Source organism: Micromonospora sp. NPDC004704, from assembly GCF_053601675.1.
On the sequence record NZ_JBSGCD010000008.1, the window covers coordinates 1 to 57,671 of the forward strand.

Genomic DNA, 57,671 nt, shown 5'->3' on the forward strand with positions numbered 1-57,671 from the left:
ACACCTGACGATGCCCGAACGTCACCACACCCGGCCTGGCCACCAGCACCTCCAGCACAACCAAGATCAGTTGCACTGAATCCTAGAAACCGCCGCGCGGAAACCGTCGCTAACTTCATGATCAACGAGGTGATCCGGGGGGTTATCCGGGGTTAGCCGGGGAGGAGGGTGGGGGCGGCGAGGGTTATTTGGGTTACGGCCAGTTGGGGGTCGGTGGGGGGGATGAAGATGATCGAGTCGGCGGTGGCGTCGGTGAGGGCCTGTAGGGATGCGGCGCACTGGTCGGGGGTGCCGGCTATGGCGAAGCGGTCTACGTAGTGCTCCGGGAGGGCCGCGGCCAGGTCTTCCGCCTTCGGGTGGGCGGCCACCAGGGCGGCGATCTCCTCGGCCAGGTCGTCGTCGGCGGGGGAGAGGGGCGGACCGCCGAGGAAACGGCCGGCGATCGCCTGACGGGCGTACGACCGGTCGGAGTCGAAGTCGAGGAAACCGTAGACGGTCAGGCGGTGCGGGTCGTCGTTCCGGCCGGCGTCGGCGCGGCCGGCGTCGATCAGGCCCCTGGCCCAGCGCAGGTACGCCGGGCTCGCGCACTCGGCCAGGATCGTCCCGTCCGCCACCTGCCCGGACAGCCGCAGCGACTTCGCGCCGCGTACGCCGGTCGAGATCGGGGGCGGTGCGGCCGGCGGGAACGCCAGCTTCACCCCGTCCAGCTTGGCGTACTGCCCGTCGACGGTGACCGTCTCACCGGCCAGCAGTGCGCGTACGGCGGTGACGGTCTCGCCGAGCACCGCCAGCGGGGACGGGTGGTGGGCGCCGACCTGGCGTACCCAGTCCGGCATGCCGTGGCCGAAACCGGGCAGGATCCGGCCGGGGAAGAGTCGTTCGAGGTTGCTCAACTCCATCGCGGCCAGGGCGGGGTTACGGAACGCGGCCGGCAGGATGCCGATACCGATCCGGATCGTCTCGGTGACCGAGGCGGCGACCGTCGCGGCGGATACCGCTCCGGTGAAGAAGCAGTCCTCGACCACCCAGAGTTCGTCGTAACCGAGTCGCTCGACCAGACGCGCGTAGGCGGGGAGCTGCTCCGGGGGGCTGTCGCAGCGGTACATGACCCCGATTGCCGTCTTTCCCATCCCGGCAGCCTGCCAGAAAACCACCCCAACCGCCGCCTCTAGAATCATGGTCCGCGTCCCACCAGCAGGAGGTGCCCATGAGTCGGCCCCGGGTTGTTGTCGTGGGCAGCGCGAACATGGACCTGGTCGCCATGACGCCGGTCCTGCCGGCGGCCGGGCAGACGGTGCTCGGCAACGACTTCGTGATGGTGCCCGGCGGCAAGGGAGCCAACCAGGCGATCGCCGCCACCAGGGCCGGCGCCTCCGGCGTTTTCCTCGGCGCGATCGGCTCGGACTCGTTCGGCGTGACGCTCAAGGCCCGGATCGCCGCCTCCGGCGTGGACACCGGCCAACTGCGGGTGGTCTACGGCGCCTCCGGGGTGGCCGTGGTCACCGTCGACGCGAACGGCGAGAACACGGTGGTGGTGGCGCCCGGCGCGAACGCCGCGTTCGTCGGCCTCACCGAACCGGAGCTTTCCGCCGTACGCCGGGCGGACGTCCTGGTAACCCAGCTCGAGATCCCGCTCGAAACGGTCCTCGAAGCGGCCACCGCGGCCCGTGCCGCCGGTACCCGGGTGGTGCTCAACGCCGCCCCGGCCCGGGAACTCCCGGCCGAGTTGCTCGACCTGGTCGACCTCCTCGTGGTCAACGAGCATGAGGCGCAGGCGGTCAGCGGCGCGGGCCGGGAGGATCCGGGGGCGCTGCTGGCCGCCGTACCCCGGGCGGTTCTGACCCTCGGCGCCGACGGCGCCTGGTACGGCGACCGGGACGGCACCACCGCGCACATCCCGGGCTTTCCGGTCGACGCGGTCGACACGACCGGTGCCGGTGACGCCTTCACCGGCGCGCTCGCCGTGGCCTGGGGCGAGGGTCGTGACCTGGTCGACGCGGTGCACTGGGCCTGCGCCGCCGGTGCGGCCTGCGCCCGGCACGTCGGCACCTCCGGCTCACTGCCCCGCCGGGACGAGATCGACGCCCTTTTTGCCACCGCCACCGCCCGCCCCGGGCACTGAGCCGCGGCGTTCACCGCCCCCGGTGGCGGGGGTTGGGCACTATGAGGGCATGGTGCGTTTCATCCTCAATCTCCTCTGGCTCATCTTCGGCAGCGGCATCGTCCTCGCCATCGGGTACGGCATCGCGGCGCTGATCTGCTTCGTCCTGATCGTGACGATCCCGTTCGGGGTGGCGTCGCTGCGGTTGGCGTACTACTCGCTGTGGCCGTTCGGCCGGACGCTCACCCCGAAGCCGGGCGCCGGACTGGGTTCGGGCGTGGCCAACGTGCTCTGGGTGATCCTGGCCGGCTGGTGGCTGGCGCTGATGCACGTACTGGCCGGGGTCGCGCTCTGCATCACGATCATCGGGATTCCGTTCGGTATCGCCAACTTCAAGCTCGTACCGGCGGCGTTCTGGCCGCTCGGGCGCGAGGTGGTCGAGATCGACGACCTTCGCCGTCCGGGCGTGGTCGCCTAGCTGCGATAAGTGACGTCCCGGGGGGTCACCACACCCGGACAGACTCGGCGTACGCTCCCGCGACATGAGCGTTGGTGGCGGGCCCACGGGGGCGCCGGGCCGGGGTAAGCCACAGTGGACGGTCGGACTGGTCGTGGTGCTGGCCTTGGCGGGGCTCGTGGTCGCGTTTCCCGGACCGACCACCAGCCCGGCGACCGCCCGGCTCGCCCGTACCGTCGCACCCACCGCCACGGCGACCGCCCAGCCCACCGTCGCGGCCACCCCGGTCGGCGTCTACGCGGCCAGGTTGCCGCGTTTCCCGGCCGCGCCGGTGCCGGAGCCGGTGACCGTGCCGGCCGGGGCTTCGGCCGGTTGGTACTCGCGCATCCCCACCACCCAGCCGGTGGCGTTCGTGACCATCGACGACGGCTGGATCAAACGGCCCGAGGCGCGGCAGTTGCTCGCCGAGGCGCAGGTGCCGGTGACCCTCTTCCTCACCATCGACGCGATCAAGGAGAACCCGGACTACTTCCGGCAACTCCAACTCGCCGCACCCAACGTGGCGATCGAGGCGCACACCCTCACCCACCAGGGACTGCGGGGCAAGTCGTACGCGACCCAGAAGCGGGAGATCTGCGGTTCCGCCGACCGGCTCGGCACGCTGTACGGCCGCCGCCCGGTGCTGTTCCGGCCGCCGTTCGGGGAGAAGGACGGCACCACCCTGCGGGCCGTGCACGACTGCGGTCTGAAGGCGGCCTTCTTCTGGACCGAGTCGGTGGACAAGGGCAAGGTGCGTTACCAGGGTGAGCACAAGATCCACCCCGGCGACATCATCCTGATGCACTTCCGCGACCGGTTCGTGGACGACCTCATCGCGGCGCTGAACGCCATCCACGCCGCCGGGCTGACCCCGGCCGTCCTCGGCGACTACATCCGCTGACCGGACTTTCCGCTGACCGGTGGGTCAGCTCTCGTCCGGGGACCGGTTCTCGCCGCGCCGACGCAGCATGGCCAGGCCCGGAATGCCGGCGATGGCGAGCTTGAGGTCGCGGGTCACGTTGAGCAGGTCGTGGATGTCCGGGCCGACCCGGTCGAGGGTGGCCAGGATCGGCAGTACGTCTGCCGTCAGGTGCCCGGTCAACTTCGGCAGCTCGTCCACCAGCCGGATCGCCGCGTCGACCTCCTCCGGGGTGAGCTGCTCGACGAAACGGCTGGCCATCGGGGCGCCCTTGCGCAGCGTGACGGCGTACGCGCCGAGCAGTTCGTCGACCGTACCCATGGTGGCCTCGGCCCGGGTCATGGTGGCGGCGGCCTTGCCGGCGACGAGTTCCGCCTCGGCGACCACGACCGCCGCGGCGGCGGCCACCCGGCTCGCCTCGTCGATCGGGGCGGCGGCACGGGCGGTCAGCGTCTGCACCTGGTCGACGGCCTTCTCCGTCGACCCGACGATCCGGTCGGTTCGCTCCAGAGTGGACTCCATCCGGTCCAGCGCGGTCTCCACCCGGTCCAGCACGGTGCCGATCCGCCGTACCAGCTCCTCGGCCTGGTCGAGTACGCCGATCGCGCGGGCGGGCAGGCCGGCGAGCGTGGTCGCGGCGTCGGTGGCCTGACCGACGGCCTGACCGACGGCGAATCTGGTCAGGTCGAGCAGGGCGGCGGGCCGGGGGAGGGGGAGCACCATCCCGCAATTGTGCGTCGCCCGGTCGAGTGCCGCCCGACGGCTGATCCACGGCTGGCGGTGTCCTTCGGCCGGCGTGCCGGTCCCCCGTCCCCCCGTCGGCGGCAACCCGCCGGTTTGTCGATTCCCGGTCCCCCGTTCCCGTCGGCGGCAGCCCCGCCGGTTTGTCGATTCCCGGTCCGGGCGGGCGTCGAAGACCGGAAAATGGAACGGACGGACCGCCAGGGCAGCGGCACGGGCGTGGGCGACGGCGACGGGGGCGGCACAGTGCGCGGAGGCACCGGAACATGACCACGGTCGGTGAGCTGCTGCTGAGCCGGCTGCACGACCTCGGGGTACGGCACGTCTTCGGCCTGCCCGGCGATTACAACATGGAGTTCCTCGACCAGATCGAGGCGTTCGAGGGCATCGACTGGGTGGGTAGCTGCAACGAGCTGAACGCCGCGTACGCGGCCGACGGCTACGCCCGCCTCGCCGGTATGTCGGCCATCCTCACCACCTTCGGTCCGGGTGAACTCTCCGCGGTCAACGGGCTGGCCGGGGCGATGGCCGAATCTGTGCCGATCGTGTCGATCGTCGGCGGACCACCGGTCCGGATCATGGACAAGCACACGTCCATGCACCACTCGCTCGGTGACGGCGATTTCGACCGGTGGGTGCGGATCGGCCGGGAGGTGACCGTCGCCCAGACCAGCCTGACCGCCGAGAACGCGGCCACCGAGATCGACCGGGTGCTGTGCGAGGCCTGGCTCGCCCGGCGGCCGGTCTACGTACGCCTGCCCGGTGACGTGGCCCGGCAGGAGGTGGCCGCGCCCCGGTCACCACTGTCCCGGCCCGAGCCGGTGGTCGACGCCGCGCAGCTCGACGCGTTCACCGGGGTCGCCCGGCGGCTGCTGGCCAACGCGAGTCGACCCGCCCTCCTGGTGGGCAACCTGGCGATCCGGTACGACCTCGGGCTGCTCGTACGGTCGGTGATGGTCGACCGGAACTGGCCGGTGGCGACCCAGGGCATGGGCCGGGGCTTCGTCGACGAGTCCGACCCGCACTTCGTCGGCATCTACAACGGTGGGGACAGCGCCGATCCGGTCCGGCAGGTGATCGAGGGCGCGGACGCCCTGGTCTGTGTCGGCACCAAGTTCTTCGACTGGGACGGCCTGTTCACCGCCGACCTGGACCTGTCACTGATCATCGGGCTCAACAGCACCTCCGCATCGGTGGCCGGGGCGACGTTCGAGGGCGTACCGCCGGACGCGGCGCTGCGTGCCCTGTACGGGATCGCGCCGGCGCGTACCGTCGACTGGGAGTCGGCCGTGGCACCCGCCCCCGACCTGGCCGGCGCGCTCGACCCGGCCAGTGACGAGCCGATCCGGCAGGCGCGACTCTGGCCCGCGCTGGCGGCACTGCTGCGCCCCGGCGACGTGCTCCTACCGGAGACCGGCACCCCGTCGTACGGCGTGGCGACCATCCAGCTCCCGCCCGGAACCGACTGCCTCCAGGCACCCCTGTGGGGATCGATCGGGTACGCCACACCGGCTGCCTTCGGTGCCGGGGTGGCGGCACCGCAGCGGCGGGTCGTCCTCGTCACCGGTGACGGGTCGTTGCAGCTCACCGTCCAGGAGATCAGCCGGATGCTGGCCACCGGTCAGCATCCGATCATCGTGGTCCTGAACAACGGCGGCTACACGGTCGAGCGCGCGGTCGACGGGGCACACCAGCGGTACAACGACATCGACAACTGGCGGTACGCACAGATCCCGTCGGTGTTCGCCCGGGACGCCCCGATCGACGCGCACGTGGTCTCCACCGAGGGCGACCTGGCCCGGGTCTTCGCCGGACTGCCCGGCAGACCGGACCGGTTGACCATCATCGAGCTGCTGCTCGACACCCGGGACATGCCGACCGGCATGCCGCGCTGGGGCCAGGAGACAACCGCCCTCGACTACCAGGCACGGATGGCCGAGGATCCTCCCCAGCTTCCCTGGGGCGGCCTGCCGGAGCAGACGACCTGACCCTCCGGGTACGCCTCAGCGCGTGTCGCCGTGTTGCTCGACGGCACGCTGCACGGCCCGGTAGATCTGGCCGAACCGCATCGCGTCGGAGATCTGCAACAGCATCAGTTCCTGCCCCTGGCGCTGCACCCAGAGTTCGTAGACGCCCGATCCCCGGTCGTACGAGCGGTCCAACCAGCTCAGCGGGACTTCGAGGAACGGGATCAGGGCCAGCGCGCCCACCACACAGACGCCGAGGATCGCCGCCGCGACCAGCCAGGTCCCCCGGTCCTGCGCGGCGAAGCCGAGCGAGACCACGCAGACCGTCGCGATCAGCGGCGGGACCGAGAGCAGCAAGATTAGCGTCCCGCGTCCGAGTATCAACCCGGTGCGGGACCGCAGCGAGCCACGGCTGCGGGTGTGCCAGACGTACGTCAATTCGGCGACCGGTACGCGGTGGCCGCCCGCCTGGACCGTCTCGGAGGTCACCTGCACCGTGTCGTCCCGGTAATAGACGGTCACCACTCAAGCAAACCGTGCCTGTCAACAGCCCCAGAGCAAACCCCCTCCACCCCCTCCACCCCCTCCTCCCCGCCGACTAGCCCGACGATCTTGCACTTGTGGTGGTCCACGAATCCGACAAAATCCCCTGATCTGGGCACCACAAGTGCAAGATCGTCGAGGGGTCGGGGTGTGGGGGATCGAGGGGTCGGGGGTTTGGGGGTGCGGGTTCGGGGGTCGGGAGGGATTGACCGTGATCGGTAGCGTGGGGGCGCGATGGGGCGCGTACGGGGGCGACGATCGTACGACGAGGGGTGCGGTGGGCGTGACGGGCTGGAAGAACGCGGGGTGGGCCGTGTTGCTGCTGGTTGGCCTGGCCGCCCTGGCCGGTGTGCCGGCGTTGCTGGCGATACCGCTGCCCAGCGAGGGCGCACCCCTCTCCGACGAGCGGGTCGACATCGGCTTCGGTGCGACCATCGCCCCGCCACCCGGTGCGCGGCTCGATCTGTCCGAATCCCGACCGGGAACCGGTGCCGTGACACTGCTGGCCGGCGGGGTACGCCTGCGCCTGAGCGCGCAGCAGTTCCGCGGCGACGTCGGGCCGTACGTCGCACACGTACGGCACAAGCTCGATCGGGACGAGTGGCTGCGACCGGTCGGCGATCCGGAGCGGGTCACCACCACCTCCGGTGTACCCGGTGAACGGGGCTCGTTGCGTGGTGACGACAGCGTCGACGTCGACCCCGGTTGTTACGCCGTACTGACCGAGCGGTCGATCGGTGTGGTCGTGCTGGCCACCCCGGTGGCGAACTGCGCCGAACTGCCGGCCCCGGTCTGGGCAGCGGTGACCAGCATCGAGATCGACCCGGCGGCGGCACAGTGAACCGCCTGTGGTCGCTGGTCCGTACGCCGAGCTTCTGGATCCTGCTGTCCGTCACCGCGCTCGCCACCGCGGCGACCCTGCTCGTCTCGGTGTTCTTCGCCGTGCTCGCCCCGTGGTCGACGCTGGTCGGCACGCTCCTGGTCACCGTCTACGCGGCGCTCTTCCTGCTCCTGATCCGGCAGTTCGACCGGCTCGGCACCCGTCCCTGGTGGCTGGTCGCGCTGGCGGGGCTCTGGGGCGCGACGGTCTCGGTGCTGGTCGGCGGGACCGCCGGTTTCACCATCGACAACCTGCTCGGGCGCCTGTTCTCGCCCGAGTTCGCCGGCATCTGGGGCGCCATGATCGTCGCCCCGCCGGCCGAGGAGCTGGCAAAGGTCGCCGGGGTGGTGTTCCTGTTCCTGGCCGCCCGCCCCCACCTGCGTACGGTCTTCGCGGGTGCGGTCTACGGGGCGATCATCGGGGTCGGGTTCGCGGCCGTGGAGGATCTCGGTTACGCCGCGTTGGCCGCGGACGACACGCTGCCGGACGACGTCGGCGAGGCACTGCGGATGCTGGTGCTGCGGTTCACCCTGCCCGGTGCGGTCGGTCATCCGCTCTTCACCGCCGTTGCCGGTGCCGGGGTGGCGTACCTCCTCGTCCGTACCGACCGGACGCGGGCGCGGCGGGTGGGTGTCTTTGTCGGTGCCCAGGCACTCGCCTGGCTGACCCACGCGGCGGTCAACTCGCCGGTGGCGATCGCGGTGTCCGACGGGCTCGACCGGCTGCCCGGGTTCGCCGTGCTGACCGGTTACCTGCTGGTGATCGCGATTCCCGGCGCGGCGTCGTTCCACTGGCTCGCCACGCTCCGCCACGCGGACGCGGCCCGGCTGGCGGAGCGGCTCGGCGCCGGTGGACCGGAGTTGGCGACGGCCGACGAGGCCGCCGCGGTGACCACCCTGGGCGGTCGGGGCCGGGCGGCGCGGGCGGTCGTCCGGGCCCACGGCTGGCGGGCCGGTCGGGCGGCGCTGCGCGTCCAACAGGCCCAGTTGCGGCTCGTCGACCTGCCACCGCAGCCGCCGGTCGTCCCCCAACCGATCTGGTACGCCGTGCCTCCGCCCCAGCCCTGGCCAACTGCCCATCCCCAGCCGGCCTCGTATCCCCGGCCGCTTCCCCCTGCCCCGCCGGCCGCGCATCCCTGGGCAGCCGCGTATCCATGGCCTGCCGTTCATCCCCGGCCGGCCTGGTACCCATGGCCGCCAGCGCCGGTCCCACCCTTCCCGGCGGTGCCACCACCGGCCGACGTCCAGGCCCTGCCCGCCCCGGTGCCGCCGCCACCACCGATCGCGGCGGCGGGACCGCTCCCGCCCGCTACTTCCGTGCCGACCGGTACTCCGGCTCTGCCGGCCCCGGTGCAGTGGACCCCGCCGATGCCCCCGCCATCGGCGCCGGCTCCGCCGTGGATGTCACCCCCGCCGTGGGGACCGCCTCCGCCGTGGGGACCGCCGCCCCCACCGTGGACGGGGGTGTCGGGGAGAGTGCCGGTCTACGGGGGTGCACCGGGTGTGTGGGTCCAGCCGAACCCGCCGGTGCCCCGGGCGACCCTGGCCCAGCGCCGTGTGGCGCAACTGGCTCGGGCACGGACGGCGCTGGAGGGGCTGACCGGATCACCCGCCGTGCCGGCCGCCGGTGCCGTACCGGTGCCGGCGCCGACCTGGTTGACCCGTACGGCGATCGGGTTGGCCGTGGTCGGGCTGGCGGCGTGGCCGGCGGTGCCGGTCGCCGGGCTGCTGGTGGCGGTGCCGCTGGTCGGGGCGGCGCGGCGGCACGAGCCGGTGCACCGCGGGCTGCGGTTGGCGACGATCGGTGTGCTGGTCAGTGCCTACTGCTGGGTGGCGAGTGTGCTGGCGCTCGCGCTCTTCCCCGACGTCATCTGAGCGGTCCCGGCAGTCGCGGGTCGGGTCGGCGGGGGCGGTTGGCCGGCTGCCGGTGCTCGACGGCGCGTTGCAGCGCCCGGTAGATCTGACCGAACTTCAGGGCGTCGTGGGTCTGCAGGACCCGGACCGGCTGGCCGTGCCAGCGGACCCAGATCTCCAGCCGGTGCGAACCCCGGGTGTACGACCGGTCCAGGAATTCGAGCAGCAGGTCGGCGACCGGGCCGACGGCGAACCCGACCAGGCACGATACGCCGATGATGGCGAGCGTCAGGATGAACGAGGAGTGGAAGCGGATCGCCAGACCGATGCCGAGTACGGCGGCGACCACCGGACCGATCAGCCCGAACCCGAGCGCTCCGCGTCCGGCCAGTACCCGCCAGGAGCGGTCGCCGCGCTGGTGCCAGATCTCGGCGAGTTCGAGCAGGGGATAGGCGCGTTCGCCGACCCGGATCGCCTCTGAGGTGACCCGTACGGACCGGTCGTCGTAATAGGTGATCATCTTCTTCACGTCCTGGTCACGGGGGACACCAGACAACATACCCAACGAGGGGCGTCGTACTGTGGGTACGCGACTTCGATGTGGAGGTGGAGTGTGGGCGACTTCGTCCGGCTGGAGATCAGCGACGGTATCGGCACCATCCGGCTGGAACGGCCGCCGATGAATGCGCTGAACACCCAGGTGCAGGAGGAGTTGCGATCCGCGGCTGCCACCGTCACCACGGACTCCGACGTCCGTGCGGTCATAGTCTACGGCGGCGAGAAGGTGTTCGCCGCTGGCGCGGACATCAAGGAGATGGCCGACATGTCGTACGTGGACATGGCGGCGCGGGCGGTCGAGCTCTCCAGCGCGCTCGGCGCCATCGCCCGGATCCCCAAGCCGGTGGTCGCGGCGATCACCGGGTACGCCCTCGGCGGCGGCTGCGAACTGGCGCTCGCCTGCGACTGGCGGGTGGCCGCGCAGGACGCGAAACTCGGCCAACCGGAGATCAAGCTCGGCATCATCCCCGGTGCCGGCGGGACCCAGCGGTTGGCACGGCTGGTCGGCCCGGCGCGGGCCAAGGATCTGATCATGTCGGGGCGGATGGTCGACGCCACCGAGGCGCTGGCGATCGGGCTGGTCGACCGGGTGGTGCCGGCCGACCGGGTGTACGCGGAGGCGGTCGCGCTGGTCCAGCCGTACCTGTCGGGTCCGGCCCAGGCGCTGCGGGCGGCGAAGCTGGCTGTCGACGGCGGCCTGGACATGGATCTGAACTCCGGTCTGGCCTGGGAGAGTCAGCTCTTCGCGGCGCTGTTCGCCACCGACGACCGGCGCGAGGGCATGGCCGCGTTCGTGGCCAAGCGGAAACCGGATTTCACCGGCCGGTGACACCGGAGCGGCCGAAAGGGCGCGGGTGGTCCGTCCCGGAGAGAGAGGCGAGTCTTCTTCATCTTTTCCGGGTCGGCCGATAACCTGGGCACCCACGGCGAGGATGAGGGAGCGGCGATGACGGAGCGGATCGAAGGTCACGGCGGCGACTTGGCGGTGGCGGCGCTGCGGGCGTACGGCATCACCGAGATGTTCACCCTCTCCGGCGGCCACGTCTTCCCGCTCTACGACGCCGCACACCGCAGCGAGGTCGACGCCGCCGGCCGACCGCCGATGCGCATCGTCGACGTACGGCACGAGCAGTCCGCCGTCTTCGCCGCCGAGGCGGTGGCCAAGCTGCGCCGCCGTCCCGGGCTCGCCGTGCTCACCGCCGGCCCCGGCGTCACCAACGGCATTTCCGGGCTGACCAGCGCCCACTTCAACGGCTCACCGGTGCTGGTCATCGGCGGCAGGGCCCCGGCCTTCCGGTGGGGCTCGGGCAGCCTCCAGGAGATCGACCACCTGCCACTGGTCACCCCGGTCACCAAGCACGCCGCCACCGTCTTCGACACCGACGGGATCCCCGGCGCGATCGAGACCGCGCTGACCGCCGCGCTCAGCCCGCACCGCGGCCCGGTCTTCCTCGACCTGCCGCTGGAGGTCGTCTTCTCGGTCGGCGAGGCCACCGCGCCGGGCGCGGCGGCGATCGCCCCGCTCGAACCCGATCAGGACGAGGTGGCCAAGGCCGGTCGGCTGATCGCCGGCGCCCAGCGCCCCGTGATCATCGCCGGTTCGGACGTATACGCCGGTGACGCCACCGCCGCGCTGCGCGAGGCCGCCGAGGCGCTACAGGTCCCGGTCTTCACCAACGGCATGGGTCGCGGATCCCTCCCGCCCGACCACCCGCTCGCCTTCGCCAAGGCCCGCCGGACCGCGCTCAACGGCGCGGACGTGATCGTGGTGGTCGGGACCCCGCTCGACTTCCGGCTCGGCTTCGGCGACTTCGGCGACGCCCAGCTCGTACACATCGTGGACGCGCCCACCCAGCGGGCCACCCACGTCCAGCCGGCCGTCAGCCCCGCCGGTGACCTGCGCCTGATCCTCTCCGCGCTCGCCGACCACCAGGGCGACCGTGAGGACCACGCGAGCTGGATCGCCGACCTGCGTTCGGTCGAGAACGCGGCGAAGAAGCGGGACGCGGACGAGATGGCGGCCGAGTCCGACCCGATCCGCCCGGCGCGGGTCTACGGCGAGCTGCGCCGGGTCCTGGACCCGGACGCGGTCACCATCGGCGACGGGGGCGACTTCGTCTCGTACGCCGGTCGGTACCTGGAGCCGTCCCAGCCCGGCACCTGGCTCGACCCCGGCCCGTACGGGTGCCTCGGCACCGGCATGGGCTACGCGATGGGGGCCAGGGTTACCCACCCCGACCGTCAGGTCTGTGTGCTGATGGGCGACGGGGCGGCCGGGTTCTCGCTGATGGACGTCGAGTCGCTGGCCCGGCAGAAGCTGCCGGTGGTGATCGTGGTCGGCAACAACGGCATCTGGGGGCTGGAGAAGCACCCGATGAACGCCATGTACGGCTACGACGTCGCCGCCGACCTGCAACCCGAACTGCGCTACGACGATGTCGTGACCGCGCTCGGCGGGGCGGGGGAGACGGTCGCCAAGGCCGGCGACCTGCGTCCGGCGCTGAAGCGGGCGTTCGACTCCGGGGTGCCGTACCTGGTCAACGTGCTGACGGACCCGGCGGACGCGTACCCGCGCTCATCCAACCTGGCCTGATCCGGCCGGTGCCGCCCCGGCGGACGCATCCTCGGCCGGGGTCGGCTCCTCGGCCGGGGTCGGTTCCTCGGCCGGGCGGCGGGCGGTCAGCAGCAACGGGAGCAGGACGACACCCAGGACGTACGGGGTGAACATGTACCGGGCGCCCTGCATGTTGTTGATCGCCAGCACCGAGAGCTGGTTCCCGGCGGTGAGGCTGGCCAGGGCGAGTACGCCCAGGTCCCGGCGTCGCCAGGCGACCAGCCCGACCACCAGGTACGCCGCGTACGCCCAGCTCGCCCCGCGCCACCAGAGCCACTCCGGGGCGACCGTACGGGCGTTGAGCTTCACCGCGAGATCGGCGGCCCGCTGGCTGAGCGGGGCGGAGTACGCCGCGTGCGCGGCGGGACTGGCCCTGAACAGCGGGTCCCGCGCGACGTACGCCTTGACCGACCACGGGTTCGGGTTGCGGGCGACGTTCCCGGTCGACGCGGGGTTCCAGGCGATCGAGCTGCGGCAGAGCCGGGAGCCGATCACCTCGCCCGGTGAGCGTTCCAGCAGCCGTCCCCAGATCGCCACCAGGTCCGACTTGTGCTCGGCGGCGGCCTCCCGGTTGAACGGCGTCGCCCAGACGGTCGGGTCGACCGAGTAGCAGTCGGCCGATTCCCGCCAGTGGCTCAGCGGCGCCACCTGGGCCATCACCGCCGTGTCCGCGGCGGGGAAGCCGGCCGGGTCTTCGGCGTAGCCGACCGCGATGTCACCGAACAGGGTCTCCAGCGCGACCAGCGAGCCGGCGTCGCGTACGCCGAGGGCGGGCAGCAGCAGCCAGTTGGTCAGCAGCGCGATGGTGATGGCGGTGACGCCCGCGACGATCATCCGTACCGCGGTTCCGCGCAGCACCAGCAGGCAGGCCACGATCAGGACGGCGGTCACGATGAACCCGTTCTGCCGGAACAGGCAGAGCAGGGTCAGTTCGGCCAGCAGGGCGAGGAACAGGCCACGGGGGAGCAGCGGCGTTTCGCCGGCCCGGCGGCGGGCGACCAGACGGGCGACGGTGCCGAGCAGGAAGACGTGGACGATGACGAACGGCACGTCCTTCCAGACCGCCAGCACGAACGAGCCGACCGGTGGCAGGGCGACCAGTACGACGGCGGCGGCGGTCCAGAGCCAGCCGGGTCCGCCGAGCCGCCGCAGCCCGGTCACCGCGTACGTCAGCCCGGTGGCGAGCGCCAGCGTCTGAAGCAGGGTGAGCGCGCCGACCCCGCCGGTGATCTGCAGCGACAACCAGACCAGGGCGGTGTACGTGATCGGGTGGTGGGTGTTCCAGTTCCCGGTGGTCGACTGCCACATGTAGTTGAGCGAGTCGGGGCTGAACAGGCCGGGATAGAAGGCGACCCACCAGAACAGCAGGACGAGCTGGGTGGCGGCGAAGCTGACCAGCGCGTACACCGGCAACCGGTCGCGGCTGACCAGACGCCACCGGGCGGGGGCGGGCGGATCGGTGTCGGAGCGGTGGCCGGTCTCGACCGATGCGTCGTCGTCCATCTCCGCCGTCTCTGGAAGCGTCTCGCGCGGGCACCGTGACCGTGCGTACCGGCCGGTGCCGGACGCGGGTCAAGGCGCCATGGTACGACCGGCCGCCCGCGCCGGGTGAATCGGAGCGGTCGATCCGTTCACCCCGGTTGCTCCCGCCCGATTCGTTCGGGTCACGCCTCGGGGCGCTTCTCCTCCACCGGCGGGTCGTCGGTCTCCCGGCGTCGGATCTCACCCTCGCGGCGGCGCAGGTCCTGTTCCCAGCGCTCGAACAGCTCCCGGTCCTTTTTCGCCTGCTCGTCGGCGAGGGAGGTGAGGAACTCGGGGTTGTCGTCCGGTGCCACCGGCCGGCGCCGCTCGGGGGCGCGTCCACCGGCGGTGCCGCGGTGGGCGGCGGGGACCGGGCGGCCGGCGAGGAACCAGGCGATCGGGCCGACCAGCGGGACGAGAATTATCGGTACCCAGAGGAACCGGGGCAGGGCACGGATGTCAGCCTTGTCCGCGCTGAGGCAGCTGATCAGCGCGATCGCGGCGAGGACGACGTGCGCGACAAAGGCAAATAACATCAGGCGAACCATAAGGCAATGATGACCCACCGGGGCACCTCATCCTAGTGCGCCTACCACCAGCAGCAGGCCAAGTCCGGCGTAACCGACGGTGACCAGGGCCAGCAGGGGCACGGTTCGGCCGCCGGCGGGTCGCGACGGGGTCCGGCTCGCCCGCCGGGTGATCGTGGCCCCGAGGGCGAGCAGCGCTGCCGCCAGGCCGGCGGCGACCACCAACGTGACGGCCATCCCGTCCGCCAGGGCCAGCCGTACGGTGAGGGCGGTGACGGCGGCGAACGCCAGTCCGGTACGCCGACGCGCCAGCCGGGTCCGTTCCGGTTGCAGTCCGGGATCGCGGTCGATCCGTTCCGGTGGCCGACCGGGATCCGGGTTCATCCGCTTCGCACCACCTTCAGCAGCACCGTCGTGACCAGCAGCAGGGCACCGACGGCGACCGCGAGGGCGAGCAGGGCGGGGAACCGGGACGGGGGCAGTTCGGTGCCGAGCCGGATGGCGCGCTCGGTGCGTACCCAGCGGTCGACGGCGTGCAGCGCGACCGCCCCGCCGAGCACCAGCAGTGCGACGGAGATCGCCTCGCGCAGGTGGGACAGCGGCAGCGGGGGGAGGAACTGGGCGATGGCCAGGCCCCCGGCGATGAGCGCCAGCCCCGTACGCAGCCAGGCAAGGAAGGTGCGCTCGTTGGCGAGGGAGAACCGGTAGTCGGGCCGGGTGCCGACCTGGTGCAGCCGTTCCGGGTTCCACCACTGCCTGATCGTTTCACGCACGACCCGAATTATCCGGTCGACGTCGCCCGTAGCCTGGGTGGGTGACTGATCTGGACGTTTTCACGCTGCGGACCGCGTACGACAACCAGTTGCGGGCGCGGGTGCCGGACCCGATGCCGGCCGGGGCGTCGGTGGAGCGGGACGGGCCGCTGCTGCGGTTCCTCGGGCTCGACCACGGGGGGTTCCTCGGCTACCGGGACCTCGACGGGTTGACCGGTGCGGACCTGGACGAGCTGATCAACCGGCAGCGGGAGATCTTCGCCGGGCGGGGCGAGTCGGTGGAGTGGAAGCTGCACGGGCACGACGAGCCCGCCGATCTGCCGGACCGGTTGCGGGCCGCCGGGTTCGTGCCGGAGGAAGAGGAGGCCGTGGTGATCGGCCCGGTCGCGGCCCTGTCGGCCACGCTTCCGGTGCCGCCGCCCGGCGTACGGCTGCGTGAGGTGACCGCCCGCGCGGACCTGGACCGGATCGCGGAGCTGGAGTCGATCGTCTGGGGTGAGCCGCGCGACTGGCTGGCCGATGCGTTGGAGCGGGAGCTGGCGGTGGATCCGGCCGTCTCGCACGCCGGGGCGGGCGCGGACGGCTCGGAGGTCTGGCCGCAGTCGCTGACCGTGGTGGTGGCCGAGGACGTCGAGTCGGGCCGGGTGGTGAGCGCCGGCTGGGTCCGGTACGTCGCCGGCACCGGGTTCGCAACCCTGTGGGGCGGCTCGACCCTGCCGGACTGGCGGGGTCGGGGCATCTACCGGGCGCTGGTCACCTACCGGGCGCGTCTCGCCGACGCCCGTGGGTTCACCCTGTTGCAGGTGGACGCCTCGCCAGACAGCCGGCCGATCCTGGAGCGACTCGGCTTCGTCGTGGTCACCACGACCACCCCGTACGTCTACACTCCTTAACCGTGTCCGAGCCGCTCAGTGATGAGGAGAGGATGACCCTCAAGAGGGCGGCGTTCGGCGCGGTCTTCCTGGTCTCCAACGCCGATCCCGGCGTCCTCTCCATGGTCAGGGAGAGCTTCGCCGCCTCCAACGCGATCGCCGGGAGCACCGGTCTGGTCCGGGAGGTGCTGACCACCGGTGGCCTGCCCCGGTTCACCTCGAACCGGCCGGGCGAGGTGAAGCCCGACGAGGTGGAGTCGGTGGCGCTGCCGGCGCTGCGCAGTGCCGTACGGATCCTGCGCGCCAAGGCCCCGGACGAGTTGGAGAACTACCGGGAGACGGTGCTGCGCGCCGGTGACGAGGTGGCGCGCGCCTCGGACGGGGTGAGCGAGGCGGAGTCGGCGATGCTGGACAAGATCAGGGACGCGTTGTCCATTTCCTGAGCCCACCCCACCCGGCCCGGTCGGGCAGCGGTGAGCTGTGTCACCCTGAGTGCCCGGCCAAGCAATGCTACTGGTAGGTAACATAGCGGGTGGGCAACTCCACAGCGTGCCGCGGTTGACCGATCGTTAAGGAACGCGGGACGCTGCGCCCCGGACCGGGCGAGGCCGGCAACACCAACAGGAGGGTCGTCGAAGCGCGATGAACATCGTCGTACTCGTCAAGCAGGTGCCCGACTCGGGCGCGGACCGCAACCTGCGCAGTGACGACAACACCACCGACCGGGGGTCGGCAAACAACGTCATCAACGAGATGGACGAGTACGCCATCGAAGAGGCGTTGCGGATCAAGGAAGCGCACGGCGGCGAGGTGACCGTGCTGACCATGGGCCCGGACCGGGCCACCGAGTCGATCCGCAAGGCACTGTCGATGGGGCCGGACAAGGCCGTACACGTGCTCGACGACGCGCTGCACGGATCCTGCGCCGTCGCCACCTCCCGGGTGCTCGCGGACGCCCTCGGCACCCTCAACGCCGACCTGGTCATCTGCGGTGCGGAATCCACCGACGGCCGGGTCCAGGTGCTCCCGCACATGCTCGCCGAACGGCTCGGCGTCGCCGCGCTCACCGGTGCCCGCAAGCTCACGGTCGAGCCCGGTGCCGACGGCGCGGTGCTGACCGCGGAGCGGCAGACCGAGGAGGGCTACGAGGTGGTCAGCGCCAACACCCCCGCGGTCGTCTCGGTCTGGGACACCATCAACGAGCCCCGGTACCCCTCGTTCAAGGGGATCATGGCGGCGAAGAAGAAGCCCGTACAGACCCTGTCCCTCGCCGACCTGGGCGTGCCCGCGGCCGAGGTGGGCAGCGCCGGCGCGACCAGTGTCGTGGTCGAGCACAGCAAGCGCCCGCCGCGCTCCGGCGGCGCCAAGGTCACCGACGAGGGCTCCGGCGGCGTCGCGCTGGTGGACTACCTCGCCACCGAGAAGTTCGTCTGAGCAGGTTCGAGAGAGAAGAGACGGTCATGGCTGAAGTGCTTGTCGTGGTCGAGGCCACCACAACGTTCGCTGTCAAGAAGGTCACCCTCGAACTGCTCACCCTGGCCCGCGAGCTGGGTACGCCGTCGGCCGTGGTGCTCGGCGGCCCCGGTGCCGCCGACGCGCTCACCGAGAAGCTGGGCGAGTACGGCGCGGCGAAGATCTACGCCGCGGAGAGCGAGGAGATCGACGGTCACCTGGTGGCCCCGAAGGCCACCGTGCTGGCCGAGCTGGTCAAGCGGGTGCAGCCCGCCGCCGTACTGCTCGGATCCACCCAGGAGGGCAAGGAGATCGCCGGCCGGCTGGCGGTCAAGCTGGACAACGGCATCCTCACCGACGTGGTCGAACTGGCCGCCGACGGCACCGCCACCCAGATTGCCTTCGCCGGTTCCGCCATCGTCAAGTCGAAGGTGACCCGCGGCCTGCCGCTGGTCACCCTGCGGCCGAACTCGGTCACCCCGAGCCCGGCCCCGGCCACCCCCGAGGTGGAGCGGCTCACCGTCGAACTCGGCGCGGCCGACAAGCTGACCCGGGTGGTCCAGCGGGTCGCCGAGCAGAAGGGCTCCCGGCCCGAGCTGACCGAGGCGTCGGTGGTCGTCTCCGGCGGTCGCGGCGTCGGCAACGCGGACAACTTCAAGCTGGTCGAGGAGCTGGCCGACCTGCTCGGCGGCGCGGTCGGCGCGTCCCGGGCCGCGGTCGACTCCGGGTTCTACCCGCACCAGTTCCAGGTCGGACAGACCGGCAAGACCGTGTCGCCGCAGCTCTACGTGGCGCTCGGCATCTCCGGTGCGATCCAGCACCGGGCCGGCATGCAGACCTCGAAGACCATCGTCGCGGTGAACAAGGACGGCGAGGCGCCGATCTTCGAACTCGCCGACTTCGGCGTGGTCGGCGACCTGTTCAAGGTGGTCCCGCAGGCCGCCGAGGAGATCCGCAAGCGCAAGTAGCACCCGCTCCACGGCCGACCCGGCAGGGGTCGGTAAGGAGCGGCAAGTCGTACATGAGGGTGGCCGTCCGGATCCGGGCGGCCACTTTCGGCGTACGCGTTGACGGGGTCGGGGCGGCGTCGATCCGGGCGGGTCGCCGCAATCCGCGCCGAACCGGGCGAGCGGCGGCTGACGCCGAACCAGGCTCGGATTACCGGGCCGGCCGCCCGTGCACTCCTTACGACTGCGGATAGGCTTGTCGCGATGACTTATCTGGATCACGCCGCGACCACGCCGATGCTCGAATCGGCGCTGGAGGCGTACGTCGCCACCGCCCGCGAGGTCGGCAACGCCTCGTCGCTGCACTCCTCCGGCCGGTTGGCCCGCCGCCGCGTGGAGGAGTCCCGCGAACGGGTCGCCGCCGTCCTCGGCGCCCGCCCCTCCGAGGTGATCTTCACCGGCGGCGGTACGGAGAGCGACAACCTCGCGATCAAGGGCATCCACTGGGCCCGCCACACCGCCGAACCGGCCCGCAACCGGGTGGTGGTCAGCTCGGTCGAGCACCACGCCGTACTCGACTCGGTGCACTGGCTGGAGCAGCACGAGGGCGCCGACACCGGGCTGCTGGCGGTCGACGCCACCGGTCGGGTCGACCCGGAGACGCTCGCCGCCGAGCTGCACGAACACGGTGAGCGGACCACCGTGGTCAGCGTCATGTGGGCGAACAACGAGGTCGGTACCGTACAGCCGATCGCCGCGCTCGCCGAGGTCGCCGCCGCGTACGGCATCCCGGTGCACACCGACGCCGTCCAGGCGGTCGGCCAGGTGCCGGTCGACTTCGCCGCCAGCGGGGTGGCCGCGCTCACCCTGACCGGGCACAAGCTCGGCGGCCCGGTCGGCGTCGGTGCCCTCCTGCTCGGCCGGGACGTGCCCTGCGCCCCGCTGCTGCACGGCGGAGGCCAGGAGCGCGACGTCCGCTCCGGCACCCTCGACGCGGCCGGCATCGTCGCCTTCGCGGTCGCGGTCGAGGCCTCCGTCACCGCCCAGCGCGAGTACGCCGCCCGGATCGCCACCCTCCGCGACGACCTGACCAAGCGCCTGGTCGAGGTGGTTCCGGAGGTGGTCCAGAACGGCGACCCGTGCGACCGGCTGCCCGGCAACGCCCACTTCTCCTTCCCCGGCTGCGAGGGCGACGCCCTGCTGATGCTGCTCGACGCCCAGGGGATCGCCTGCTCGACCGGTTCGGCCTGCTCCGCCGGGGTGGCCCAGCCGTCGCACGTACTGCTCGCCATGGGTGCCGACGACGACCGGGCCCGCTCGTCGTTGCGCTTCGCGCTCGGGCACACCTCGACCGCCGAGGACGTCGACGCGCTGATCGCCGCGCTGCCCGCCGCCGTCGAGCGGGCCCGCCGGGCCGGCGCGACCAGGTCTGCCCGGCGCTGACCGTGCGGGCGGTAGAGCTACCCTCGAACAGGTTGAAGGGGGTTTCCCGGTGAGGGTTCTGGCAGCTATGTCCGGCGGGGTCGACTCGGCGGTCGCCGCCGCGCGGGCGGTGGAGGCCGGGCACGAGGTGACCGGCGTGCACCTGGCGCTGTCGCGCAACCCGCAGACGTACCGGACGGGTGCGCGCGGCTGCTGCACGCTGGAGGACTCCCGGGACGCCCGGCGGGCCGCCGACGTGATCGGCATCCCGTTCTACGTCTGGGACATGGCCGACCAGTTCCACGAGGACGTGGTGGACGACTTCGTCGCCGAGTACGCCGCCGGCCGTACGCCGAATCCCTGCCTGCGCTGCAACGAGAAGATCAAGTTCTCGGCGGTGCTGGACCGGGCCGTCGCCCTCGGCTTCGACGCCGTGGTCACCGGACACCACGCCCGGCGCGGCGCGGACGGTCTGCTGCGGCGCAGCGTCGACCTGGCCAAGGACCAGTCGTACGTCCTCGCGGTGCTGACCCGCGAGCAGCTCGACCGGTCGGTCTTCCCGCTCGGCGACTCGACCAAGGCCCAGGTCCGGACCGAGGCGGCCGAGCGTGGGCTGTCCGTGGCCGACAAGCCCGACTCGCACGACATCTGCTTCATTGCCGACGGGGACACCCGCAAGTTCCTCGCCGACCGGCTCGGGGAGGCACCCGGCGACATCGTCGACGCCCGCACCGGAGCCGTCGTCGGCGCCCACGCCGGTGCGTACGCGTACACCGTCGGCCAGCGCAAGGGGCTCTCCCTCGGCGTGCCCGCCCCCGACGGCAAGCCCCGGTACGTGCTCTCCATCACTCCCAAGACCAACACCGTCACCGTCGGACCGGTCGAGGCGCTGGAGGCCAGCGAGGTCGCCGCCCGACGTCCGGTGTGGACCGGCGGCGCCCTGCCGACCGAGGCCACCGAGTGCCAGGTGCAGCTCCGCGCCCACGGTGAGGTCGTTCCGGCCACGGTCCGGGTCAGCGGCGACACCCTGCACGCCGAGCTGGGCCGGCCGGTACGGGGCGTTGCCGCCGGTCAGGCGATCGTGGCGTACCGACCGGATCCGGCCGGCGACGTGGTGCTCGGGTCCGCGACCATCACTGGCTGATTTTCCCGCTTGGTGCACTAACCTCCGGCCTATGGACGCTCAGTCATGGCCATGGCCCACCGGTGCGGCTACCGGTATCGGTTCGATGCCCGGCACGGATGTCGCGGAGGTGCAGCGGATCGTGCTGGGCGAACTGCCCGCACTGCCGCACCTGGCGGAACTGCCCGGCCGGGGGCCCGGTGCCGACGTGATCGGCCGTACCGCCGGGTTCCTGGTCGACCTGCCGGTGGAGTTGTACACCGGCCGGTGGCGGGTGGCGGCGCGTTCCGGCAAGGACCTCCGCCGCGCCCATGACCTGCTGGAACGGGACCTCGACCAGCTCACCGAGCAGGCCGACGGCTTCACCGGCACAGTCAAGATCCAGGCGGCCGGACCGCTGACCATGGCCGCCAACGTCGACCTCGCCATCGGTGGCCGGCTGCTGCGCGACCCCGGTGCCGTACGGGACCTGACCGACTCGCTCGCCGAGGGGCTGCGCGGGCACGTGGCCGACGTACGGCGACGGCTGCCCGGTGCGACCGTACTGCTGCAACTCGACGAGCCGTCGCTGCCGGCGGTGCTCGCCGGGCACGTGCCGACGGAGAGCGGCTTCAGCGCGTACCGGGCGGTCGAGACGAGCGCCGCCCGTGACCTGCTGCGGATAGTGGTCGACGCCGCCGACGCCCCGCTCGTGGTGCACTGCTGCGCCCCCGACGTACCGCTGGACCTGTTCCGTACCGCCGGAGCCGTCGCCGTCGCGTTCGACCTCGACCTGATCACCCAGTTCGACCCGCTCGGCGAGGCGATCGAGTCCGGCCTCGGCCTGCTGGTCGGCGCCGTCCCGTCCACGCTCCCCGCCTCCGGCGTGGCCCCCTCGGCGGAACAGGTGGCCGACCGCGTCCGCACCCTCTGGGGCAAACTCGGCTTCCCCCGCCCCCGGTTGGCCCAGCAGGTGGTAGTCACCCCCACCTGCGGCCTGGCCGGCGCCACCCCCGAATACGCCCGCACCGCCCTAACCACCGCCCGTGAGGCGGCCCGCCGCCTCCACGAGGTCTGACCCGCCCCCGCCCCCGCCCCCGCCCCCGCCCCCGCCCCCGTCCCCGTCCCCGCCCGTTTCCGTGCGTCGATCTTGCAGTTGTGGCGCCCCGAATAGCGGTACTGGTCCCGGTTTGTGTACCGCCACAACTGCAAGATCGACGCGTTGATCGGGTGGGGGGAGCGTTTTTGTGTCGTAGTCAGGGGGAAGGGTGGGGGCATGGTTGGTGAACTGCGGAGTGTGGTGATCGACTGTCCGGATCCTCGGGGGCTGGCTGCCTTCTACGGGGAGTTGCTGGGGCGGTCGGTGGTCTACGACAGTGATGACTGGGTGACGCTCGGAGGAGGGCCGGGGCAGTCCCGGGTGGCCTTTCAGCTCGCTCCCGACCTGCTCGAACCCCGGTGGCCCGATCCGGAACGGCCGCAGCAGGTCCACCTCGACGTGACGGTGGAGGACATCGAGGAGGCCGAGCCGAAGGTGCTCGCCCTCGGTGCCACCCGGCTCCCCGGTGGGGGAAAGGACTTCCGGGTCTACGCCGACCCGGCGGGCCACCCCTTCTGCCTGTGCTGGGACAACTGACCGGATCGGATCGACGGTTGTTGCCCATCTCTACAGTGGAAGATTCTTCACGTGCTGCCGCTGACGGAGACGCCTTGGACACCGACGAGCCCCGCAACCCATCGTGGTCATCAGTGGAGAATCGGCTGATCGCCGAGATCGACGACATCCGGGCGACCATCAAACACGCCGACACCAAAGCCTCCGCCCTGCTGAGCTGGGTGGGTGCGGTGTTGGTACTGGTGGTGGCCATCCTGGCCTCCGGCGGGCAGGGAGCTAACGCCGGAATGACCGTGGCACTCGTCGGAGGTTGGCTCGGTGCCGGGCTGATGACCCTCGCGGTGGTCGAGCTGATGTACGTGGTGCGTACGCAACTCACCGGCACCGGCTGGTCCCGGTACGCGGCGGTGCGGACCACCGACGAGTTGGTCGGCATCATCCGGAGCGACGTCGAGGTGGACGAGGCGCAGAGAACGTACCTGCTTGCCGTCCGTCTGATGATCGTCTCCGGGATCGCCAAGCGGAAGGCGCGCCGGATCCGGCTTGCCACCCACTACCTGGTGGGCGGCTTCCTGACCCTGGTCGTCGTCGCCTGTCTCTTCGCCATCGCACGCTAGACCGTTGCCGGGAAGCGCCCGCGCCGTCCAGGACGTGGGAGGGCCCCGGCTCGCCCGAGTGGGTTGACGGCGACCGGCATGATCTCCGCATGGGGTGGACGGAATCGGGTCGGCCGGCGCTGGGCGCGTCGGGGTCGTTGTTCGGGCTGGCGTACGGGGACGCGCTGGGCAAGCCGACCGAGTTCATGACGGTCGCGCAGATCGAGGCGCGTTACGGCCCCGGCGGCCCGCGCGACCTGACCGGGGATCCCGCCCTCGTCACCGACGACACCCAGATGGCACTGGCCGTCGGTGGGGCGTTGCACGAGGCACCGGCAGCCACCCCGGAGATCCTCGAACCGTTGCTGCGCGCCCGGTTCCTGGCCTGGGCCGTCAGCCCCGACAACAACCGGGCGCCGGGCATGACCTGCCTGCGGGCCTGCGGTGAACTGGCCAAGGGCGGCCCCTGGCAGACGGCGACCGTGGCCGGATCCAAGGGCTGCGGCGCCAACATGCGGGTCACCCCGGTCGGGCTGGTGCCGACGTACGACCTGGACACCCTCGCCGGAGTCGCCCAGCTCCAGGCGGGGCTCACCCACGGGCACCCGACCGGGCTCGCGGCGAGCGAGCTGACCGCGTACGCGGTCCGGGTGTTGCGCGACGGCGCGGCGCTGGCCGACGTGCCCGGCCTGCTGCGGCAGCGGGCCATCGGTCAGCGGACGGTCTATCGGGGTGACTGGCTGGGGGACCTGTGGCAGCGTCCGGGGGTCGGTGACCCGGCCGAGTTCATCACCCGTGGCTGGGACGAGTGCCTGGGGGCGCTCGATCGGCTCGAAGAGGTGTTGGCGGAGCCGGACGACGGGGAAGACCCGTGCCTGGCCACCGGTGAGGGCTGGATCGCCGAGGAGGCGCTGGCGACCGCGCTGCTCTGCGCGCTGCGGCACCCGGACGACCCGGTGTCGGCCCTGGCCCGAGCGGCGACCACCTCCGGTGACTCGGACTCGATCGCCGCCCTGGCCGGGGCGTTCCTCGGCGCGGCGGACGGCCTGGCAATCTTCCCCGAGGACTGGCTCGACCGGATCGAGTACGCCGACCAGCTCGCCGCCCTCGGCAACGCCTGGGACTGAGCCGACCCACGCCGGCCACCGCCACCGTCACCTGGTCATGGGGATGAAACGAGCCACCTCGTGCATCCCGAGCCCGGTGTAGAGCCGACGTGGCAGGGGATAGCCGTTGTCGCCACGGGGTCCGATGCTCCGGACAGCCACACGTCCGCGAATCCCAGGAGGGGATCACCCCAGGTGAGGGTGGCGTCGGGAACCGGGCTGCCGTCACCCCGTGCGCCGGCCCAGGCCACGTTACCGGCATGCAGGCGCTGCCGAGGGTTCCAGGATCGCCGCACACAGTCCAGCCGCTCGCCGAGTTCGTTGCCACTCATGGGACAAGTCTGTCGGAGCTGTGGCGGATTCGTGCCCCTGGAGGGGCAGTGGAACGCCACAGCCCGGCCCGGCGGGTCAGGACGGGTCAGCGGGTGCGGCGTACGCGGTGGAGTTGGGTGACCCGGTGCCACAGGTCGGCGTCGCAACTGCCGGCCCGGTTCTCGAACGAGGTCAGTGAGACCGTGATCGGGTCGGACAGGTCGAGCCAACTGTCCCGTGCGGCGGTCCGGTCCCAGCTCCGGGTGGGGATCTTCACGTGGTCGTCGCGCTCGCTCTTGTCCTGGCTGGTGATCTTCAGGACGTCCGCGCCCCGGCGACCGCCGCGCAACACCAGGCACGGGCGTACCTTCGAGCCGGTTCCGTCCTCGAACGGGACGTCGGCCCACCAGATCTCGCCGGGCTGCGGGCGTACCCTCGGCTCGGCCGGCTTGGTCGCGGGGCCGGACCTCGGGCGCGGCGGTGCGGTGGGACGACCCCGGGGCCGCCGTGGCGCGCGGCCCGGACGGGACGGGCGGCCCGGACCCCGACGGAACCGGCGTACGGCCCAGCCGGTCACGCCCGCGACCAGGCCGATCCCGATCAGCCAGAGCAGCCAGGTGGGCATCGGTACTCCCTGATCATCGGAGGTCTGTCGGCCGTGGCGATCCTCGCACGGCACCGGGCGGGCGGCATCCGGAGCCGGCGGGTCCGGCTCGGCGGCATCCGGTGGGAGCGGGTCCGGCGCCCTGGGCTCCGGATGTCCGACGGGACCTATACGGTGCGGAGGTAACGCGAGCACGGAGGTCAACTGGTGTCAGAGGAAGCGATCCCGCAGCAGGTCAGCGCCGAACAGGAGGCGGCGGCCGGCGCCGATCCGAGCGCGGCCGACCGGGAGCGGCACGCCGAGCTGGCCACCGAGATCACCGACCACCAGTACCGGTACTACGTGCTGGACACCCCGAGCATCCCGGATGCCGACTTCGATCGGATGCTGCGCGAGCTGGAGGCCCTGGAGGAGAGTTTCCCGTCGCTGCGCACGCCGGAGTCGCCCACCCAGCGGGTCGGCGGGACCTTCTCCACGCTGTTCACGCCCGTCGACCATGCCGAGCGGATGATGTCGCTGGACAACGCCTTCGACCTCGACGAGCTGGCCGCGTGGGCCGAGCGGGTGGAACGGGACGCCGGGGGAGCGGTCAGCTACCTGTGCGAGCCGAAGGTCGACGGGCTGGCGATCAACCTGACCTACGAGAACGGCCGGCTGGTCCGGGCCGCGACCCGAGGTGACGGCCGCACCGGCGAGGACGTCACCCCGAACGTACGGACCATCCGGACCATCCCCGAGCGGCTGGCCGACGGCGCCGACGTCCCGGAGCTGCTGGAGGTCCGGGGCGAGATCTACTTCCCGGTCGCCGACTTCGCCGACCTCAACGCGTCCCTGGTCGAGCAGGGCAAGGACCCGTTCGCCAACCCGCGCAACGCCGCCGCCGGCAGTCTGCGGCAGAAGGATCCCCGGATCACCGCGTCCCGCCCGCTGAGCATGGTGGTGCACGGGATCGGCGCCCGGCGCGGGTTCGAACCGGTGGCCCAGTCCGAGTCGTACGCGACGCTGCGGGCCTGGGGGCTGCCGACCAGCGACCGGTGGCGGGTGGTTCCGGACCTCGCCGGGGTACGCGACTACATCGACTACTACAACGAGCACCGGCACGACGTCGAGCACGAGATCGACGGGGTGGTGGTGAAGGTCGACCCGGTCGCCATCCAGGGCCGGCTCGGCTCCACCAGCCGTGCCCCCCGGTGGGCGATCGCCTTCAAGTACCCGCCGGAGGAGGTGACCACCAAGCTGCTCGACATCGAGGTCAACGTCGGGCGTACCGGTCGGGTCACCCCGTTCGCGGTCCTGGAACCGGTCCGGGTGGCCGGCTCCACGGTCGCGTTGGCGACCCTGCACAACGCCCGCGAGGTGGAGCGCAAGGGGGTGCTGATCGGCGACACCGTGGTCATCCGGAAGGCCGGTGACGTGATTCCCGAGGTGCTCGGACCGGTGGTCGACCTGCGCCCGCCGGACGCCCGCCCGTTCGAGATGCCGACCCACTGCCCGTCCTGCGGCACCCCCCTGGCCCCGGCCAAGGAGGGCGACGTCGACATCCGCTGCCCCAACACCCGGTCCTGCCCGGCCCAGTTGCGGGAGCGGGTGTACCACCTGGCCAGCCGCAACGCCCTCGACATCGAGGTGCTGGGGGAGAAGGGGGCGGCGGCCCTGCTCGACGCGCGGGCGATCGTCGACGAGGGCGACCTGTTCTCACTGGACGCCGGCAAGCTCGCCTCGGTGCCGCTGTTCGTCAACAAGGACGGCAGCCTGGGCAGCAACGCGGTCAAGCTGCTCGACAACCTGGTCGAGGCCCGGGAGCGCCCGCTGTGGCGGGTGCTGGTGGCGCTCTCCATCCGGCACGTCGGGCCGACCGCCGCCCAGGCGCTGGCCCGCCAGTTCGGGTCGATCGAGCGGATCGAGCAGGCAGGCGAGGAGGAACTTTCCTCGGTGGACGGGGTCGGCCCGAGGATCGCCACCAGCCTGCGGGAGTGGTTCACCGTCGACTGGCACCGCGAGGTCGTACGCAAGTGGACCGAGGCCGGGGTCCGGATGGCCGAGGAGCAGGTCGAGCAGGGGCCGCGCCCGCTGGAGGGAATCACGGTCGTGGTCACCGGCACCCTGGCGTCCTATACCCGTGACCGGGCGAAGGAGGCGGTGCAGTCGCGCGGCGGAAAGGTCAGCGGTTCGGTTTCGAAGAAGACCCATTTCGTGGTGGTGGGCGACGACCCGGGGAGTAAGGCTGACAAGGCGGCGTCACTGAAGGTGCCGATCCTGGACGAGGCCGGATTCGAGATTCTGCTGGCCGAAGGCCCGGAGGCGGCGGTCGAGGCGGCGGCTAACGCGGCACAAGCTAACGAAGAGTAAGCATCCGATTAGCGCTGCGTTATAGTTCGCCCCTGGCGAGATGCCGCGTATTTCAAGTTAGTCACGACTACAACCGATTCGCGTCTGTCGCCCCCCACATCCGTCCGATGAGGGCGTTTGATGGTTGCACCAGCGCGGCAGGTGGCCGCGCCCCGGGACCACGGGTCGGGAGGTCGCATGGAGGCCGCAGTGTTGCGGAACTCCGTTCCTCCTGGACGGGCAACCGCATTCTTCGGCTTTGTCTGGGCGGTCGTCGTATTGGCGGCCCTGCTCTCCGCCGTACCGCTGATGTCGTTGCCCGACCAGGTTCCCCAACTGCCGCCGGCATTCTGGGTCATGGCCGCGCTCGCCGCCGTATCCGACGCGCGACCATTCACCCCGCCGGGCCGCCGGCAGAGTTCGGCGGTATTTCCCAGCATCTGCTTCACCTTCGCCATCCTGCTCGGCTGGGGACCCGCCCCGGCGATCGCCGTGCAGGCGGTCGCCGTACTGGTCTCCGGGTTCCGGCTGCGGCACGCCCCCTGGCGGATCGTGTTCAACATCGCCCAGTACGCCTGCGCCCTCACCGCCGCACACGCGGTCGCCCGCCTCGGCCCCGAAGCCGCCTTCGGTGACCGCCCCCACCCCACCTGGGCCGACGTGGCGATCGTCGCCGTTGCCGCAGCCGCCTGGTTCGCCGTCAAGTACGGCTCCGTCACCCTCGCCGTACGGTTGCGCTTCGGCACCCCGTGGTGGCCGGCGTTCCGGCACGGCCTCGGCTTCGAACTGCTCTCCACCGGGTCCCTGCTCCTGCTCGGCCCGGTGGTGGTGGCCGCCGGCAGGGTCAGCCCCGCGCTGATCCCCCTGGTCCTGGTGCCGCTCTACGCGGTCTACCGGATGGCCCGGCTCTCCGGCGAACAGGAACAACTCGCCCGGCTCGACCCCCTCACCGCGCTGCCGAACCGCAAGGCCCTGTACGCCGAGGTCGCCGACCAGATCGCCATCCACGCCGAACAGGCCGCCAAGGGAGCCGACGGTCGGCACCTGGCCCTGCTCCTGCTCGACCTCGACCGGTTCAAGCACGTCAACGACGCCCTCGGGCACGGGGTCGGGGACCGGCTGCTGGTCCGGGTCGGCGAACGGCTCACCGTCACGGTCCGACCCGCCGACCTGGTCGCCCGGCTCGGCGGGGACGAGTTCGCCGTACTGGCGACCGGGTTGGTGGACGTGGACGAGGCCCGTGCACTGGCGGAACGGGTGGTCGAGGCGCTGGTCGAACCGGTCGCCCTGGACGGGCTGCCGCTGGACGTCAGCGGCTCCGTCGGCATCGCGGTCTACCCCGAACACGGCGAGGACTTCGCCACCCTGATGCGCCACGCCGAGGTGGCCATGTACGACGCCAAGAACCGGGGCGACACCGTCGCCGTCTACGCCCCCGAATCCGACCACAACTCCCCGGAGCGGCTGAACCTCCTGGCCGACCTGCGCCGGGTCCTCGACCGGGCCGGTGGAGCCGACGCCGGTGAGATCACCATGTACTACCAGCCGCAGATCGCGATCTCCACCGGCGAGGTCGTCGGGGTCGAGGCGCTGCTGCGGTGGCGGCACCCCAAACGCGGCCAGGTCGACCCGGAGGAGCTGATCCGGGTGGCCGAACAGAGCGCGGTGATGCGCCTGTTGACCCGACGGGTCATCGACGACGTGGTGGAACAGCTCGCCAAGTGGTCGGCTGCCGGGATCGCCGTACGGGCGGCGGTCAACGTCAGCGTCCGTGACCTGCACACCGGGGAGATCGCCGACCAGCTTGCCGACCGGCTCACCCGGTACGGCGTACCGCCGTCCTGGATCCAGTTGGAGATCACCGAGGGCGCCCTGATGGCCGACCCGCACCGGGTCCTGGCCACCATCGCCCGGCTCGACAAGATCGGCGTGGCCATCGCCCTGGACGACTTCGGCACCGGCTACTCCTCCATGCAGCACCTGCGCCGGCTGCCGCTGGCCGAGGTGAAGGTCGACCGTTCGTTCGTACTCGGGATGGCGACCGACGCCGACGACGCCGCCATCGTCCGGTCGGTGATCGAACTGGCTGGTGCGCTCGGCCTGCGGGTCGTCGCCGAGGGCGTCGAGGACGCCCGGACCTGGCGGCTGCTGCACGCCGCCGGCTGCGACGTCGCCCAGGGCTGGTTCTACGCCCGGCCGATGCCGGCCGACGAACTGGTCTCCTGGCTGGCCCGCTACCGTCCGCTGGTGCCCGGCCCGGTCCAGGAGACCCCCGGCCGGCACCGGACCAAGCCCCCGATCGCCGTCGAGGCCCTCCCCCGCGACCCGGCCCCGACCGCCGACACCGCCACGTCCGCCCCGGCGGAAGCTCCGACCACCGACCCGCCCGCCCCGACACAAGCCCCGCCCGCCCCGACACAAGCCCCGGCCGCCCCGACACAAGCCCCGGCCGCCGCGGCGCAAGCCCCCGCTGAGGCGGGGGCCGAACCGGTCGGCAAGGGCGAGACGTACGTCCTGGAGCAGGTCGGGGGCGACGGGACGTACCTGACGGTGCAGATCGAGGACGACGGGTCGTTCCTGCCGGAGCCGCCGAGCGGAGAGCCGGCCGAGCTTGCCGGAGCGGGGGGAGTCGGGGAGAGCGCGTCTCCGGCTGACAAATAGACTCGCTCGGGTCACGGCGCGCGTGTCACGCTGCGCCGGTAAGCACGTCCACGCACGAAGGGGGCACCGATGGCCGCCATCTCCCGCGAGGAGGTCGCGCACCTGGCGCGGCTGTCGCGGCTCGCCGTCACCGAGGAGGAGCTGCAGACCTTCGCCGGCCAGCTCGACGTGATCCTCCAGTCGGTGGCCCGGGTCGGTGAGGTGACCGCGGCCGACATCCCGCCCACCTCGCACTCCGTGCCGCTGACCAACGTGCTCCGCGAGGACGTCGTGGTGCCGTGCCTGACCCCGGCCGAGGCGCTGTCCGGTGCACCGGATGTCGATGAACAACGCTTCCGCGTACCGCGGATCCTGGACGAGGAGGCCTGACCGGCATGAGTGACGTGACCAGGATGACCGCGACGGAGGTCGCGGCCCTTGTCGCCGGTGGCGAGGCGTCCGCGGTCGAGGTGACCCGGGCGCACCTCGACCGGATCGCCGAGGTCGACGGCCGGGTGCACGCCTTCCTGCACGTCGACACCGAGGGGGCGCTCGCCGCCGCCCGCGACGTCGACGCCCGCCGGGCCGCCGGTGAGCCCCTCGGCCCGCTCGCCGGGGTGCCGGTCGCGGTCAAGGACGTGCTCACCACCAAGGGCGTGCCGACCACCGCCGGGTCCAAGATCCTCGAAAACTGGCGCCCGCCGTACGACTCGACCATCGTCCAGCGGCTGCGCGCCGCCGGTACGGTGCCGATCGGCAAGACCAACATGGACGAGTTCGCGATGGGCTCCTCCACCGAATACTCCGCCTACGGACCCACCAACAACCCGTGGGACCTGGGCCGGATCCCCGGCGGCTCCGGTGGTGGCAGCGCCGCCGCCCTGGCCGCGTACGAGGCTCCGCTGGCGATCGGCTCCGACACCGGCGGCTCGATCCGCCAGCCCGGCGCCGTCACCGGCACCGTCGGCGCGAAGCCCACCTACGGCGGCACCTCCCGCTACGGGCTGATCGCCTTCTCGTCGTCGCTGGACACCCCCGGCCCGTGCGCCCGTACGGTCGAGGACGCGGCCCTGCTGCACGCGGTCATCGGCGGGCACGACCCGCGCGACTCCACCTCCATCCCGCAGCCGGTCCCGGACGTGGTTGCCGCCGCCCGGCTCGGCGCGACCGGTGACCTGACCGGCGTACGGCTCGGCATCGTCACCGAGTTCTCCGGCGAGGGAGCCGAACCGGGTGTGCTGGCCGCGTTCCGCGAGTCGGTCGACACGCTGACCAAGCTCGGTGCCGAGGTCGTCGAGGTCTCCTGCCCGCACTTCGAGTACTCGCTGCCCGCGTACTACCTGATCGCGCCGAGCGAGTGCTCGTCGAACCTGGCCCGCTTCGACGGGGTACGGTTCGGGTTGCGGGTCGGCGACGACGGGGTCAAGTCGCTCGAAGAGGTCATGTCCCTCACCCGCGAACAGGGCTTCGGCCCCGAGGTAAAGCGGCGGATCATCCTCGGCACGTACGCGCTGTCGTCGGGTTACTACGACGCGTACTACGGGCAGGCGCAGAAGGTCCGGACCCTGATCACCCGCGACTTCAACGCCGCGTTCGAGCAGGTGGACGTGCTGATCTCGCCGACCACCCCGTTCGTGGCGTTCCCGTTCGGGTCGCGTACCGGGGACCCGTACCAGATGTACCTGGCCGACCTGTTCACCATCCCGACGAACCTGTACGGCGGCCCGGCGATCTCGGTGCCCTGCGGGCTGTCCGAGGGGCTGCCGGTGGGTCTGCAGATCATGGCGCCGACGATGGCCGACGACCGGATGTACCGGGTCGCCGCGGCGCTGGAGTCCGCGGTCGGCACCTTCACCCCGCCGGCACTCTGAGTACGCTTGAACATGCTTTGTCCGGATGACGCTCGAGAGCTGGAGTATTGATGAGCGCGATCGTCCTGCCCTCGTACGACGACGTTGTCGAGCGGTACGAGCCGGTGGTCGGCCTGGAAACCCACGTCGAGCTGGGTACGAACACCAAGATGTTCTGCGGCTGCCCGACCGACTTCGGCGGCGAGCCGAACACCCGGACCTGCCCGGTCTGCCTGGGCCTGCCCGGCTCGCTGCCGGTGGCCAACAAGGCCGCGATCGAGGCGACCATCCGGATCGGTCTCGCGCTCAACTGCAGCATCGCCGACTGGTGCCGGTTCGCCCGGAAGAACTACTTCTACCCGGACATGCCGAAGAACTTCCAGATCAGCCAGTACGACGAGCCGCTCTGCGTCGACGGTTACCTCGACGTCGAGGTGCAGGGCAAGACAGTCAGGATCGGCATCGAACGGGTGCACATGGAGGAGGACACCGGTAAGTCGCTGCACGTCGGCGGCGCCACCGGACGCATCCACGGTGCCACCGAGTCCCTGGTCGACTACAACCGGGCCGGCATCCCGCTGGTCGAGATCGTCACCAAGCCGATCCCCGGCACCGGTGCGCTCGCCCCGGAGACCGCCCGCGCGTACGTCACCGAGCTGCGCGACGTACTGCGCTCGCTCGGCGTCTCCGACGTACGGATGGAGGAGGGTTCACTGCGCTGCGACGTGAACACCTCCCTCAACCTGCCCGGTGACGAGTGGGGCACCCGTACCGAGACGAAAAACGTCAACTCGCTGCGTTCGGTCGAACGCGCCGTACGGTCGGAGATGCTGCGGCAGGCCGCCCTGCTCGACGCCGGTACGAAGATCATTCAGGAGACCCGGCACTTCCAGGAGGACACCGGCGACACCCGTCCCGGCCGGTCCAAGGAAACCGCCACCGACTACCGCTACTTCCCCGAGCCGGACCTGGTGCCGATCGCACCGGACCGGGCCTGGGTCGCCGAGCTGAAGGCCGCCCTGCCGGAGTTGCCCCGGGTGCACCGGCAGCGGTTGCAGGAGCAGTGGGGGCTGTCCGACCTCGACATGCAGTCCGTGCTGAACGCGGGTGCGGTCGAGCTGATCGAGCAGACCGTCGCCGCCGGCACCACCCCGGCCGGCGCCCGCAAGTGGTGGCTCGGTGAGCTGTCCCGGCGGGCCAACGAGTCCGGCGTCGACCTCGCCGCGGTCGGGGCGACCCCGGCCCAGGTGGCCGAACTCCAGCGGCTCGTGGACGAGGGCAAGCTCAACGACAAGCTCGCCCGTACCGTGCTCGAAGGTGTGGTGGCCGGCGAGGGCGGCCCGAGCGAGGTCATGGCCGCCCGTGGGCTCGGCGTGGTCTCCGACACCGGTGCGCTGACCGCCGCCGTCGACGAGGCGATCGCCGCGAACCCGGACATCGCCGCCAAGATCCGTGACGGCAAGGTCGCCGCCGCCGGAGCCCTGGTCGGCGCCGTCATGAAGACCACCCGAGGCCAGGCCGACGCCAAAACCGTCCGCGACCTGATCCTCGCCCGCCTGAGCTGACCCCCACGCCCCATCCGGGGCCCACAGTTGTAGAGAAAGAGTGGCTATTCCTTCGGGAGTAGCCACTCTTTCTCTACATGAGCGCCAACCCCTAGCGGGTGGGGGTGGGGGTGGGGGTGGGTGGGATGACGGGGGGTGGGGTGCCGGGTAGGGAGGGGGCGGGGATGGTGGCGCCGGGGGAGGGGGTGGCGCTGGTGGTGGGGGTGGGCTGCGGGGGCTCGACCAGGTGGCGTTCGAGGCTGACCTGGGCCTGGCCGGTCCCGCCGACCTGGATGTCGTCGTACGCCTGGAGCATTTTCTGCTGGTCGAAGTAGAGCACCGACAGGGCCAGGGGCAGCGGCTTCTCGCCCTCCAGGCCGCGCAGGCCCGCGCCACCGGTGGACCCCTCCACCAGCATCAGGGTGGGCGGTTGACCCGGCAGCGGGGGCAGCGGGTCGATCTCGCGGTGGTGGACGTGACCGGCCAGCACCAGCGGGCACGCTCCGTTGAGCGCGACGCCGGACGCGGGGTCGTGTACGAGCGCGATGTCGACCGGTGGTTGCGCCGCCCGTACGGTCGCGGCCAGTTTCTCGCCCGCGCCGGTGACCTGTTCCATCACCTGTGGCGTGCCGCCGGACCCGTTCGGCGAGGTCTCCTTGTCCGGGGTGAAACGGGGGTCGCCGATCCCGGCGATGGTCAGCCCGGCGACCGTCCGGACGGTGTTGTCCAGGACGATCGCGTTCGGTTGCCGGGCCACGGCGGCGGCGGTGGCGGCCGAGTCGTGGTTGCCCCGGATGAAGACGTACGGCACCTGGAGGACGCCGATGGAGCCGAGGAAGGACGCCTCCGGCTCGCTGCCCCAGTCGGTGATGTCCCCGGTGTCGATCACCACGTCGATGTCGAACTGCTCCACGACGGTCCGTATCACCTGCCACCCGGTCGGATTGAGGTGGATGTCGGAGACGTGCAGCACCCGGGTGGTGCCCTGGGCCGGTTCGAAGACCGGGAGGGCCGAGACGGTGGTGTAGAGCTTGCTGACGTTGCCGACGAGTCGTTGCACCTGGTCGGCGTACTTGCCGTAGTCGTTGGCGATGCGTCGGGCGTCGCCGACCACGGCCGGCGCGTTGACCAGCAAACCTTCGTAGCGGGGTTCCTCGACCGACTCCGGTCGGATCGTCAGCGCGGCGACGGCGAGACTCCCGCCGCTGAGCAGCAGCGCCAGCCCGCCGGCCCAGGCGACCCGGCGGGTGTTGCGGAACACCAGGAAGGCCAGGACCAGCGTGGCCAGTACGGCAACCGAGACGGTACGCAGCCCGACCCGGATGACGCCGTTGGTGACGTCGGAGACGGCGGACTGGCTGGCGCGGGCGATCCCGGCCGGGTCGCCGATCAGCGCCTCGGTGCGGCGCAGGTCGAGGGAGCCGAGCTGGATCGACAGGTGGGCCGGGCCGGCGTGGCTGTCGATCTGGAGGGAGCCCAGGGGCGGGATGTCGACCGAGGTGCCGCCGCTGACCGTGGGGGTGATCGCCATCTCGGCCCGGAACGGCCCGATGTCGACGTTCACCCGGCCGGCGAGCAGCACTCCGCCGACCACTCCGGCGAGCGCCACCAGGACGATGCTCAGGCCCATCCCCGTACGCCGGGCGGGTTTCGAGGTCAGTGCCCGGCCGGTCAGGCGCAGGACCGGGCGTACCGGGCGGGTGATCAGGCGCAGCGTCGAGCCCGCCCGGCGGCGGGTGGCCGGGGTGTGGCCGGTGCCGGGGGGCTGTTCGTCGTCGTTCCCGTGCCTGTCCATGTGCAAATCATTCCCTGCCCGGTACGGGTTCTCCGGAAACCCGGTCAGGCCGGTTGGAATACATCGCGTGGTGCCCGTCCGTCTCGGTCGTGCGGTGTGCGGTTCCGTCACCGCCGGTCGGCTGGCTCCGGCCAGCTCCGGCGGTGTCGGTCGGTCAGCTCCGGCCGGCGCCGCCGCCGGAGAAGACGAGCCGGATGATCCGGTCGTCGGTCGCGGCGGGTTCGCCTCGGCCGTCGTGGTTGGAGGTGGAGATCCAGAGTGAGCCGTCGGGTGCCAGGACGGCGGTACGCAGGCGGCCGTACTCGCCGGTGAGGATGGAGCGGGGCTGCCCGAGCACCCCACCGGCGGCGGTCAGTTCGAGCAACCAGATCCGTTCGCCGCGCAGGCAGGCGGCGGCGAGCAGGTTCTCCACCACGGCGACCCCGGAGCAGGAGGCGTCGGCGGTCTTCCAGACCGCCAGCGGCTTGCTGAACTTCGGGTCGGTTTCGGCCCCGCCCTCTCCCTCGACCTCGGGCCAGCCGTAGTTCTTGCCGGGCTCGATGAGGTTGATCTCGTCCCAGGTGTTCTGGCCGAACTCGCTGGCGTAGAGCCGCTTGTTCGCGTCCCAGGCGATGCCCTGGACGTTGCGGTGGCCCAGGGACCAGACCAGCGAGTTGGGGAACGGGTTGCCGGGAGCGGGTTTGCCGTCCGGCGTCATCCGCAGGATCTTGCCGCCGAGGCTCTTCGGGTCCTGGGACAGGCCGCGCTGGGAGGCGTCGCCGGTGGTGGCGTAGAGGTAGCCGTCCGGGCCGAACGCGAGCCGCCCGCCGTTGTGGATGCCGGAGAGCGGGATGCCGGTGACGATCGGGGCCGGCTTCTCGCCGAGGACCAGCCTGGCGACCCGGTTGTCCTCGCCGGTCGAGTAGTAGACGAAGACGCTCTTGTCCTGGTCGTAGGCCGGTGAGACGGCGATCCCCATCAGCCCGCCCTCGCCGGCCGCGTCTACCTCGGGCAGGGTCTGCACGGTGGTGACCTTGAGCCCGTCGGTGTCGGACTCCGGCCCGACCTTGAGAATCTTGGCGGTGTCCCGCTCGGTGACCAGGGCGCCGCCGTCGGGCAGGAAGGCGATGCCCCACGGCACCCGCAGCCCGGTGGCCAGGACCGTCGCCGCGACCTGCTGGTCGACGCCGCCGGGCCGGGCGGTGGCGGTGACCGACGGGGTGGGGAAGGTGGGTGGTTCGCCGGCGGGATCCGGCTCCGGGTCGCCGAAGGCGCATCCGCTGGTCGCGAGGACGGCCGCCGCGCAGAACGCGACCGCCGCCCGGGTCCGGGTGCGGCGGGGGTACGGGGGGCGAACGTTCACCCGGCCCAGCCTAGCCGGAGCGGACGGGCACCCCGTGCCGTGCTCGATCAATCGGCACACTCCGTCGACGAATCGCTGGTCGGGCGACCCGCCGGTGACCGGGGCGTCAAACGGGTAAATCACGGCAAACGTGTAAGACTCCGGCCGTGGTGGTCGGGACGATGGCGCAGCCGGCGGAATCCGAGGCGGCGTACGACCGGTCCCGGCGCCTCGCGTTGCCGGTGGCGGTCGTGTTCGGCCTGCTCGGGGTCGTCTACCGGCTGGTCCTGTTGGTGAACGAGGTGCCGCGGACCAACAGTGACGAGGCGACGAGCGGGCTGGTCGCGATGCACGTCGCACAGGGCCGCGAGTTCCCGCTGTTCTTCTACGGCCAGTACTACATGGGCGCGCTGGAGTCGTACCTCGCGGCGCCGCTGTTCGCCCTGTTCGGCCCGTCCACCCTCGCCCTGCGCCTGCCGAACCTGCTCCTCTACGCCGCTTTCCTGGCCCTGGTCTGGCAACTCACCCGCCGGCTCTACACCCCTTGGCTGGCCACCGTCACGGTGGGGCTGCTGGCGCTCGGCTCCGACCGGGTGCTGAAGAACCAACTGGTGAGCGCCGGGGGCTACCCGGAGATGAACCCCGCCGGTGTCCTCCTGGTGCTGGTCGCGGTGAACCTCGGCCTCGCCGGGTGGACGGGCCGGCGCCGGCTGTTCGCGTACGCCGGGTTCGGGCTGGTCGCCGGGCTCACCCTCTGGGACGACTGGCTGGTGCTCCCGTACGTCGGCGCGGCCGGTCTGCTCCTGCTCGTGGTCGGCCGGCGGGAACTGCGCGGCAGGGCGGGACTGGCCCTCGGCGGCGGTCTGCTGGTCGGACTGGTGCCGATCGTGGTGCACAACCTGACCGCCGCACCGGAGAACCGTTCACTGGCCAGCTACGCCACCCTCGGCGGTGATCCGGGCGCGCCGTGGCCGGACCGGCTGCACGGCGGGATCCTCTTCGGCCTGCCGATGGGCACCGGGTTCTGCGCACCGGGCCGATGCGAGCCGTGGCAGCTCTGGTGGGGTGTGGCCGGTCCGATCCTGCTGGTGGTGGCCGGGGTGCTGGCGGTCCGGGCGCTGCGCGCCGCGTCCGGTGTCGAGCGGATCCGCCAGGGCGGTCGGCTGGTCCTGGTGGTCGGTGCCGCGTTGAGCCTGATCGCGTACGCGACCAGCAGCGCCGCAGCCGACACGCGGGTGGAGAGCGCCCGTTACCTGTCCTGCCTGCTGATCTCGTTCCCCGCACTGCTCTGGCCGCTCTGGTCGGCGGCAACCGTGCCGCCGTGGTCGCATCGGTCCGGACCGCCCTGGTCGGGCCGGTCCGGGTCGGAGCCCGGCGAGCGGGTGCACCGGGCCGAATGGCTGCGCTGGTCGGCGCGGGGTCTGCTGGCCGCGTTGGCGGCGAGCCTGGCGGTGGCCACCGGGCAGGTGGTGAGCCGGGTGCCGGAGCTGGGTCGGGTGGCGGACCAGCGGCGGGAACTGGTCTCGGCACTGGACCGGCTCGGCGTGGACCGGTTCTACGGCGAGTACTGGACCTGCAACAACATCACCCTCCAGACCCGCGAGCGGCTGGTCTGCGCGGTGATCAGGGACGACCTTCGGGCCGGTTGGGACCGCTACCTGCCGTACCGGGACGCGGTCGGTCGGGCGGGACGTCCGGCGTACGTGCTGCCGGCCGGTACGGCGTTGAGCACGGCGGTGGCCGGGTACCTGGGCGGGACCGGGGTGCCGGTGGACACCACGACCGTCGCCGGGTACGACATCTACCAACCCGTGGCACGGGTGGACCTGCCGAGGCGGTGAGCGCGTACGGCGGTTAGGGTCGGCGGCTGTGAAGGCTTGGATCCCGCACGAGCACGGCCGGTCGATGCTCGGGGAGATCCCCGAGGGTGTACGCGTCGAGATCGCCCCGGACCCGGACCGGTTGCCGTCGGACCCGTCCGGGGTGGAGTTCTGGGTGCCGCCGTTCCTCGCCCGCTCCGAGGTCGTACGCCTCGCGGCCGACCTGCCCGACCTGCGGGTGGTGCAGTTGCTCACCGCGGGCGCGGACGCCTGGGCCGACCGGCTCCCCGACGGGGTGGTCCTCTGCGACGCGCGGGGTGTCCACGACTCGCCGACCGCCGAGTGGGTGGTCACCGCGATCCTCGCCCACCTGCGGATGTTCCCGTACTTCGCCCGCGCCCAGTCCCGCCACGAGTGGTCGTACGCCCAGGCGACGCCGACCGACGAGCTGGCCGGCAAGCGGGTGCTGATCGTCGGCGCCGGTTCGATCGGGGCGGCCCTGACCGCCCGGCTGCTGCCGTTCGAGGTGGAGCTGACCCTGGTCGCCCGGACCGCCCGCCCCGCCGAGGGCGTACGCGGGGTCGCGGAGTTGCCGGCGTTGCTGCCGGCGGCGGACATCGTGGTGCTGCTGGTGCCGCTGACCGGGGCGACCCGTGGGCTGGTCGACGCGCGTTTCCTGGCCGCGATGCCGGACGGTGCGCTGCTGGTGAACGCGGCCCGTGGTCCGGTCGCCGACTCCGACGCCCTGGTGGCGGAGTTGAAGACCGGTCGGCTCAGCGCGGCCCTCGACGTGACCGACCCGGAGCCGCTGCCGGCGGATCATCCGCTCTGGGAGTTGCCGAACGTCCTGCTCACCCCGCACGTCGGCGGCACCGTACGCGGACTGCTGCCGCGCGGTTACCGGCTCGCCGGTGACCAGTTGCGCCGCCTCGTGGCCGGGGAGCCGCTGCTGAACGAGGTGGTCGACGGCTACTGAGCCGTCGAGGGCGCCTGGTCGTCCGTACCCAGGAGGTGTTGACCGCTCGCGGCGACCAGCCGGTGCAGACCGTCGGCCGGCACCGCGGGCAGCGACACGACCCGACCGCCGGTGAGGGACGCGATCACCCGGCGCCGGTCGTCGACGCCCAGTTGGACCACCTCGTGCCAGGGGATCAGGCGCTGCCCGAACAGGGCCCGGATCTTCACCCCGGCCCGGTCCGCGTCGGTGCCGGCGCGCCAGGCCCAGATGCCGATCAGCAGCGGGATGAGCAGTACCGGGGTGAAGTACCAACCGGCGCTGGCCAGCGGCAGGGCGCTGATGAACGCGATCACGGCGGCCACCCAGATCGCCTGGCTGTACCGGAAGTGGACGGTATCGGTGCTGGTCACCTCCCTAGTTTCGCACCCGGTCCGGACCCCGCCACCGGTGGGAGTCGACCCGTCCGGGCCGATCTGACCCGACCGGAAGCACCGAAGCGACCAAACGGGTAGCCGTGGGATTACCAAAAGTGAGCGGTGTCACCGAGTTATTTCGTACCGGGGCGTAACCGCGCCCCGGATCCCTCGTTGACGGTTGATAGGTGCGCCGCAACCCCCCGCCGAAACCGCCCGTGGCGTACCTGCCCCGCACCGAACCGCCCGCGCACCACACCGTCCCCGTGCCCCCTGCAGAAGGCGACTTCGCCGTGTCCGTGGCGCCTCCCCCGCGCGCCGGAAAACGCCGGCGCACCATCCGGCTTCCGGAACTCGTCGCCGGATCGGCGGCAGTGAGTTTCCTGCTTGCCGGTTCCACCGGTCTCCTGTCCGCGTACCTCGCCCTGGCCGTCGCCGTCGGCGTGGTCTCCGCCCTGGTCGCCGCCCGGCTGATCCGGCTCGCGCTGGCCATCCATTCCGCCCGGCGCAGTTCCGGCCCCTGTCGGGGCGTCGGCTTCCTCGGTGTCGGTGTGGTGGCAACCGGGCTCACCGCACTCGCCCTGCCCCTGCTGCCGGCCGCGGCCCACCCCGGCGCGATCCTCACCGGGCTGCTCGTCGCCCTGCCGCTCTACCTGCTCGGCGCCCTGCTCCTGCCCGGCGCGGCGAGTACCACGTCGATGCGGCTGCGCCGGGGCTTCGACGGGCTGAGCCTCGGCATCAGCCTCGCCTTCGCCGGGTGGTTGATGCCGCCGGCCGGCGGGGTGCCACCGGTCGCCCTGGCCGTGGCGCTGCTCGCCGTGGGCGGGTTGTCGATCATCGCGGTCACCGCCCTGCGTTCGTCCGGCTACCGGCGGGTGGCCGGGCTCTGCGGTGCGGGCGCCGGGGCCTCGGTGTTCGGGCTCGGCACGCTCGGCGTACTGCTGCACTACGACGTGCCCGGCTGGGCGCCACTGGCGGCGGCGATCCCGCTGGTGATCGGGCCGATGCTGACCGCCACCGGCACCCGGTACGCCAATCCGGGCGCCAAACCGCCGGCACCGGGCGAACCCGAGACGCACCTGTCCGCGTACCCGTTGCTCACCGTGCCGGCCGTGGTCGCCACCCTGGCCGCGATCTACCACCTGGTCACGGTCGGGGAGTTCGACCACACCTCGATCGTGCTGGGGCTCGCGGTGATCCCGACCCTGGTGGTCCGCGAGGTCTTCGCGGTCCTCGACATCCGCAGCTACGCCCGACGGCTGGTCAGCCAGGAGGCGCACTTCCGGGCGCTGGTCGCCGGTGCCAACGACCTGACCCTGGTGGTCGGCGCCGACCTGCTGGTCCGTTGGCAGTCGCCGGCCGCCGCCCGGCTGTTCGGCCTGGCCGACGCGGACGTGGTCGGGCGGGCGTTCGCCGACCTGATGCACCCGGACGACGCCGCCCCGGTGACCACCATGCTGACCGGTGTGCTGACCGCCCCGGCACCGGTGACCGGGCGGACCCCGCTGGTCACCGCCCGGTTGCGCGACGGGCACGGGATCTGGCGGGACACCGAGTCCACGGTCAGCGACCAGCGGGGCGTGCCGGAGGTGGACGCGCTGGTGGTGCACGTCCGGGACGTGGGCGAGCGGCGGCAACTGGAACACCGGGTGCACCAGCTCTCCTTCACCGACCAGCTCACCGGGCTGGCCAACCGGCGGGACCTGATGCGGGCGATCGTCACCCAACGGTCGCTGTCCGGGCACACCGGCACCCTGCTCGTGGTCGACCTGCACGGCATGTCGTCGATCAACGAGACCCGTGGGCGGGAGGTCGGCGACGCGGTCCTGGTCGAGGTCGGCCGGCGGCTGCGTACCGGCGCCGGAGGTGACGACGTGGTCGCCCGGCTGGGCGGGGACGAGTTCGCGGTGGTCACCGTCGACGGCCCGATGCTGGCGTACGCGCTGGGCATCCGGCTGATCGGCGCGCTGACCGAGCCGTACCAGTTGCCGGGGACGATCGTGAGCCTCCAGGGGAGCATCGGTCTGGCCGACCTGGCCGGCGGCACCGGTGTGGACGACGTGCTCCGCCGGGCGGAACTGGCCCGGCGCCGGGCCCAGCAGCTCGGACGCAACCGGATCGAGTGGTACGACAGCTACCTGGAGGAGCAGCTCGTACGCCGGATGGACCTGGAACGAGAACTGCCCGGCGCCGCCGCGCGGGGTGAGTTCGACCTGGTCTACCAACCGGTGCTCGACCTGCACGACCGGCGCCCGGTCGGCACCGAGGCGCTGGTGCGCTGGCGCAGCCCCGTGCTCGGTACGGTCCTGCCGGCCGAACTGGTCCCGGTGGCCGAGGCCCTCGGGCTGATGGACGAGCTGGGTGGCTGGGTGTTGCACAAGGCGTGCCGCCGGCTCGCCGAGTGGTCCCGTGGCGGACGCCGGCTGTGGATGTCGGTCAACGTGTCGGTGTCCGAGCTGACCGGGCCGGATTTTGTCGGCCGGGTCGCGGCGGCGCTCACCCTGTACCAGATCGAACCGGAGCGGTTGCTGATCGAGATCTCGGAGCCGAGCGGCGAGGTCGACGTGTCGGGAGTGGTGAGCCAGCTCGGTCGGTTGCGGTCGCTCGGGGTGCGTACCGCCCTGGACGACTTCGGGCTGGGGCCGGCGTCCCTGGCCCACCTGCGCCGGATGCCGGTCGACATCCTGAAGATCAACCGGGCCCTGGTGTCGGAGCCGAGCGGCTGGCAGGGCCAGGGCAAGCCGGTCATCGACGTGGTGGTGAGCCTCGGCCGGCGGCTCGGGATGGAGATCATCGCCGAGGGGCTGGAGTCCGCCGAGCAGGTCGAACAGGCCCGGCTGGCCGGGTGCCGGTACGGCCAGGGTTACGTGCTGGCCCGTCCGGCGACCGCCGAGCGGGTGGAGGCGTACCTGGAGGAGTTCCCGAGCCCGTCCCGCTGACGGTTCGATCCTTTGTGGACGGCCGCCCCTGACGCTCCGGCAACCGGTTCCGGTTGTCAGAGCGGCCCGGAACGCGCCCGGTGGGGGAGTCCCGGTCGGTCGGGTGAGGGACCGGGGGTCCCCCGCCGGCCGGTGCCCCGCGCCGCGCATCTTCACTACCGTCGATCCCGGGGTTCCGCCGTACGGGCGGACGGGAGGGGCGAACATGAGCGACGACGCGGGCCGGCAGGTCCTCGCGGCGGTCCGGGACCTGGCATCCGGGATCAGCGGCCGGGCCGCCGAGACCGAGGAGGGTCGCCGGCTGCCGGCCGACCTGCTGGCCGACCTGGTCGCCGCCGGCTGCTTCCGGATGTTCGTCCCGCGCAGCCACGGCGGGTACGACCTCGACCCGCTCGCCGGCATCGCGGTGCTGGAGGAACTGGCCCGCGCCGACCCGGCCACCGGGTGGACCGTGATGCTCGGCAGCGAGGCCCCGCACCTGCTCGCCCTGCTCGACCGGGAACAGTTCGACAAGGTCTATGCCGACGGCCCGGACGTGATCGTCGCCGGTGGTTTCAACCCGCAGGGGCGGGCGCAGGTGGTCGAGGGCGGCTACGAGGTCGACGGCCGGTGGGCGTTCGCCAGCGGATGCGAACACGCGGACTGGATCTTCGGTAACTGCGTGGTGCTGGAGAACGGCGTACCGAGGCCGGGGCCGGGCGAGGGGATGCCGGAGACCCGGGCGATGCTCTTCCCAGCCAGCGAGGTGCAGGTCGTCGACACCTGGCGGGTGCTCGGACTGCGCGGGACCGGCAGCCACGACATCACCCTCACCTCGGCGTTCTGCCCGGACGCGTACACCTTCGACATCTTCACCGGGCGGCCGTCCGTACCGGAGGCGAACCTGGTGGCGCCGCTGGTGCAGTTCGTCCTGCACCTCGGGGCGGTGGCGGTCGGTACCGCACAGGGCGCACTGGACGAGGTGACCAAACTGGCCCTGGGCAAGCAGCGCCTCTACGCCCGTACGTCACTGGCCGACTCGGCGGTCTTCCAACTGCACCTCGGCCGGGCCGAGACGTCCGTACGGGCGGCCAGGGCGCTCCTGCGTGACCTGGCCACGGAGTTCGTCGCCGGTGCCGCCGCCGATCCCGGCGCGGTGGCCGGCTTCAGTCCGGCCGCCTCGGCGGCGCTGTCCTGGGTCACCGAGGTGACCTCGGCGGCGGTGGACATGTGCTACCGCTCCGGCGGGGGCGGGGTGGCGCGGGACTCCGCCCCGCTCCAACGCCGGTTCCGTGACATCCACACGTTCAGCCAGCACGCCGCCGCCGCGGAGGGCTTCCTCGCCACCTACGGCAGCGCCCTGCTCGGCCGCCCCGTCGGCATCGGCTACTGACACGACCAAGGGGCCCTTCCGATCGGAAGGGCCCCTTGGCCAACGCGTGCAGCCGGGGTCAGGCGGTGGTGTAACCGGGCATCGGGTACGCGGCCAGCAGGTCGCTCACCTCGCCCGCGATCCGGTCCAGGGCGCCCTCGTCGTCCTTGAGCGCGGCGGTGACCGCCTCGTCCATCCAGGTCGCCACCTGCGGCATCTGCTGCTCGGTCAGGCCACGGGTGGTGAGCGCCGCCGCACCGAGCCGGATCCCGGACGGGTCGAACGGCTTGCGGGTGTCGTACGGCACCGTGTTGTAGTTCAGCTCGATGCCGGCCCGGTCCAGCGCCTGCGCGGCGGGCTTGCCGGCGATCCCCTTGCTGGTCAGGTCGGCCAGGATCAGGTGGTTGTCGGTGCCACCGGAGGAGAGTTCGAAGCCCCGCTCGACCAGGGCGGCGGCGAGCGCCTGGGCGTTGGCGACCACCTGGTGGGCGTACGCCCGGAAGTCCTCGGTCGAGGCCTCCTTGAGTGCCACCGCGATGGCGGCGGTGGTGTGGTTGTGCGGGCCGCCCTGCAGGCCGGGGAAGACGGCCTTGTCGATCGCGCTGGCGTACTCGGCGGTCGTCATGATCATGGCGCCACGGGGGCCGCGCAGGGTCTTGTGCGTGGTCGTGGTGATGACGTCGGCGTGGCCGACCGGTGACGGGTGCGCCCCGCCCGCGATCAGGCCGGCGATGTGCGCGATGTCGGCGACCAGGATCGCGCCGACCTCGCGGGCGATCGCGGCGAAGCCGGGGAAGTCGATGGTCCGGGGGACCGCGGTGCCACCACAGAAGATCACCTTGGGGCGCTCGCGCAGGGCGATGTCGCGTACCTCGTCCAGGTCGATCCGGCCGGTCTCGCGGGAGACCTGGTAACGGACCGGGGTGAACCACTTGCCGGTGGCCGAGACCGACCACCCGTGGGTGAGGTGCCCGCCCATCGGCAGGGCCATCCCCATCACCTTGTCACCGGGGGACAGGAACGCCAGGTAGACGGCGAGGTTCGCCGGGGACCCGGAGTACGGCTGGACGTTGGCGTGGTCGACGCCGAACAGGGCGCGGGCCCGCTCGATGGCCAGCGTCTCGATCGGGTCGATGAACTGCTGGCCCTCGTAGTACCGCTTGCCGGCGTACCCCTCGGAGTACTTGTTGGTCAGTACGGTCCCGCTGGCCTCGAGTACGGCGGTGGACACGTAGTTCTCCGAGGCGATCATCCGCAGCTTGTCGTGCTGGCGCTGCGCCTCGGACTCGATCAGGGCGGCCAACTGCGGGTCGGCGGCGGTCAGGGCGGGAATCGGTGGTACGTGCACGAGGATCCTCCTGGCTGGTCGGCGCTTGCCCGGCTGCGGAGTGCGGACCGGACAAGGCTCTGCCGGAGCCGTCCCGTCCGGCCAGGGCCGGTCCAGACAGTCCCGGTTGACGTGCACCCAGGCGCGCGGTGCACTATCTCGGTCGCTCCCCGGTGGTTTCTTCCACCTCGCCGCGCCAGTCGCCTTTAACCGCCCTGATGGTAGCGGCCCGCCGGTCGTCCCCGCATGGCGCGCCACCCCCACCCGCCGCACTTAACCGCTTAACCCGTACGGATCAGGCGGTGCGGGGCGGTGCGGTGCTGCCCCGGGGGGTCAGGTGGGCGGTCTCGTCCTGGAAGCCGTCGATGGGCTCCCCGGCGATGGCGGCGAGGAGTTGGCGGGCGGCGTTGGCCCCGTACGCGGGGATGTCCCGGCTCAGCGCGGTCAGCGGGGGATGCACGAGCCGGCAGAGGGGCGAGTCGTCCCAGGCGACGATGGACAGGTCGGTGGGTACGGACAGACCCATCTCCTGGGCGACCGACAGCCCGGCGATCGCCATCACGTCGTTGTCGTAGACCAGGGCGGTCGGCCGGTCGGCGGAACTGAGCAGCCGGCGGGTGACCCGAGCCCCCTCCTCGCCGGTGTAGTCCGAAGCGACCGTGCGGGTCCGGTCCAGCCCGAGTCGTCGGCTCACCTCGGTGAACGCCTCGGTACGGATCTCCGTGTGCAGCAGGCCGGGCAGGCCGCCGATCCGGGTGATCCGGCGGTGGCCGAGGGCGTACAGGTATTCGACCGTCTCGACCAGGGCCGCCGCGTCGTCGGACCAGACGCTGGCCAGCCGGCCGGTGTGTCCGGGGCCGCCGATCACCACGGTCGGCAGTCCCAACTCCTCCAGCGCCGGCACCCGCTGGTCGTCAACCCGCAGGTCACAGAGGAAAACGCCGTCGATCCGGCGCTCGCCCCACCACCGCCGGTAGACGGCGATCTCGGTTTCCGGGTCGGCGACGATCTGGAGGGTCAGCGCGTACGACCGGGCGGAGAGTTCGGCCTCGACGCCACTGATCAGCTCCATGAAGAACGGCTCGATGCCGAGGGTACGGGCCGGTCGGCGCAGGGCCAGCCCGACCGCGTTGGCGGTCGCGCCGCTCAGGGCGCGGGCGGCGCTGTTCGGGTTGAAGCCGATCTCGCGGGCGATGGCGATGATGCGCTGCCGGGTGGTCTCCGAGACGCCGGGCTGGCCGTTGAGGGCGTAGGAGACCGCCCCCTTCGAGACCCCGGCCTGGCGGGCGATGTCGGCGATGGTGGGCCGCTTCACCGGCGCTCCCTCTGCTGGTCGGCCGGAACGCTCCGGTCTGGTCACTGGCTCGGCGCTGGAAACGGCCTGCGGCGGCAGCCGCTTGTCCGGTTAAGCATAACCATCGCCGATCTCCGTTACGGGATGCCCACGCTGTTAACACGTCATTGACATGGCTGAGACCCGACCGTACGGTGGCTTCACTTATCCGGTTCAGTCGACGTTCCTCGATGTCGGGAGCGTTCCCACAGTGTGGAGGAAAACATGGCAGGGTCCGGGGCCCGATGGGTCCGGCTGGTCGCCGCGAGCGCGGCGGGGATGCTTCTGGTCGCGGGTTGCAGTGGCAACAGCGGCGGCGGTTCGGAGTCGGGTGGCGCCGTCACCCTGAAGATCGCCTACTGGGGCGACTTCGGGCTGGACGAGCTGAAGGGCAGGTACGAGGCCGCGAACCCGAACGTCAAGATCAGCCTGAACACCGGCGAGTACAACGCCCAGCACGAGGACCTGCAGAAGAAGCTGATCGCCGGGGACGGCGCCCCCGACATCGCCGCCATCGACGAGGGTTTTGTCGTCCAGTTCCGCGGCCAGGCCGACAAGTTCGTCAACCTGCTCGACTCCGGCGCCGGCCAGTACGAGAGCAAGTACCTGTCGTGGAAGTGGAAGCAGACGCTGACCCCCGACGGCAAGGCCCAGATCGGCCTCGGCACCGACGTCGGCGGGCTGGCCATGTGTTACCGGACCGACCTGTTCCAGGCCGCCGGCCTGCCCACCGAACGGGACAGGGTCTCCGCCCTCTGGCCCACCTGGGACCAGTTCATCAGCACCGGCCAGACCTACACCAGGGCGACGGGCAAGAAGTTCATCGACTCCGGCACCAACATCTTCAACCCGGTACTCGGGCAGCAGTCGGTCGGGTTCTACGACCAGGGCGACGCGCTCCAGATGAACGGCGGGCCGAAGGTCGCCTTCGACACGGCGGCCAAGGCGATCCAGGCCGACATCTCCGCGAACCTGCCGGCCTTCCAACCGGAGTGGAACGCCGCGTTCGCCAAGGGCAGCTTCGCCGTACTGGCCTGCCCGGCGTGGATGCAGGGGCACATCAAGAACAGCGCCCCGGACACCGCCGGCAAGTGGGATGTGGCCGCGATCCCCGGCGGTGGCGGCAACTGGGGCGGCTCGTTCCTCACCATCCCCAAGCAGAGCAAGCACGCCGACGAGGCGTACAAGCTGCTGGAGTGGCTGATCCAGCCCGAGCAGCAGATCGAGATCTTCAACAAGGTCGGCAACCTGCCGTCCCAGCCGGCCCTCTACCAGGACCCGGCGATCCGGGACTTCACCAACCCGTTCTTCAACAACGCACCCGTCGGCCAGATCTTCTCCAAGACCGCCGAGGGCCTGACCCCGCAGTACCTGGGCAGGAAGAACGGACCGACCCGGGTCGCGGTGGAGAACGTACTGAACCGGATGCAGAACGGTGACCTCAAGGGCAAGCCGCTGAGCCAGGCGTGGACCGAGGCGAACAAGGAAGCCCAGAAGGCGGCCACGTCCTAGGAGGTCCGATGTCCGTCACCCGTGCCGACCCGGCGGCGCCGCCGGGCGGACCGGCCGGGCGCCCCACCGGTCGCGACGAGCCCGACCGTCACCGCTGGCGCAACCGGCTGCACCGCTTCGACATGCGCTTTACGCCGTACCTGCTCGTCGCCCCGTTCTTCCTGCTGTTCCTGGTGTTCGGGCTCTTCCCGATCATCTTCAACGGAGTCGTCGCGCTGCGGCACTGGCGGCTGGACGACGCCACCCTGACCGGCTGGGCCGGGCTGGCGAACTTCGAGAAACTGCTCACCGACGACGACTTCTGGAACGCGCTCTACAACACGTTCGGCATCTTCGTCCTCTCCACCGTCCCCCAGTTGACCCTGGCGCTGGTCATCGCGTCGGTGCTCAACCGCCGGCTGCGCGCACAGACCTGGTTCCGGGTCGGGGTGCTGCTGCCGTACGTCACCCCGATCACCGCCTCGACCCTCGTCTTCGCGGTGGTCTTCGCCCGCGACGGCGGTGTGGCCAACTGGGTCCTCTCGGTCCTGCACCTGACCGGCGACGAGCCGATCGACTGGCGCAGCGCGAAATGGTCGTCCTGGTTCGTGCTGGCCACGATGGTCAACTGGAAGTGGATCGGCTACAACGCGCTGCTCTACCTCGCCGCGATGCAGTCGATCCCGCGTGACATCTACGAGGCAGCGGCCGTCGACGGGGCCGGGGTCTGGCGGCAGCTCTGGCGGATCACCGTACCGATGATCCGGCCCGTGGTGATCTTCACGGTGGTGCTGTCGACCATCGGTGGCCTGCAACTCTTCACCGAACCGATGCTGCTGGAGCAGAACGCCCAGGCGGCCCGGGGCGGCGCCAACGGCGAGTGGCAGACCATCGCCCAGCTCATCTACAAGGTCGGCTGGAAGGACCTCAACCTCGGGTACGCCGCCGCCATGTCCTGGGCACTGTTCCTGATCATCGTGGTGGTCGCCGCGGTGAACGCACTGATCACCAACCGGCTCGGTGGGGGGAAACGATGAGTACGACCACCACCCCGCAGGCGCCGCGCAGCCGCCGACGGGCCGCGTTGACCGGACGGGCCCCGGCGGACACCCCCGGCAGCCTGTGGAACTACGTCTTCCTCTCCCTGGTCATCCTCTTCTCCGCCTTCCCGCTCTACTGGATGCTGGTGATCGCCACCAGCACCGACGCGGCCCTGGCCAAGATCCCACCCCAGGTGGTTCCCGGTGACCAGCTCCTGACCAACCTGCGCGAGGTCTTCTCGATGCAGGACGTCTACTTCATCCAGTCCCTGGCCAACAGCGCGATCGTATCGACAGTCGTCACCGTCGCCGTCCTCTTCTTCTGCTCGTTGGCCGGCTTCGCCTTCGCCAAGCTCCGGTTCAAGGGCCGCAACGTCCTGATGGTGATCGTGATCCTCACCCTGACCGTGCCGAACCAGCTCGGCGTGGTCGCGCTCTACATCGTGATGGGCAAGATCGGGTGGAACGGCACCCTGCTCGCCGTCATCGTGCCCGGCCTGGTCAGCGCGTTCGGGGTCTTCTACATGCGGCAGTTCATCCTGGAGGCGGTGCCGGACGAGCTGGTTGAGGCGGCCAGGATCGACGGCGCCACCACGATGCGCATCTACGCCAGCGTCGTCCTGCCGGCCGTACGCCCGGCGCTGGCCGTACTGGGCCTGCTCACCTTCGTCGGCACCTGGAATGATTTCCAGTGGCCGTTGATCACCCTGAACGGGACCGACTACCCGACCTCGATGGTCGCCATCTCCGACCTCGCCAGCGGAAACTACGTGCTCTACCGCCGGGTCCTGGCCGGTGCACTGGTGGCCACCATCCCGTTGCTCATCATGCTGTTCATCGGTGGACGGCAGATCGTACGAGGAATCATGGAAGGCGCGATCAAGTCATGACGTTTCGCTCAACCGAACCGGCCGTGCTTCCCTCCCGGCGTCCGTTGCACGACGGCTGGTCGGTCCGGCCCGTGGCTCATTCCGGGGTTCCCGCGTCCGTGTCCGACCAGCCGGTTCCGGCGACCGTACCGGGTTGTGTGCACACCGACCTGCTCGCCGCGGGGCTGATCCCGGACCCGTACCTGGACAGCAACGAGCTGGCCGTGGCCTGGATCGGACGGACCGACTGGGTCTACCGGACCACCTTCGAGTGGGACGACCAGGCGGCCGACCGGGTGGACCTGGTCTGCGCCGGGCTCGACACGGTGGCGACCGTCCAGCTCAACGGGGTGGAGGTCGGGCGTACCGCCAACATGCACCGGAGCTACCGGTTCGACGTACGCTCGCTGTTGCTGCCGGGGGAGAACACCCTGGAGGTCCGGTTCGACTCCGCGTACCGCTACGCCGAGGGGTTGCGTGACTCGCTCGGTGACCGGCCGAACGCGTACCCGGAGCCGTTCAACTTCATCCGGAAGATGGCCTGCAACTTCGGTTGGGACTGGGGTCCGACGCTGGTCACCGCCGGCATCTGGCAGCCGATCGAGCTGCACACCTGGTCGGTCGCCCGGCTGGCCGAGGTCCGCCCGCTGGTCACCGTCACCGACAACACCGGCCGGGTCGAGGCGGTGGTCACCGTCGAGCGCGCCGCCGCCGAGCCGCTGACCGTCAGCCTCGCGGTCGCCGGGGTACGCACCGAAGCCGTCATCCCGGCCGGCGTTACGAGTACGGTCCTGACCCTCGACGTGCCCGACCCCGACCTGTGGTGGCCGCGCGGCTACGGCGAGCAGACCCGGTACCCGCTCGACGTGACCCTGCGGGGCCCCGACGGCACAGCCCTCGACACCTGGCAGCGCCGGATCGGTTTCCGCTCCACCAGCCTCGACACCAGAGAGGACGAGCACGGTTCCGCGTTCACCATCCTGGTCAACGAAACCCCGATCCTGATCCGTGGCGTCAACTGGATCCCCGACGACGTCTTCGTCACCCGGGTCACCCGCGAGCGCTACGCCGCCCGGTTCACCCAGGCCGTCGACGCGAACGTCAACATGCTCCGGGTCTGGGGCGGCGGCCGGTACGAGTCCGAGGACTTCTACGACCTCGCCGACGAGCTTGGCCTCCTGGTCGAGCAGGACTTCCCGTTCGCGTGCGCGGCGTACCCGGAGGAGGAACCGTTCGCCGCCGAGGTGGAGGCCGAGGCACGTGAGCAGGTCGTACGCCTGGCCAGCCACCCGAGCCTGGTTCTCTGGATCGGCAACAACGAGAACATCTGGGGCTGGCACGACTGGGACTGGCAGGAGCCGCTGGGGGACCGGACCTGGGGCGCCGGCTACTACTTCGAGCTGCTCCCGGCGATCGTCGCCGAACTGGACCCGACCCGACCGTACTGGCCGGGCAGCCCCTGGTCGGGACGGACCGACAAACACCCGAACGACCCCGCGTACGGCAGCATGCACATCTGGGACGTGTGGAACCGTGAGGACTACACGAAGTACCGCGAGTACCGCCCACGGTTCGTGGCCGAGTTCGGCTACCAGGCCCCACCGGCGTACGCGACCCTGCGCCGGGCACTGAGCGACGAACCCCTGGCCCACAATTCGCCCGGTATGGCCCACCACCAGAAGGCCGCCGACGGGGACGCGAAACTGCAACGGGGACTCGACGCCCACCTGCCGCCCCCGGCCGACTTCGACGACTGGCACTACCTGACCCAGCTCAACCAGGCCCGCGCGATCACTCTCGGGGTGGAACACTTCCGGGCGTTGCGCCCCCACTGCATGGGGACCATCGTCTGGCAGCTCAACGACTGCTGGCCGGTCACATCGTGGGCCGCCGTCGACGGCGACGGCCGTCGCAAACCCCTCTGGTACGCCCTGCGCCGGGTGTACGCCGACCGACTGCTGACCGTACAACCGGGTGACGGCGGTGGGTTGAACCTGGTCGCGGTGAACGACGGGGGCGTGCCCTGGCGTACGTCGGTGACCGTGACCCGGCTGACCCTGGACGGGGAACCGGCCGCGAAGACGGCCCTCGACCTGGAGGTGGCACCGCATTCGGTGTCGACGGTTCCGCTCCCGGCCGAGTTGTCCACCGCCGACCGTCCCCGGCACGAACTGCTGCTAGCCGAAGCAGTCGGTACGGGCGAGCGCGCGTTCTGGTTCTTCGCCGAGGACAAAGATGTTGCCTACCCGACCGCTGCCTACGACACGGAGGTCGAGTCGTCCGTTGGTGCGAGCGGCCACGTGACCCGGGTACGGGTTACCGCTCGGACGATTCTGCGGGATCTGGTGCTGGCGGCTGACCGGCTCGACCCGACGGCTGAGGTGGACGAGGCCCTGGTCACGCTGCTGCCAGGGGAGTCGGCCACGTTCACCGTCCACTCGGCTGGGGCGTTGGAGGCGGCGGCGTTGACCAGTCGACCCGTACTGCGCTGCGTCAACGACCGGTAGCCATCTGAGAAAGAGGAAACAGACGCACCCGCACCGTGGCAGAAACAATGCAGTCAGTCTTGACGCCTCGGTGAGCGGTGAAACACTTTCTACGCGCGTTGAACACAGCGGCAGTCTCGGTGTATCGGGTCCGGTCGGGCGATGCGCACCTGCCCGGTTTTCAGCCCAGCCGAGTGGGTGAGGTGATTAGGTCGCTTTCTGGGTTCTTGCCCGTTCTTGGCGTACCTGTTCGAGTGTGGCAGCGTCGGATGCTAGGTCCGGGTGGCCGACTTGGCGGTCGAGGTTGACGACGAGTTCTAGCTCGCCGATTGCCCAGTCGAGGTTTCCCTCCGCCCGGTGGATCATCCCGATGTTGTACCGGGTGACTGCTTCGCCGACCCGGTTGCTGACCTCCCGCGTAATGGAAAGGGCCTGTTGGTAGTGGGTGAGGGCTTGCTGTTGGTCCCCGAGCCCGTTGTACACGGCGCCGATGTTGTTGAGGGTGGCCGCTTCGCCGGCGCGGTCGCCGACTTCCCGCCGGATGGGGAGGGCCTGTTGGTAGTAGGTGAGGGCTTGCGGCAGGTCCCCGAGGTTGTCGTGCACGCCGCCGATGTTGTTGAGGGTGGTTGCTTCGCCTGCGCGGTTGCCGACGTCCCGTTGGATGCGAAGGGCCTGTTGGTAGTAGGTGAGGGCTTGCTGTTGGTCCCCGAGCCCGTTGTACACGTGGCCGATGTTGTTGAGGGTGGTTGCTTCGCCTGCGTGGCTGCCGACGTCCCGTTGGATGGGGAGGGCCTGTTGGTAGTAGGTGAGGGCTTGCTGCCGGTCCCCGAGCCCGTTGTATACGAGGCCGATGTTGTTGAGGGTGGCCGCTATGCCGGCGTGGTCGCCGACGTCCCGTTGGATGGGGAGGGCCTGTTGGTAGTAGGTGAGGGCTTGCTGCCGGTCCCCGAGGCTGTCGTACACGCCGCCGATGTTGTTGAGGGTGGCCGCTTCGTTGCCGCGGTTGCCGACCTCGCGGTACAGGTGCAGGGCCCGCTCGTAGTTGTCCAGGGCCTGTTGGGGTTGCCCTGTGGAGGATTGGGCCCAGCCCAGGTCGTAGAAGGCACCGGCGTCCGGGCCGAGGGTCAAGGTCGCGTTAGCGAGGGCCGCGACGTCGGCGAACCGGGACCTGCCCAGCCACACCCTCGCCACCCGCTCCCCGACGTCCCGGGCGATCACCGACTCCCTACCGGCCACCGCCAGCCGATGCACCTCCACTAACTGGGTGAGGGTGGTCATGACGCGGACTTGGGGGTGGCGGGGTCGGTGACCCAGAGTTGGTAGAGGGATCGTGCGCCGGCGGCACAGGCTTGGGCGTACTCGTCATCGGTGAGCAGGGGGCGGATGAGGGGGCGTAGAACATTGGAAACGTAGTAGCGGGGTTGGCGGGTTTCGGGGTCGGTGCCTTCTTCGATCAGGCCGAGTTGGGCGGCGCGTTTGATGTGGCCGGTGGTCTCCGGGTGGTTGTGGATGGCCTTGATGGTCTCAGCGGGGACGGGCAGTTCGACGACGTTGACCTTCGCGAGCATCTTTTGCAGATCGGAGGTTTGAGAGCTGAGGAGGTTCTTCGCGAGGATGGTCTCCCGGCGGAACCGGTCGGCCTCCTGCTCGATGGTGGCGATGAGGCCTTCAATGTCGAGGCTGGTGTCGGCGACGATCAGGTCGAGCCAATCGAGTAGGCGGGGGTTGCCGGCCGCAGCCTGGATGGCGCGCTTGCGGATGTCGGGGTCGACGGAGGATGCAGGGCCCAGGTTCGGCAGGTTCGCGAGTTTCTTCTTCTGTTCGATCTCGCTGAGGGATTCGAGTGACTCGACGACGATCGCGGTTGCGGCGGGCCTAGGGAACCGATAGCGGCTGGTGATGATAACTCGGCTGGGGCTGCCGGTTTCGCGGATGGCCTTGAGTAGGGCGGGCAGGATGTCGGCCATCTCATAGGAGAGCACGTGAGTGCCGTCGCGTTCGTCGAGGTTGCCGTCCTCGAAGTCGTCGAACACGAACAGGCAGGGGGTCCGCCCGAGAGGCCCGTCGACACGGAGCAGGTGGCGCAGGCGGGCGGCAAGGGGAGCCTGATTGTTGTCGAGGAGCTCGGCTGCCTGCAATTCCTGCTCAAGGGTGGGGAGTTTGACCTTGGTGGTGAGTTCTCGAAACTTGGTCAGGTCGACGCGGCCGTACCAGACGACCCGCTGGTGGCTGGGCATGCGTTCCAGTAGCCGGGAGGCGAGGCTGCTCTTGCCGAGGCCGCCCATGCCGTGCAGGATGAGGGCCTCAGCCGCGCCGTCGTGACCGTGGGGTTGCTTGAGCGTGCGCAGGCAGCGCTGGATGACGCGCCGTCGTCCAACGAAGGCGGCGCGGGTGGCAACCCGGGACAGCTGAGTTTGCCGGTCGAGGAAGTCCTGGTCGGCGGGCCGAATCTGGATCCATGCACGCCCCTCGGTGCGCAGAGGCGTGACCATGGGTGCCAGCGGGGACTTGTCGGCGTAGACGCGTAGCAGGTGCCAGTTGCCCCGCTTGTGCTTGTAGAGATGCTGGCGGGCCTCGATGACGGCCCGGTCGAGGGGCTCACCGTCAGCCAGTGTCTGGTAGAGCTGGGCGGCGAACTCGGTCGCGGAGACGTCGCCGACCGGCAGCGCCCACCCCAGCACGGCGGGGGCTCCAGCACGGACGAGGCTCTCGCTCATGGAGGGGAAAGTGCCTGCGTCGGGGGCGCTACCGGTGAGGCAGCCGGAGACGAAAACCAGTCGGGGCCAGCGCCCGGCCATGGCCTGGGCGATCTCGTCAGCCGTGGCGTAGGCCAGCCCGCCGAACTCGTTCTCCGCCAGGAAAGTGGGTTGGCTGTCCGTGCTGATGGTGGCGTGGCCGCTCAGATGCAGGACGTCGAAGTATCCCGCACCATAGTCGCGACTGATAAAGCGAAGCCCTTCCAGGGTGCCGCTCTCCTCGACGACCAGTTCAGTGCCCGTACGCGAGGTCGCAGACAGGATGGCCGCCTCCTCCGCCTCGTAGTGGAGCACGGGCTCGACACCCTCCGGGGACGTCGCCATGAACAGCACCCGCAGGGGACGGTTTCCAGGGGAGGTCGAGGTTTTGAGGGCCGTGTTGGTGCCGACGGCACGTACCGGTAGCAGCGGTGCGTGGCCGGAGACGGTCAGGTACGAGCCGTTATCGGCGAGCAGCTCCCAGGGGAGGTGCCGTAGCCGTTCCCCGGCGGTGATCCGCAGCGTGGCGCCGGACGGGTGGTCCAGCACCGGAGTCAGCCACCGTTCGTCGCCGTCGAGGAAGGTGGCCAGTTTTGCGCCGAGGTCACGTAGCTGCGGGGAGCCGAACACCTTTTGGGCGACCGCATCCTGGCTGTAGTCGCGCTCCACCATCTCAATGAGGTGGTCGATCGCTGCTCCGTCCACGACACGGGTCTTCGGGGTGCCGCCATCGGCCGACAAGCGCAGTTCCCAGTGGCCTGACGTCTGCTGAAAAATCCCCAGCTCGTAGCTGTTCATCTCGCTCATCCAGGTTGTCTCCGCCCTCAACTCTGCTGCGATTCGTCATGCGGAAAAACGATCTCCAGCTGCCCCTGGCCGACGTCGGACAAGTCGAGCCAGGCCCCGTCGTTGAGCAGGATCTTGACGGTGACACCTTCGGGGTGGAGGGAACGTGACACACTGCCGCCGGGCCTAGTGGCCCCGACAAGGGCGACGTGGAGATCCGCTACCCAACGCGTGGCGTCCGGTCCCGAGACTTCAAGTGAGGGAGTACCCACTGTCAATCATTCTTCCGCTTGTTTGAGCTGGATGAGAAGTGCTCGGATTTGGTCCAGTGCCGGATGACTCGTTCGCTCGGCCAAGGCGATGGCTCGGCGCTGGAAATGCGCAGCATCGTCGACTCGTGCCATCTGCAACAGCATGACAGCCATGTTGAAACTCGTCGTCGCCTCTGATATGCGGTCGCCGATAGCGTGAAATATCGCAAGGCCTTCGTCGTAGTTGTCCTTTGCTCCTGCGAAATCGCCCTGCTGGAACCGGATTGCGCCGATGTTGTTGAGGGTGGTCGCTTCGCCGGCGCGGTTGCCGACCTCTCGGTGGAGGGGCAGGGCCTGTTGGTAGTAGGTCAGGGCCCGCTGCTGGTCCCCGAGCCTGTCGTGCACGAGGCCGATGTTGTTGAGGGTGGCCGCTTCGCCGGTGCGGTCGCCGACCCCTCGCAGGATGGGGAGAGCCTGCTTGAAGTAGGTCAGGGCCTGCTGCTGGTCCCCGAGCCCGTCGTGCACGGAGCCGATGTTGTTGAGGGTGGTCGCCTCGCCGGCGCGGTCGCCGACCTCCTGCCGGATGGACAGGGCCTGTTGGTAGCGGGTCAGGGCCTGCTGCTGGTCCCCGAGGTTGTTGTGCGCGCCGCCGATGTTGTTGAGGGTGGTCGCTTCGCCGGCGCGGTCGCCGACCTCCCGATGGAGGGGTAGGGCCTGTTGGTAGTAGGTCAGGGCCTGCTGCTGGTCCCCGAGCCCGTCGTGCGCGCCGCCGATGTTGTTGAGGGTGGTCGCTTCGCCGGCGCGGTCGCCGACCTCCCGCCGGATGGACAGGGCCTGTTGGTAGTAGGTCAGGGCCTGCTGCCGGTCCCCGAG

47 protein-coding genes, 1 pseudogene and 1 riboswitch (1 of these 49 running past the window's edge) are annotated in these 57,671 nt (G+C 71.0%); of the genes and pseudogenes, 31 read left to right on the forward strand and 17 right to left on the reverse strand.

Features of this window, described 5'->3' with window-relative positions; genetic code table 11:
• Positions 1-152: 152 nt before the first annotated feature.
• Positions 153-1,130, reverse strand: a complete 978-nt coding sequence (locus ACWEFB_RS13110) for an LLM class flavin-dependent oxidoreductase (RefSeq protein ID WP_452285158.1) — start codon at positions 1,128-1,130, stop codon at positions 153-155.
• A gap of 77 nt (positions 1,131-1,207) precedes the next feature.
• Here ACWEFB_RS13110 and ACWEFB_RS13115 point away from each other — a divergent pair, with 77 nt between their 5' ends.
• The 3 genes from ACWEFB_RS13115 (at position 1,208) to ACWEFB_RS13125 (ending at position 3,498) form a co-directional block, all read left to right on the forward strand.
• Positions 1,208-2,122, forward strand: coding sequence for a ribokinase (locus ACWEFB_RS13115; RefSeq protein WP_452285159.1), 915 nt, complete (start codon positions 1,208-1,210; stop codon positions 2,120-2,122).
• Between the two features lie 49 nt (positions 2,123-2,171).
• Entirely contained in the window at positions 2,172-2,579 is a 408-nt protein-coding gene (locus ACWEFB_RS13120) for a YccF domain-containing protein (RefSeq protein WP_452285161.1), read from the forward strand.
• A 64-nt stretch (positions 2,580-2,643) separates the two neighbouring features.
• Complete coding sequence (locus tag ACWEFB_RS13125) at positions 2,644-3,498, forward strand: polysaccharide deacetylase family protein (RefSeq protein ID WP_452285163.1); 855 nt, start codon at positions 2,644-2,646, stop codon at positions 3,496-3,498.
• A gap of 24 nt (positions 3,499-3,522) precedes the next feature.
• Here the strand turns inward: ACWEFB_RS13125 and ACWEFB_RS13130 are convergent, their stop codons facing one another.
• Entirely contained in the window at positions 3,523-4,239 is a 717-nt protein-coding gene (locus tag ACWEFB_RS13130; protein ID WP_452285165.1) for a hypothetical protein, read from the reverse strand.
• A gap of 284 nt (positions 4,240-4,523) precedes the next feature.
• On the opposite strand from ACWEFB_RS13130, the gene ACWEFB_RS13135 reads away from it, so the two are divergent.
• Positions 4,524-6,245 carry an alpha-keto acid decarboxylase family protein gene (locus ACWEFB_RS13135; protein WP_452285166.1) on the forward strand — a complete coding sequence of 574 codons (1,722 nt, stop codon included), beginning with the start codon at positions 4,524-4,526 and terminating at the stop codon, positions 6,243-6,245.
• Between the two features lie 15 nt (positions 6,246-6,260).
• On the opposite strand, the gene ACWEFB_RS13140 is transcribed toward ACWEFB_RS13135, so the two are convergent.
• A complete protein-coding gene (locus tag ACWEFB_RS13140; protein ID WP_452285168.1) occupies positions 6,261-6,746 on the reverse strand; it encodes a DUF6232 family protein in 486 nt (161 codons plus the stop codon).
• 304 nt (positions 6,747-7,050) lie between these two features.
• On the opposite strand from ACWEFB_RS13140, the gene ACWEFB_RS13145 reads away from it, so the two are divergent.
• The gene (locus ACWEFB_RS13145) at positions 7,051-7,608 is read left to right on the forward strand and encodes a hypothetical protein (RefSeq protein ID WP_452285170.1); all 558 of its coding nucleotides are present in this window, start codon (positions 7,051-7,053) and stop codon (positions 7,606-7,608) included.
• Positions 7,605-9,521 carry a PrsW family intramembrane metalloprotease gene (locus ACWEFB_RS13150; protein WP_452285172.1) on the forward strand — a complete coding sequence of 639 codons (1,917 nt, stop codon included), beginning with the start codon at positions 7,605-7,607 and terminating at the stop codon, positions 9,519-9,521. The genes ACWEFB_RS13145 and ACWEFB_RS13150 overlap by 4 nt, the downstream gene beginning before the upstream one ends.
• Here ACWEFB_RS13150 and ACWEFB_RS13155 read toward each other — a convergent pair.
• Positions 9,514-10,020, reverse strand: coding sequence for a DUF6232 family protein (locus tag ACWEFB_RS13155; protein WP_452285174.1), 507 nt, complete (start codon positions 10,018-10,020; stop codon positions 9,514-9,516). The two genes, ACWEFB_RS13150 and ACWEFB_RS13155, sit on opposite strands and share 8 nt — an antisense overlap.
• Before the next feature lie 93 nt (positions 10,021-10,113).
• Here ACWEFB_RS13155 and ACWEFB_RS13160 point away from each other — a divergent pair, with 93 nt between their 5' ends.
• Together ACWEFB_RS13160 and ACWEFB_RS13165 are read left to right on the forward strand one after the other, a co-directional pair.
• Positions 10,114-10,887 (forward strand): enoyl-CoA hydratase/isomerase family protein, encoded by a 774-nt coding sequence (locus ACWEFB_RS13160; RefSeq protein WP_452285176.1) that lies wholly within the window; start codon positions 10,114-10,116, stop codon positions 10,885-10,887.
• Positions 10,888-11,004: 117 nt separating this feature from the next.
• Positions 11,005-12,651, forward strand: a complete 1,647-nt coding sequence (locus tag ACWEFB_RS13165) for an acetolactate synthase (protein ID WP_452285177.1) — start codon at positions 11,005-11,007, stop codon at positions 12,649-12,651.
• Here the strand turns inward: ACWEFB_RS13165 and ACWEFB_RS13170 are convergent.
• From ACWEFB_RS13170 to ACWEFB_RS13185, 4 genes are all read right to left on the reverse strand, one after another.
• Complete coding sequence (locus ACWEFB_RS13170) at positions 12,634-14,175, reverse strand: hypothetical protein (protein ID WP_452285179.1); 1,542 nt, start codon at positions 14,173-14,175, stop codon at positions 12,634-12,636. The genes ACWEFB_RS13165 and ACWEFB_RS13170 overlap by 18 nt on opposite strands.
• 161 nt (positions 14,176-14,336) lie before the next feature.
• On the reverse strand, positions 14,337-14,741 hold the full coding sequence (locus ACWEFB_RS13175; RefSeq protein WP_452285181.1) for a PLD nuclease N-terminal domain-containing protein: 405 nt from the start codon (positions 14,739-14,741) through the stop codon (positions 14,337-14,339).
• A 27-nt stretch (positions 14,742-14,768) separates the two neighbouring features.
• Positions 14,769-15,104 carry a DUF202 domain-containing protein gene (locus tag ACWEFB_RS13180; protein WP_452285183.1) on the reverse strand — a complete coding sequence of 112 codons (336 nt, stop codon included), beginning with the start codon at positions 15,102-15,104 and terminating at the stop codon, positions 14,769-14,771.
• Positions 15,101-15,493 (reverse strand): YidH family protein, encoded by a 393-nt coding sequence (locus tag ACWEFB_RS13185; RefSeq protein ID WP_452285184.1) that lies wholly within the window; start codon positions 15,491-15,493, stop codon positions 15,101-15,103. Before ACWEFB_RS13185 ends, ACWEFB_RS13180 begins: the two co-directional genes overlap by 4 nt.
• 41 nt (positions 15,494-15,534) lie before the next feature.
• Between ACWEFB_RS13185 and ACWEFB_RS13190 the strand changes: the two genes are divergently transcribed.
• From ACWEFB_RS13190 to ACWEFB_RS13235, 10 genes are all read left to right on the forward strand, one after another.
• Complete coding sequence (locus ACWEFB_RS13190; RefSeq protein WP_452285186.1) at positions 15,535-16,386, forward strand: GNAT family N-acetyltransferase; 852 nt, start codon at positions 15,535-15,537, stop codon at positions 16,384-16,386.
• A gap of 32 nt (positions 16,387-16,418) precedes the next feature.
• Positions 16,419-16,808, forward strand: coding sequence for a hypothetical protein (locus ACWEFB_RS13195; protein WP_452285188.1), 390 nt, complete (start codon positions 16,419-16,421; stop codon positions 16,806-16,808).
• Between the two features lie 199 nt (positions 16,809-17,007).
• Complete coding sequence (locus ACWEFB_RS13200) at positions 17,008-17,799, forward strand: electron transfer flavoprotein subunit beta/FixA family protein (RefSeq protein ID WP_452285190.1); 792 nt, start codon at positions 17,008-17,010, stop codon at positions 17,797-17,799.
• A gap of 26 nt (positions 17,800-17,825) precedes the next feature.
• The gene (locus tag ACWEFB_RS13205) at positions 17,826-18,785 is read left to right on the forward strand and encodes an electron transfer flavoprotein subunit alpha/FixB family protein (RefSeq protein WP_326560566.1); all 960 of its coding nucleotides are present in this window, start codon (positions 17,826-17,828) and stop codon (positions 18,783-18,785) included.
• A 243-nt stretch (positions 18,786-19,028) separates the two neighbouring features.
• Positions 19,029-20,207 (forward strand): cysteine desulfurase family protein, encoded by a 1,179-nt coding sequence (locus ACWEFB_RS13210; protein ID WP_452285192.1) that lies wholly within the window; start codon positions 19,029-19,031, stop codon positions 20,205-20,207.
• Between the two features lie 49 nt (positions 20,208-20,256).
• Positions 20,257-21,330, forward strand: coding sequence for a tRNA 2-thiouridine(34) synthase MnmA (mnmA, locus tag ACWEFB_RS13215; RefSeq protein ID WP_452285194.1), 1,074 nt, complete (start codon positions 20,257-20,259; stop codon positions 21,328-21,330).
• A gap of 31 nt (positions 21,331-21,361) precedes the next feature.
• A complete protein-coding gene (locus ACWEFB_RS13220) occupies positions 21,362-22,366 on the forward strand; it encodes a methionine synthase (protein WP_452285196.1) in 1,005 nt (334 codons plus the stop codon).
• A 198-nt stretch (positions 22,367-22,564) separates the two neighbouring features.
• Complete coding sequence (locus ACWEFB_RS13225) at positions 22,565-22,924, forward strand: VOC family protein (protein WP_452285198.1); 360 nt, start codon at positions 22,565-22,567, stop codon at positions 22,922-22,924.
• 113 nt (positions 22,925-23,037) lie between these two features.
• Positions 23,038-23,520, forward strand: a complete 483-nt coding sequence (locus tag ACWEFB_RS13230) for a hypothetical protein (RefSeq protein WP_452285200.1) — start codon at positions 23,038-23,040, stop codon at positions 23,518-23,520.
• Between the two features lie 89 nt (positions 23,521-23,609).
• Positions 23,610-24,626, forward strand: a complete 1,017-nt coding sequence (locus ACWEFB_RS13235; protein WP_452285202.1) for an ADP-ribosylglycohydrolase family protein — start codon at positions 23,610-23,612, stop codon at positions 24,624-24,626.
• Positions 24,627-25,023: 397 nt separating this feature from the next.
• Here ACWEFB_RS13235 and ACWEFB_RS13240 read toward each other — a convergent pair whose 3' ends face one another.
• Positions 25,024-25,542 carry a type II toxin-antitoxin system PemK/MazF family toxin gene (locus ACWEFB_RS13240; protein WP_326560558.1) on the reverse strand — a complete coding sequence of 173 codons (519 nt, stop codon included), beginning with the start codon at positions 25,540-25,542 and terminating at the stop codon, positions 25,024-25,026.
• 186 nt (positions 25,543-25,728) lie between these two features.
• Between ACWEFB_RS13240 and ligA the strand changes: the two genes are divergently transcribed.
• The 5 genes and pseudogenes from ligA (at position 25,729) to gatB (ending at position 33,904) form a co-directional block, all read left to right on the forward strand.
• A complete protein-coding gene (ligA, locus tag ACWEFB_RS13245) occupies positions 25,729-27,870 on the forward strand; it encodes an NAD-dependent DNA ligase LigA (protein WP_452285204.1) in 2,142 nt (713 codons plus the stop codon).
• A 177-nt stretch (positions 27,871-28,047) separates the two neighbouring features.
• Positions 28,048-30,129 (forward strand): annotated as a pseudogene (locus tag ACWEFB_RS13250) (putative bifunctional diguanylate cyclase/phosphodiesterase); the annotation flags it as partial.
• Between the two features lie 450 nt (positions 30,130-30,579).
• Entirely contained in the window at positions 30,580-30,879 is a 300-nt protein-coding gene (gatC, locus tag ACWEFB_RS13255; protein ID WP_326560555.1) for an Asp-tRNA(Asn)/Glu-tRNA(Gln) amidotransferase subunit GatC, read from the forward strand.
• 5 nt (positions 30,880-30,884) lie between these two features.
• Positions 30,885-32,360 (forward strand): Asp-tRNA(Asn)/Glu-tRNA(Gln) amidotransferase subunit GatA, encoded by a 1,476-nt coding sequence (gene gatA / locus ACWEFB_RS13260; RefSeq protein ID WP_326560554.1) that lies wholly within the window; start codon positions 30,885-30,887, stop codon positions 32,358-32,360.
• Between the two features lie 50 nt (positions 32,361-32,410).
• Entirely contained in the window at positions 32,411-33,904 is a 1,494-nt protein-coding gene (gene gatB, locus ACWEFB_RS13265; protein ID WP_452285206.1) for an Asp-tRNA(Asn)/Glu-tRNA(Gln) amidotransferase subunit GatB, read from the forward strand.
• A 91-nt stretch (positions 33,905-33,995) separates the two neighbouring features.
• On the opposite strand, the gene ACWEFB_RS13270 is transcribed toward gatB, so the two are convergent.
• Together ACWEFB_RS13270 and ACWEFB_RS13275 are read right to left on the reverse strand one after the other, a co-directional pair.
• Entirely contained in the window at positions 33,996-35,678 is a 1,683-nt protein-coding gene (locus ACWEFB_RS13270; protein WP_452285208.1) for a metallophosphoesterase family protein, read from the reverse strand.
• Between the two features lie 154 nt (positions 35,679-35,832).
• The gene (locus tag ACWEFB_RS13275) at positions 35,833-37,020 is read right to left on the reverse strand and encodes a PQQ-dependent sugar dehydrogenase (RefSeq protein WP_326560552.1); all 1,188 of its coding nucleotides are present in this window, start codon (positions 37,018-37,020) and stop codon (positions 35,833-35,835) included.
• 146 nt (positions 37,021-37,166) lie between these two features.
• On the opposite strand from ACWEFB_RS13275, the gene ACWEFB_RS13280 reads away from it, so the two are divergent.
• Together ACWEFB_RS13280 and ACWEFB_RS13285 are read left to right on the forward strand one after the other, a co-directional pair.
• Positions 37,167-38,840, forward strand: a complete 1,674-nt coding sequence (locus ACWEFB_RS13280; protein ID WP_452285210.1) for a hypothetical protein — start codon at positions 37,167-37,169, stop codon at positions 38,838-38,840.
• Positions 38,841-38,868: 28 nt separating this feature from the next.
• Positions 38,869-39,795 (forward strand): 2-hydroxyacid dehydrogenase, encoded by a 927-nt coding sequence (locus tag ACWEFB_RS13285; protein ID WP_452285212.1) that lies wholly within the window; start codon positions 38,869-38,871, stop codon positions 39,793-39,795.
• Here the strand turns inward: ACWEFB_RS13285 and ACWEFB_RS13290 are convergent.
• Complete coding sequence (locus ACWEFB_RS13290; RefSeq protein ID WP_452285214.1) at positions 39,789-40,187, reverse strand: PH domain-containing protein; 399 nt, start codon at positions 40,185-40,187, stop codon at positions 39,789-39,791. The genes ACWEFB_RS13285 and ACWEFB_RS13290 overlap by 7 nt on opposite strands.
• Before the next feature lie 191 nt (positions 40,188-40,378).
• Between ACWEFB_RS13290 and ACWEFB_RS13295 the strand changes: the two genes are divergently transcribed.
• Both ACWEFB_RS13295 and ACWEFB_RS13300 read left to right on the forward strand, forming a co-directional pair.
• A complete protein-coding gene (locus tag ACWEFB_RS13295; RefSeq protein WP_452285216.1) occupies positions 40,379-43,129 on the forward strand; it encodes a putative bifunctional diguanylate cyclase/phosphodiesterase in 2,751 nt (916 codons plus the stop codon).
• A 205-nt stretch (positions 43,130-43,334) separates the two neighbouring features.
• Positions 43,335-44,501 (forward strand): acyl-CoA dehydrogenase family protein, encoded by a 1,167-nt coding sequence (locus tag ACWEFB_RS13300; RefSeq protein ID WP_452285218.1) that lies wholly within the window; start codon positions 43,335-43,337, stop codon positions 44,499-44,501.
• 58 nt (positions 44,502-44,559) lie between these two features.
• Here ACWEFB_RS13300 and ACWEFB_RS13305 read toward each other — a convergent pair whose 3' ends face one another.
• Both ACWEFB_RS13305 and ACWEFB_RS13310 read right to left on the reverse strand, forming a co-directional pair.
• Positions 44,560-45,828, reverse strand: a complete 1,269-nt coding sequence (locus tag ACWEFB_RS13305) for a serine hydroxymethyltransferase (protein WP_326560546.1) — start codon at positions 45,826-45,828, stop codon at positions 44,560-44,562.
• A gap of 108 nt (positions 45,829-45,936) precedes the next feature.
• A riboswitch (ZMP/ZTP riboswitch) is annotated at positions 45,937-46,021 on the reverse strand.
• Positions 46,022-46,102: 81 nt separating this feature from the next.
• A complete protein-coding gene (locus ACWEFB_RS13310) occupies positions 46,103-47,122 on the reverse strand; it encodes a LacI family DNA-binding transcriptional regulator (RefSeq protein WP_452285220.1) in 1,020 nt (339 codons plus the stop codon).
• A 243-nt stretch (positions 47,123-47,365) separates the two neighbouring features.
• Here ACWEFB_RS13310 and ACWEFB_RS13315 point away from each other — a divergent pair, with 243 nt between their 5' ends.
• From ACWEFB_RS13315 to ACWEFB_RS13330, 4 genes are read left to right on the forward strand one after another with little or no spacing between them, the layout of a single operon-like run.
• The gene (locus tag ACWEFB_RS13315) at positions 47,366-48,652 is read left to right on the forward strand and encodes an ABC transporter substrate-binding protein (protein ID WP_452285222.1); all 1,287 of its coding nucleotides are present in this window, start codon (positions 47,366-47,368) and stop codon (positions 48,650-48,652) included.
• 8 nt (positions 48,653-48,660) lie between these two features.
• Entirely contained in the window at positions 48,661-49,668 is a 1,008-nt protein-coding gene (locus tag ACWEFB_RS13320; RefSeq protein ID WP_326560543.1) for a carbohydrate ABC transporter permease, read from the forward strand.
• Positions 49,665-50,561, forward strand: a complete 897-nt coding sequence (locus ACWEFB_RS13325) for a carbohydrate ABC transporter permease (protein WP_452285224.1) — start codon at positions 49,665-49,667, stop codon at positions 50,559-50,561. The genes ACWEFB_RS13320 and ACWEFB_RS13325 overlap by 4 nt, the downstream gene beginning before the upstream one ends.
• Positions 50,558-53,047 (forward strand): glycoside hydrolase family 2 protein, encoded by a 2,490-nt coding sequence (locus ACWEFB_RS13330; RefSeq protein ID WP_452285226.1) that lies wholly within the window; start codon positions 50,558-50,560, stop codon positions 53,045-53,047. The genes ACWEFB_RS13325 and ACWEFB_RS13330 overlap by 4 nt, the downstream gene beginning before the upstream one ends.
• A 186-nt stretch (positions 53,048-53,233) precedes the next feature.
• Here the strand turns inward: ACWEFB_RS13330 and ACWEFB_RS13335 are convergent, their stop codons facing one another.
• The 3 genes from ACWEFB_RS13335 to ACWEFB_RS13345 all read right to left on the reverse strand — a co-directional run.
• On the reverse strand, positions 53,234-54,304 hold the full coding sequence (locus tag ACWEFB_RS13335) for a tetratricopeptide repeat protein (RefSeq protein WP_452285228.1): 1,071 nt from the start codon (positions 54,302-54,304) through the stop codon (positions 53,234-53,236).
• Complete coding sequence (locus ACWEFB_RS13340; protein ID WP_326560539.1) at positions 54,301-56,568, reverse strand: CHAT domain-containing protein; 2,268 nt, start codon at positions 56,566-56,568, stop codon at positions 54,301-54,303. The genes ACWEFB_RS13335 and ACWEFB_RS13340 overlap by 4 nt, the downstream gene beginning before the upstream one ends.
• A gap of 257 nt (positions 56,569-56,825) precedes the next feature.
• A protein-coding gene (locus tag ACWEFB_RS13345; protein ID WP_452285230.1) for a tetratricopeptide repeat protein crosses the window boundary here: on the reverse strand, positions 56,826-57,671 show its 3' portion. It continues 546 nt past the right edge of the window; the window shows 846 of its 1,392 coding nt (coding positions 547-1,392); its start codon lies beyond the right edge, outside the window — the gene reads right to left on this strand; the stop codon is at positions 56,826-56,828.

Excerpts from the sequence above, each read along its gene's own strand:
- ACWEFB_RS13110 (WP_452285158.1), bottom strand. The coding sequence starts at position 1,130 with ATGGGAAAGACGGCAATCGGGGTCATGTACCGCTGCGACAGCCCCCCG.
- ACWEFB_RS13115 (WP_452285159.1), top strand. The coding sequence starts at position 1,208 with ATGAGTCGGCCCCGGGTTGTTGTCGTGGGCAGCGCGAACATGGACCTG.
- ACWEFB_RS13120 (WP_452285161.1), top strand. The coding sequence starts at position 2,172 with ATGGTGCGTTTCATCCTCAATCTCCTCTGGCTCATCTTCGGCAGCGGC.
- ACWEFB_RS13125 (WP_452285163.1), top strand. The coding sequence starts at position 2,644 with ATGAGCGTTGGTGGCGGGCCCACGGGGGCGCCGGGCCGGGGTAAGCCA.
- ACWEFB_RS13130 (WP_452285165.1), bottom strand. The coding sequence starts at position 4,239 with ATGGTGCTCCCCCTCCCCCGGCCCGCCGCCCTGCTCGACCTGACCAGA.
- ACWEFB_RS13135 (WP_452285166.1), top strand. The coding sequence starts at position 4,524 with ATGACCACGGTCGGTGAGCTGCTGCTGAGCCGGCTGCACGACCTCGGG.
- ACWEFB_RS13155 (WP_452285174.1), bottom strand. The coding sequence starts at position 10,020 with ATGATCACCTATTACGACGACCGGTCCGTACGGGTCACCTCAGAGGCG.
- ACWEFB_RS13165 (WP_452285177.1), top strand. The coding sequence starts at position 11,005 with ATGACGGAGCGGATCGAAGGTCACGGCGGCGACTTGGCGGTGGCGGCG.
- ACWEFB_RS13170 (WP_452285179.1), bottom strand. The coding sequence starts at position 14,175 with ATGGACGACGACGCATCGGTCGAGACCGGCCACCGCTCCGACACCGAT.
- ACWEFB_RS13175 (WP_452285181.1), bottom strand. The coding sequence starts at position 14,741 with ATGGTTCGCCTGATGTTATTTGCCTTTGTCGCGCACGTCGTCCTCGCC.
- ACWEFB_RS13180 (WP_452285183.1), bottom strand. The coding sequence starts at position 15,104 with ATGAACCCGGATCCCGGTCGGCCACCGGAACGGATCGACCGCGATCCC.
- ACWEFB_RS13195 (WP_452285188.1), top strand. The coding sequence starts at position 16,419 with ATGACCCTCAAGAGGGCGGCGTTCGGCGCGGTCTTCCTGGTCTCCAAC.
- ACWEFB_RS13200 (WP_452285190.1), top strand. The coding sequence starts at position 17,008 with ATGAACATCGTCGTACTCGTCAAGCAGGTGCCCGACTCGGGCGCGGAC.
- ACWEFB_RS13205 (WP_326560566.1), top strand. The coding sequence starts at position 17,826 with ATGGCTGAAGTGCTTGTCGTGGTCGAGGCCACCACAACGTTCGCTGTC.
- ACWEFB_RS13210 (WP_452285192.1), top strand. The coding sequence starts at position 19,029 with ATGACTTATCTGGATCACGCCGCGACCACGCCGATGCTCGAATCGGCG.
- ACWEFB_RS13220 (WP_452285196.1), top strand. The coding sequence starts at position 21,362 with ATGGACGCTCAGTCATGGCCATGGCCCACCGGTGCGGCTACCGGTATC.
- ACWEFB_RS13225 (WP_452285198.1), top strand. The coding sequence starts at position 22,565 with ATGGTTGGTGAACTGCGGAGTGTGGTGATCGACTGTCCGGATCCTCGG.
- ACWEFB_RS13235 (WP_452285202.1), top strand. The coding sequence starts at position 23,610 with ATGGGGTGGACGGAATCGGGTCGGCCGGCGCTGGGCGCGTCGGGGTCG.
- ACWEFB_RS13240 (WP_326560558.1), bottom strand. The coding sequence starts at position 25,542 with ATGCCCACCTGGCTGCTCTGGCTGATCGGGATCGGCCTGGTCGCGGGC.
- gatC (WP_326560555.1), top strand. The coding sequence starts at position 30,580 with ATGGCCGCCATCTCCCGCGAGGAGGTCGCGCACCTGGCGCGGCTGTCG.
- gatA (WP_326560554.1), top strand. The coding sequence starts at position 30,885 with ATGAGTGACGTGACCAGGATGACCGCGACGGAGGTCGCGGCCCTTGTC.
- gatB (WP_452285206.1), top strand. The coding sequence starts at position 32,411 with ATGAGCGCGATCGTCCTGCCCTCGTACGACGACGTTGTCGAGCGGTAC.
- ACWEFB_RS13270 (WP_452285208.1), bottom strand. The coding sequence starts at position 35,678 with ATGGACAGGCACGGGAACGACGACGAACAGCCCCCCGGCACCGGCCAC.
- ACWEFB_RS13300 (WP_452285218.1), top strand. The coding sequence starts at position 43,335 with ATGAGCGACGACGCGGGCCGGCAGGTCCTCGCGGCGGTCCGGGACCTG.
- ACWEFB_RS13315 (WP_452285222.1), top strand. The coding sequence starts at position 47,366 with ATGGCAGGGTCCGGGGCCCGATGGGTCCGGCTGGTCGCCGCGAGCGCG.
- ACWEFB_RS13320 (WP_326560543.1), top strand. The coding sequence starts at position 48,661 with ATGTCCGTCACCCGTGCCGACCCGGCGGCGCCGCCGGGCGGACCGGCC.
- ACWEFB_RS13325 (WP_452285224.1), top strand. The coding sequence starts at position 49,665 with ATGAGTACGACCACCACCCCGCAGGCGCCGCGCAGCCGCCGACGGGCC.
- ACWEFB_RS13330 (WP_452285226.1), top strand. The coding sequence starts at position 50,558 with ATGACGTTTCGCTCAACCGAACCGGCCGTGCTTCCCTCCCGGCGTCCG.
- ACWEFB_RS13335 (WP_452285228.1), bottom strand. The coding sequence starts at position 54,304 with ATGACCACCCTCACCCAGTTAGTGGAGGTGCATCGGCTGGCGGTGGCC.
- ACWEFB_RS13340 (WP_326560539.1), bottom strand. The coding sequence starts at position 56,568 with ATGAGCGAGATGAACAGCTACGAGCTGGGGATTTTTCAGCAGACGTCA.